Here is a 53,545-nt window from a genome sequence, read left to right as displayed (position 1 = left end):
GGGGATGTTCCTTGCGGCCTTGGACCAAACTATCGTCTCCACCGCCATGCCCCGCATCGTGGGGGAGCTTAAGGGGGCGGAGTACTACGTCTGGGTCACCACCAGTTACCTCCTCACCTCCACCGTCTCGGCCCCCATCTTTGGCCGCTTGACGGAACTCTTCTCCCGCAAGAGCATCCTCCTTTGGGCGGTGGGGCTATTTCTTCTGGGCTCGGCCCTTTCGGGGCTTTCCCAGAACATGGCCCAACTCATCCTCTTCCGGGGCCTCCAGGGGGTGGGGGGCGGGGCCCTTTTCGCCCTGGCCCTCACCACCATCGCCGTCCTTTTCCCCCCCAGGGAGCGGGGGCGGCTTGCGGGGGCTTTCGGGGCGGTCTTCGGCCTCTCCTCGGCGGTGGGGCCCTGGCTTGGGGGGCTCCTCACGGACCACCTCTCCTGGCGCTGGGTCTTCTACATCAACATGCCGGTGGGGGCGGTGGCCCTCTGGTTCATCCTGCGCTACATGCCTAGGCTCCGCCCTGGCCACAGGGAGCCCTTTGACTTCCTGGGGGCCTTCCTCCTCGTCCTTTGGACCGTGCCTTTGATGCTGGCCTTCTCCTGGGGGGGGAGCACCTACCCTTGGGGAAGCCCGGTGATCCTGGGGCTTCTTCTGGGCGCCCTTTTGGGCCTTTTCGCCTGGGTCTACGCCGAGCTCAAGGTGGCCCATCCTCTCTTTGACCTCGTCGTCTTCCGCATTCCCACCTTCTCCTTAGCCGCCCTGGCGGCCTTCTTTTACGGGCCCGCTTTCCTCGGGGCCGTGGCCTTCCTGCCCCTTTACCTCCAGGTGGTGAAGGGGGTTTCCGCTAGCCAAAGCGGGGTCACGGTCCTCCCCCTCACCCTGGGGGTCATCCTGGGAAGCCTGGGGGGCGGGCAGCTCGTGGCCCGCTTCGGGCGGTACAAGGCCATCCTCGCGGGAAGCGCCCTCTTTCTCCTCGCCCTTTTCCTGATCCTTCACTTTCTTTTGGAGGTGTCCACCCCCCTCTACCTGGTCATCCTCCTCTTCTTCCTGCTGGGCTTCGGCCTCGGCCCGGCGCAAAGCGTGCTCAACATCGTGGCCCAGAACGACCTCCCCAAGGCCCGCATCGGGAGCGGCACCAGCATGGTCCAGTTCACCCGGCAGATCGGCTCCACCATGGGCATCGCCCTGCTGGGCACCCTTCTTGCGGGGAGCCTCTCGGACCACCTGAAGGCCGCCTTCCCCGGGGGAAGCGCCCCCGCCATGGCCCGGGCGGGGGAGGGGATGGCGCTGGACCTGGACCAGGAGTTTGCCCGCCTTAAAGACCTCCTGCCCAAGGCCCTTTCCGGGGACGAGGCGGCCTACCAGGCCCTGGTCCAGGACCCCTTCCTGCCCGAAGCCTTCAAGCAAAACCTGACCCCGGGGGGCATCCCCGCCCGCTTCCGCCAGCTTGCGCTTCAGGTGGAAAAGGCCCTCTTGAGGGACGAAAAGGCCCGGGAGGCCCTTTTGGCCGACCCCACCCTTTCCCAAAGCCTCAAGGGGCTTCTTCTCCCGGGGGGCCTCGTGGAGGGGAGTTTGGACCTTCTTAGGCGGGCCTGGGCGGGGGATAGGGTAGCCCAGCAGGCCCTTTTGCGCTCCCCCCTGGGCCCAGGGCTTCGGGACCTCCTTGAGGCCCCGCCCCCTCCGGCCCTTAGGGAAGCGGTGCTGGCCCAGGTACAGGCCCGCTTGGAGCAGGAGGTCCCTAAGGTCTTGGAAGGGGTGCGCCAGGGCCTGAGAGAGGCCGAGGCCCAAGCCCTCAAGGAGGCCACGGGGTGGGTCCTGGCCGAAATAGAGGCGGTAGAGGCCAAGGTCAAGGGGGCCCTCATGGAGGGCATCGTGGCGGCCCTCCGGAGGATCTTCCTCTTCTCGGCGGTCTTCGTGGGGTTTTCCCTTCTGGCCATTCTCTTCCTCCCCGACCGGGAGCTTGCGGACAGGCCCCTCCAGGCCCCGGTAGAGTGAGGGGGTGGAGGGGCTTTACCTGGTCTTCGGCGAGGGGCTTTCCGAGGAGGCGAACCGCCTGGCCCAAGGCCTGGCCCGAAGCCTCCTAAGGGACCCGCCCCCTGGGCTTTGGGAGGCGGTTCCCGCCTACGCCACCTTGTACCTGGAGTACGATCCCCGCCGCCTCCCCCGCCCCCGTCTTTTGCGCCTCCTCCGGGGCCTTTCCCCGGAAGGGGAAGGGGAGGGGCGGGTGGTGGAGATCCCCGTCCGCTACGACGGGGAAGACTTCCCCGAGGTGGCCCGCCGCACGGGGCTAAGCCTCGAGGAGGCGAAGCGCCGCCACCAGGCCCCCCTGTACCGGGTTTACGCCCTGGGCTTCACCCCGGGGTTCCCCTTCCTGGCCCCGGTGGACGAGGCCTTGCGCCTTCCCCGGAAGCCCCACCCGAGGCCCCGGGTTCCCGCCCACGCCGTGGCCATGGCGGGGGCGCAGACCGGGATCTACCCCCTGCCTTCCCCCGGGGGGTGGCACCTTCTGGGCACCGCCTTGGTGGCGGTCTACGACCCCCACCGCCAAGAGCCCTTCCTCCTCCGTCCCGGGGACCGGGTGCGCTTTCTGGAGGCCGAGGGGCCTTCCCCGCCCGAGCCCCGTCCCCTGGAGCTTCTCCCCGAGGTTTCCAGGCTTCCCGCCTTCCGGGTGGAGGAGCCTGGGCTATTGGACCTGGTGGTGGACGGGGGGCGCTTCCTTTCGGGGCACCTGGGCCTCGCCCGCTCGGGGCCTTTGGACCCCTACTCGGCGGGGCTTGTCAACCGCCTGGTGGGAAACCCCAAAGGGGCGCCCCTTTTGGAGTTCGCCTACAAGGGCCCCGTTCTCACCGCTCTCCGCCACCTGGTGGCGGGCTTTGCGGGCTACGGCTTCGTGGCCCTTCTGGAGGGGGAGGAGATCCCCCCAGGGCAAAGCTTCCTCTGGCCCCGGGGCAAAACCCTCCGCTTCCGCCCCAAGGGCCGGGGGGTTCGGGGGTACCTGGCGGTGGCGGGGGGCCTCGAGGCCCAAGCCTTCCTGGGCTCCGCCTCCCCCGACCTCCGGGGCCGGGTGGGGCGCCCTTTGAGGGCGGGGGATGTCCTGGGCCTTGGGAAGGAGGCCTGGGTGCGGCCTGGGCTTTCCTTCGCCCCAAGGCCCCTGCCCGAGGCCTTCCGCCTTAGGCTCCTCCCCGGGCCACAGTTCAGCCGGGAGGCCCTATGGGCCTTTCTCTCGGGGCCTTTCCGGGTGGTGCGGGCCGACCGCATGGGGGTGGAGCTTTTGGGAGGGGAGGTCCCGGGCGGGGAGGGGCTTTCCGAGGCCACGCCCTTAGGGGGTATCCAGGTTCCCCCCTCGGGGAGGCCCCTCGTCCTCCTCGCCGACAAGGGGAGCCTCGGGGGCTACGCCAAGCCGGTGCGGGTGGACCCTAGGGACCTCTGGCTTTTGGGCCAGGCCTGGCCGGGTGTGGAGATCCTATTCACGAGCGGGTTTAATCGTGAAGAATATCACGTGAAGGTCCCCTGGCCCCCTCCCTAAAGCCCCTCCACCACCACGGCGATCCCCTGGCCCACGCCGATGCACATAGTGGCGAGGCCGAACTGGACCTTCCTGCGGCGCATCTCGTGGACCAGGGTGGTGAGGATCCGGGCCCCCGAGGCCCCCAAGGGGTGGCCCAAGGCGATGGCCCCGCCGTTCGGGTTCAGGCGGGGGTCTTCCATGTCTAGGCCCCATTCCCGAAGCACGGCGAGGCTCTGGGCGGCAAAGGCCTCGTTGAGCTCAATGAGGCCGATCTCCTTCAAGGTAAGCCCCGCCCGCTCCAAGGCCTTCCTCGTGGCGGGCACGGGGCCGATCCCCATGATTCTCGGGGGCACCCCGGCCACGGCCATGGACCGGATGCGGGCGAGGGGCTTTAGCCCGTGGGCCTTGGCGTAGTCGTCAGAAACCAGGAGCACCGCCGCCGCCCCGTCGTTTAGGGGGCTTGAGTTCCCCGCCGTCACCGTCCCTCCCTCCCGGAAGACGGGCCTAAGCTGGGCCAGCTTCTCCAAGGAGGTGTCCCGCCTCGGGCCCTCGTCCACCTCCACCAGGGCCTCCTCCTTGCCCCGCTTCACGGGCACGGGGACCACCTCGTCCCGAAAGCTCCCCTCGTCCCAGGCCCGCACCGCTTTTTGGTGGGAGAGGAGGGCGAAGCGGTCCTGCTCTTCCCGAGGAATCCCGTACATCTCCGCCAGGTTCTCGGCGGTCTCCCCCATGCTCTCCGTGCCGTAGAGGGCCTGCATCCTGGGGTTGACGAAGCGCCAGCCCAAGGTGGTGTCGTACATGACCAGGTTCCCGGTGGGGAAGCCCTTTTCCGGCTTGGGGACAGCGTAGGGGGCTCGGGACATGGACTCCACCCCGCTTCCCACGTAGACCTTGCCCTCGCCCGCCCAGATGGCCCGGGCGGCCTGGGCGACGGCCTCGAGGCCCGAGCCGCAGAGGCGGTTCACGGTGCACCCCGCCACCTCCACGGGAAAGCCGGCGAGGAGGAGGGCCATGCGGGCCACGTTGCGGTTGTCCTCACCCGCCTGGTTGGCGCAGCCCGCGTAGACGTCCTCCACCTCCTCCTTGGGGACGCCGGCCCGCTCCATGAGGGCCGAGAGGGTATGGGCCAAGAGGTCATCGGGGCGCACGGAGGAAAGCGCCCCCCCGTGCTTGCCGATGGGGGTCCTCACCGCTTCCACGATCCAGGCTTCGGGCATGGGTGCCTCCTTACCGAACGGTCGGTAGTAGCTTAGCCGAAGATGGGGGCGGAGTCAAGCGGTTAAGGGAGAAGAAGCGCACAAGCGGGATGAATCGTGAAAGAAATCACTAAACGCCCTTCCGCACCAAGGCCTCCACCTCCTCCCACCGCTTCACCGGAAGGAAGCAGACCCCCCGCCGGCACACATAGGCCTTCCCCGGCTCCCGGCCCTCCAGGGCCGGCAGGGCCCCGCTCGGCCCCACCACCAGCTGGGTGAGGGGAAGGAAGGCCCCTCTTGCGGCCTCGAGGAGAGGAGAGGGGAGGGGCAGGGCGAGCTCCGTCCCCCGCTCCAAAAGCGCCTTGGCGTAAAGGGCCCCCGGGAGGGCGTGGGGGTAGCGGCCAAGCCAGAGGGCCCTTTGGGCCAAGACCGCCTCGGCCCTTTCCCAGTAGTCCCCGCCGAAGGCCGCCCCAAGCCGCACCAAAGCCTCGGCCAAGGCGCTTTCCCCCGAGGGGATGGCCCCTTCCTCCACCTCCTTGGCGGGAAGGGGGAGGGAAGGCCCTTCCTCCAAAAGCCGCCACCCCGCCTCGGCGAGCCGCCTGGCCCAGTCCAGGTAGGGCCACTCCCCGGTGGCGGCGTAGAGTTCCAGAAGGGCCAAGGCGGCGAAGCTCTGGTCGGCGAGGTAGGCTTCCTCCCCCAGGCTTTCCCGCCAGGCGTGCCGGAGAAGGCCTTCCCGGTACATGGCGGTGAGGAGGAAATGGGCCCCCTTGCGGGCCGCCTCCAGGTAGCGCCCCTCCCCAAGGAGCCTTCCCCCCTCGGCCAAGGCCCGCACCGCCAGGGCGGTCCAGTCGGCCAGGACCTTGTCGTCCAGGGCGGGGGGCATCCTAAGCCTGCGGGCCTTTTGCAGCCTAGCCCGCACCCCCTCCCGCCAGGTGGAAAACCCTTCTCCCAGGGCTTTCCGCACCTCCTCCTCGCCCCAGGCGGTGAGGACGGACCTTTCCCCTAGGTCCTCCCCCAGGGCGAAGTAGCGCCGGGCCAGGGGGAAGTCCTCCCCCAAGGCCTCTCTAAGCTCGGCCTCGGTCCAGGTGTAGTAGCGCCCCTCCTCCTCCTCGCTTTCGGCGTCCAAGGCGGTGAAAAACCCTCCTTCCCGGTGCTGTAGAGAAAGGATCCAGTCCAAAGTCTCCCGGGCTACCCGGAGGAAAAGGGGCTCGCCCCAAAGCCGGTAGGCCCCCAGGTAGACCCGGGCGAGAAGGGCGTTATCGTAGAGCATCTTCTCAAAGTGGGGGACCCTAAAGAAGCGGTCCACGCTGTAGCGGTGGAACCCCCCGCCCACCTGGTCGTAGATCCCGCCCAGGGCCATGGCCTTCAGGGTAGGGAAGAGGAGTCTTTCCGCCCGCCCTTCCCCCTCCCAGGCCCGGGCGAGGAGGTAGAGGAGAAGGGGCCCCTGGGGGAACTTGGGGGCAGGGAGGAAGCCCCCCCACTCCGGGTCAAAGGTGGCCTCGAGGCGGCCCAAAGCCTCCTCCTCGGCCTCTTTGGGGATGGGCCCCGGGGGCGGGGTGAGGCTTCGCCAGAGGGCTTGAGCCAGGCGCTCGGCCTCCTCCAGGACCTCCTTTCGCCTCTTTTGCCAGGCCTCGGCCACGGCCAAAAGGACCCGCTTGAAGCCGGGAAGGCCCATCCGGTCTTCCTTGGGGAAGTAGGTCCCCCCGAAGAAGGGCTTGCCCTCAGGGGTCAGGAAGAGGCTCATGGGCCAGCCCCCCTGGCCCGTGAGGCTCACCAGGGCCCGCATGTAGGCGGCGTCCACATCGGGGCGCTCCTCCCGGTCCACCTTCACCGCCACGAAGTGGGCGTTGAGGAGGCTCGCCACCTCCGGGTCCTTAAAGGACTCCCGGTGCATCACGTGACACCAGTGGCAGGTGTGGTAGCCCACGGAGAGAAAGATGGGCTTGTCCTCGGCTTTAGCCTTCTGGAAGGCCTCTTCCCCGAAGGGGTACCAGTCCACGGGGTCTTCCGCGTGGGCCAGGAGGTAGGGGCTACGGGCGTCCTTCAGGCGGTTTCCCATCTCCCAAAGCCTAGCCCCAAGGGGGGAAGGGGAATCCCCCGTTCCTTACAATGGGAGGCATGGAGGCCCTTAGGGCCTGGCTTCAGGAACCTGGCCTCCAACAGCCTCCTGGAAGGCCCTGCCCCTGGAAGAGGGATGGGTGGCCTCGAGGCCCCAGGTGGAGGCCGCCCACCTCCTCCTGGCCCGACTTCTCCTTAAGGCCGCCCTCGCCCGGGAGGAAAGCCGGGGGGCCCACTTCCGGGAGGACTTTCCCGGGGAGGACTCCAGGCCCTACCACCTGGTGTGGCGGGGAGGGAGGCTTTGGGGGCTTAACCCACGGGGGCTTTCAGGTGCTTGCGGGCCCAGCGCTCCACCGCCTGGATCACCGCCTCTAGCTCCCGGCCCGCCTCGGTGAGGCTGTAGCGGGTCCTGGGGGGCATGTAGGACTCCACCCGCTTCTCCACCACCCCTAGGGCCACCAGGTGCTCGAGGCGCTGGGAGAGGGTGGCGGGGTTGACGCCGCCGATGGCCCGGGAGAGCTCGTTAAAGCCTTTGGGCCCCTCCAGGAGGGCGCGGATGATGTGAAGGGTCCACTTCTCCTGGAGGATATTCAAAGCGGCGTAGACGGGACAGAAGGCCTCGGCCATCCTTCCCATGGTACCACACCGGCCTGTTTCCCCGGTTCCAAGCTTTTAAGGGCTCTTTTCCCGCCCTAAGGGTTGCATGGCCGCTTTGTTCGTGGAAATATGGAAAAGGAGGTGTCCGGCATGAAGGTGACCCTTTCCGTCCTGAAGGCGGACATCGGTTCCGTGGGTGGGCACACCCTGCCAAGCCGCAAGGTCCTGGCCCGGGTGGAGGAGGTGGTGCGGGAGGCGGTGGGCCGCCTCCTCCTGGACGCCTATGTCTTCCACATCGGCGACGACATCGTCCTCCTGCTTTCCCACACCCAGGGCCCGGGCCACCCCGAGGTCCACGGGCTCGCCTGGAAGGCCTTCCGGGAAGGCACGACGGTAGCCAAGGAGGAGGGTCTTTACGGGGCGGGGCAGGACCTCTTGAAGGACGCCTTCACCGGCAACCTCCACGGCCTTGGGCCCCAGGTGGCGGAGATGGAGTTTGAAGAGCGTCCCTCGGAGCCCTTTATGGTGCTGGCCGCCGACAAGACGGAGCCCGGGGCCTTCAACCTGCCCCTCTACCTGGCCTTCGCCGACCCCATGTACTCCTCGGGGCTTCTCCTTTCCCCGGAGCTTCGGCCCGGCTTCCGCTTCCGCATCATGGACCTGGCCCAGACGGAGCGGGATAGCTACATTGAACTGGACGCTCCTGAGCGCCTCTACGATATCGCCACGCTGCTTCGCGACTCCCACCGCTTCGCCATCGCCTCCATCTGGTCCCGGAAGCACGGGGAGGTGGCCGCCGTGGTGAGCACCACCCGCCTTAGGAACATCGCCGGGCGCTACGTGGGCAAGGACGACCCGGTGGCCCTCGTCCGCACCCAGAAGATCTTCCCCGCCACGGAGGAGTTCGGGCCCGTCTTCGCCCTCGCCCCCTTCGTGGCCGGGGACACCCGGGGAAGCCACCACATGCCCCTGATGCCCGTCAAGGCCAACACCCCGGCCTCCACCTTCTTCTGCGTGCCCATGGTCTGCGGCCTGGCCTTCTCCTTGAAGGAGGGGCGGCTTTCCGAGCCCGTGGACCTCTTCGCCGACCCCGTGTGGGAGGCGGTGCGGGCCAAGGTGGTGGAGAAGGCCCAGGAGATGCGCCGTCAGGGGTTCTTCGGCCCCGCTATGCTCCCCATGGAGGAGCTGGAGTACACCGGCATCGCCGAGCGGCTTAGGGAGCTTGCCCGGGAGTTCTCGTAAGATGGGGGCATAAGGGAGGAGCACCTGGCGGGCTACGCCGCTTTGCTCAACCTCTTGGCGGTGGGGTGAAGCTGGCTTCGTGGTTTCTGGCCTACTGAAGCCGAAGGGCCCGCCCCGCCACTAGGAGGTAGGCCTCCCGGGCCTCTTGGGCCAAGAGGGCGTTCACCTGGCCCAGGAGGTCCCGGTAGCGCCGGGCCAGGGCGCTAGCCGGGACGATCCCCATCCCCACCTCGTTGGAAACGGCGATGACCCGCTTGCCGCTTTCCTCCACCGCCCTTAGGAAGCGCTTCCCCTCCTCCAAGGGGTTTAGGCCCCGTTCCATCAGGTTGGCCACCCAGAGGGTGAGGCAGTCCACCACCACGGTGGGGTGGCGGGCCTTCTTTAGGGCCTCCGCCAGGTCTAAGGGCTCCTCCAGGGTCTCCCAGGTGGGGGGGCGTTCCTCCTGGTGGCGGCGGATCCTTTCCGCCATCTCCTCGTCCCGGGCCTCGGCGGTGGCGATGAGGGTGGCGTGGGGGCCAGCGAGCCTTTGGGCCAGGCGGCTTTTGCCGCTTTTGGCCCCCCCCAGGAGGAGGACGAGGCCGGGAGGGGGGGCGGGGTCTAGGGCCTTGGGGCTTCCCGCGGGGAAGGCCTTGCCCCCAAGGCCCAAGGCCCGGTGGAGACTCCTTAGGTCTAGGTGGGCTTCCAGGGCGTCCGCCAGGGCGTCCAGGTTTTCCACCAGGGCCCTCGCCTCCCGGCCGAAGAGGGCCCGCTGCACCCCGGGGTTTTCCAAAAGGCCGTGGAGCCAGGTGGCGAGGAGGCCTCCTTCCTGGTGGAAGAGGGGAAGGCCCTGGCCGTGATGGATCTCGTACCCCTCCACCTCGAGGCCGTTTAACCTCGCCCAGTACCCCGAAAGCCCCTGAAGGCGCACCCGCCCCCTTCTCACGGTCTTCTCGGGGGCCATCCGCACCCGGTAGGGGAGGAGGCCAAGGCCGGGGAAGACCCCCTTTTCCTCCACCCCGGCTTCGTCCTCGAGGGCCTGGCCAAGCATCTCCGCCCCCCCGCAGACGGCGAGGACGGGCTTGCCCCTTTCCAGGTGCCTTTGGATCAGGGGGAGGAAGGCCTTAAGCCAGGGGAGGTCCTTTGCCGGGAGGCGGCTTCCCGGAAGGAGGAGGAGTTCTGAACCTTCCGCCTCCTCGGGGCTTCGGGCGTGGACCAGGCGGGCGAGCTCGGAAAGGGGCCAGAACTCGTCCAGGTTGGCGGCGTGGGGGTAGCGGAGGAGGGCCACTTTGGGGCCTTCCGCCGCCTTGGGGCGGTGGCGGAAGCCGTCCTCCTCGGGGAACTCCAGGGGAAGAAGGGGGAGGGTCCCGAGGACGGGGATGCCCGTCCAGCCCTCCAGAAGCCCGTAGGCGGGCTTGAGGAGCTCCAGGTCCCCCCGGAACTTGTTGAAGGCGAAGCCCACGAGCCTTCCCCGGTGCTCCCCCAAAAGGGCCCAGGTGCCGTAGAGGGCCCCCAAGGCTCCCCCCTGGTCCACGTCCGCCACCAGGAGGGCTTTGGCGTCGGCCCACTCCGCCACCTTTAGGTTCGGGAGGTCGGGCCAGAGGTTCCGCTCCACCGGGCTTCCTGCCCCCTCGAGGACCAAAAGCTCGCACTCGGCCAAAAGCCCTTCCAGGGCCTCCCGGATGGGGGCCTCCAGGTGGGGCTTCCTTTCCTTCCAGGGAAGCCCGGAGAGGAAGGGGTCCACTTTCCCCCACACCACCACCTGGGCACCCCTTTCCCCGAAGGGCTTCACCAGGACGGGGTTCATGCGCACCTCGGGCTCCACCCCGGCGGCCAGGGCCTGGAGCCACTGGGCGGAGGCGATCTCCCCCCCTTGCACCACCCGGGCGTGGTTGGCCATGTTCTGGGCCTTGAAGGGGGCCGCCTTCAGGCCAAGCCGCCGGAAGTGGCGGAGAAGCCCCGCCACCAGGAGGCTTTTCCCCACCCCGCTTCCCGTGCCCCAGACGATGAGGGCCTTAGCCTTTGGCAAGGCGCACCTCCACGGCCCAAAGCTCCCGTAGCCGCCGCGCCGCCTCCCTTAGGTGGGCCTCAAGCTCCACGCCCCAAGTCTACAAGGACCTCCTCCAGGGCGGCGAGGAGGGCCCTTATGGCCTCCTCCTTCTGGGCGGAAAGCCTGAGCCACTCCCGAAGCCCGAAGCTGGTGCAGTCCCGCACCCTTAGGCCCCGCTCCCTTAAGGCCAAGGCCACCTCCGTGGCCCTTTCCACCCGCACCAGGAGGAAGTTGGCGGGGCTTTCCCGGACCTCCAGGCCAAGCCCCCTTAGCCCCCGGGCCAAAAGCCGCCTCAGGCGGAAAAGCTCCCCCTTGCTTTCCGCAAGCCAGGCCTGGGCCCCGGGGTCCAGGTGGCCTAGGAGGAGGGCCTCCCCGTGGACGGAAACGGGCCAGGAGGGGGCCAGGTGCTGGAAGGGGGTGAGGTCCACGGGCCCCACCAGGTACCCCGCCCGCACCCCGGTGAGGCCGTGGGCCTTGTTGGGGCTATAGAGCCAGAAGGCCTTTTGGGGAAGGGGAGGGGGGTTTTCCATCAGGGGGTAGTAGGCCAGGTCCAGGACCAAGGCCCCGCCCGCCCGGTTGGCCGCCTCCTCCAGGAAGGGAAAGACTTCCCCCGTGGGGTTGTTGGGCACGCAAAGGAAGGCCAGGGAGCTTTTGGGGAGGAGGTTCAAAAAGGCCTCGGGGCTTTCCGCCTCCCAAAGGGGAAGGTCCAGGGCCCGGGCGGCCCGGGCGTACTCGCTGAAGGTGGGGGGAAGGAGGAGGATGGGCCCTCTGAGGTAGTTCCACCGGGCCAGGCGGTGGATGAGCTCGCTCGTCCCCGTGCCCACCGCCACCTGCTCCGGGGCCACCCCGTGGGCCTCCGCCAGGGCCCGGCGCACCTTGCGGTAGAGGGGGTCCGGGTAGCGGCTCGGGTCGGTCCTTCGCAGGTACTCCAGGATCACCGGGTTGGGCCCCAGGGCGTTGGCGTTGGTGGAGAAATCCCAAAGGGGCTCGGGGCCCCCGTCAGGCCCCCCGTGGATGGGGCGGAGGACGTCGTCCAGCATCCTTCCCATGGTAAGGAGGCCGCGGGAGGCCGAGTGGGGCCCAGGCTAAGGACGGAGGCGGAGGGCGCCCTCCCGCATCCGGGCGAGGACGGCCTCGAGGCGGGCCGCCTCCTCCTCGGTGTAGGCGTGAAGCTCCAGGGGGAGCCCGGGGAAGGCCTTGCGGGCCAGGCGGTGGAGGTCCTCCCGGCGGGGCCCCCGGTAGAGAAGGAGGAGGTCCACGTCGCTTCCCACCGAGGCCCTTCCCCGGGCCCAGGAGCCGAAGAGCCAGGCCTCGAGGAGGGGGATTTCCCTTTCCAGGGCCTTAAGCCCCTCCTCGAGGCGGAGGAGGAGTTCCTCCCTCGTCCATCTGGGATAGAACACCTTCACAGTAGGCATACACCGCCTCCGCATGTCCCAAGAGGCGCTCGGCCTCGCCCCGCCGGTAGCGTTCAAAGGGAGCGCCTTCGGGTAGCGCATCGGGGTACCGGCTTGGGATGTAGGCCTTGTCCAGCTCGCTGGCGGCATCCAACAGGGCCTCAGGCACAGGAAGCTTTTGGGCAAGCTCTTCCAGAAGCCCTGCCACCGAGTGGCCCCAGGCCACGGCACCCAGCCTCTGAAAAACGGCCTTCACCGCCTTCTCCGCCGCCTGCTGGGCCGCGAAGGCCGCCCACTCAAAAAACCCTTCCCGTAGGGAAAGCCTGGCCTGCTCCAGGTCCCGCTTGGCCTGGAGCAGGAAGTCCCGGCTCCGCTCCACCTCCCAAGCCTACCAAAACCCCGTGGCCGCCGCCAGGAGAAGCCCCACCCCGTACCCCAAACCGCCCACCCACAAAACCCCCTTCCGGAGATGGGCGGGTAGGGGGGAGGGGGCCAGGGGGTTTAAGGCGTAGGCCCCCCGTTTCCTTAGCTGCACCCCGAGCCTCAGGGCCAGGGCGGCCATAGGGAAGCCGGCGTTGGGGGAAGGGGTCTTGCGGGCCTCCCGCCAAAGCCTCCCCCAAAGCCCGGGTGGGCAGAGGAGAAGGCCCGCAAGCCTTGCCGGAAGCAGGTTCAAAAGGTCGTCCGCCCGGGCGGCGAAGGCCCCCCGGGCCCCGTGCTCCGGGTAGCCCCACATGGCGTCGGCGGTGTTGGCGTAGCGGTAGAGGGCGGCCCCCCCGAGGCCGAAGAGGGCGTAGTAGAGGAGAGGGGCGAGGAGGCTATCGGAGAGGTTTTCCGCAAGGCTTTCCAGGGCCGCCTCCCGCACCTCCTCCTCGGAGAGGTCCTCGGTCCTTCGGCTCACGATCCGGGAAAGGCGGGCCCGGGCGGCCTCCAGATCCTCCCCCCAGGCCCTTTCCACCGAAAGCACCTCGGCGAGGAGCATCCTCAGGCTAAAAAGGGGCTTGAGGCAAAGGCCCAAAAGGACCCAGCCCCAGGCCCAGGGCCTGAGGAGGAGGTCCAGGAGGAAGGCGGGAAGGGCGAAGAGAAGGGCCCCCAAGGCCCAGTAGAAGGCCCCGGACCCGAAGCCCCGGACCCTTTTCCAGGCCCAGGAGAGGTAGCGCCCCATCCAGACCACGGGATGGAGCCTCGAGGGAGGCTCGCCCCAAAGGGCGTCCAGGAGGAGGGCGAGGAGGAGGCTCATGGAAAGCGCTCCCTGTAGCGCAAAAGGGGTTCTCTTTGGCGCCAACCCGCCCGTTGCAAAAGGGGTTCGTCCGGCCAGGCGCGGGGGTACCCCAGGCAAAGGTAGGCCAGAAGCCGGTAGTCTGGTTGAGCTCCAAGAAGCCTTGCCACCGCTTCGGGTTCCAGAATGCTCACCCACCCCATCCCGATCCCCTCGGCCCGGGCGGCGATCCAAAGGTTGCCCACTGCCAGAACCACGGAGTAGGCGAGGGTTTCGGGCATGGCGCGGTGGCCCAGGCTTCTTGGGACGGGCCTTTGGAAGACGGCGAGGTGGAGGGGGGCCTCGAGGAGCCCTTCAAGCCGCAAGCGGTCGTAAACCTGCCGGGCTTTCCCTTGGAAAAGGGCCCTCTCCCGAGCCCTTTCCGCTTGGTAGAGCCTTTCCAGGACCTCCTCCGGGATGGGATCGGGCCGGAAGTGGCGGATGTCCCTACGGGTGAGGAGGGCCCGGTAGACCGCCGCCTTTTCCACTTCGCTAAAGGCCGCGGTCTTTTTGGAGGAGTTCGCCATAAAGCCCCACCACCTCCCCCACCACCAGAAGGGCCGGGGAAGGAAGCCCCGCCCCAAGGCCCGGGAGGTCTTCCACCCGGCCAAGCCGCACCGCTTCCCCCGGCCAGCCCACCCGGGCGAGGAGGGCGAGGGGGGTCTTCGGGGAAAACCGCTCCAAAAGCCTCTCCTTAAGCCCCTCCAGGGCGTGGAGAGGCATGAGGAGGACCAGGGTGTCCGCCTGGGGGAGGGGTAGGCTCGGGTCGTGCCCCGTGGCCACGGCGAAGCTCCGGGCGAGGCCCCTATGGGTTAGGGGAAGCCCCAGGGCGGAAAGGGCCCCGACGGCGCTCGTCGCCCCGGGGACCACCTCAAAGGGGATGCCCGCCCGCCTGAGGGCCAAGGCCTCCTCCCCCCCGCGGCCGAAGACCATGGGGTCCCCCCCCTTGAGCCGGGCCACGGTGCGGCCTGCCCGGGCCAGGGCGATGAGCCTCTCGGTGATGGCCTCCTGGGGGGTCTTCTCCCCGTAGCCCTCCTTGCCCACGGGGACGAGCTCCCCCTTGGCCAGGGCGAGGACTTCCGGGTGGACCAGGCGGTCGTGGAGGACCACCTCCGCCTCCTCCAGGACCCTTAGGGCCTTCAGGGTGAGGTGCTCGGGCCCCCCAAAGCCCGCCCCCACCAGGTAGACCTTGCCCCTCATCGCCTCCTCGGGAAGAGGCGGTGGAGCCTGTGGTGAAGGGCGTCCAGGTCCTGGTAGAGGGCCTCGGCCTCCGCCTTAAGGGCCCTGAGGCGCCCCTCCATGGCCTCCGCCGCCAGGATAAGCCCCCGCCAGTAGGGCTCCTCGGGGGCTTGGGCCGCCCTTTCCTCCAGGTGGAGGAGGGCCTCCTTGAGGGCGGCCTCCATGGCGGGGAGGGTCTTGGCCTCGGTGAGGCGCCTAAGCTCGGGCCTTTTCCCGAGGACGGGGAGAAGCTCCTCCCGCTCGTGCTCCAGGTCGTGGGCTTCCTTCTCCAAAAGCTCGCCGATAGCGATCCTCAAAGCCGAAAGCTCGTGGCATGCCATCTAGATCACCTCCAAAAGCTTGGGCCGGTAGATCTCGCCCCCCTCGAGGTGCACCCTCCGCAAGGGCAGGACGTCCTCCGGGCCCACCCCCCCGTAGACCACCCCCTCGGGGTAGGCCAGGAGGATGGGGCCCTTCCCGCAGCGGGAAAGGCAGGGGGTGGGGGTGAGCTGCACCCAAGGCCTGAGGTCCCGAAGGCCCTCCTCGAGGCCCTTAAGGAGGGGCAAGGCCCCCCTCTCCCGGCAGTCCTCCCCGGTGCAGAGGAGGAGGTGGGTGAAGGGCCCGTGGGGGTGGCGGCCCGGGGCGAAGAGGGCGTGGCGGAGGGCCCTGAGCCCGGCGATCTGGGCCTCGCGCCTCGGGGCGTAGCGGCCTACGGGGAAGCGGAAGCGGCAGGTGTCGCAAGGGGCGTACCCCCCTTCCAGGGCCTCCCGGTACCGGTCCGAAAGGGCCCTTAGGAGGGCGGGGTGGCCCATGAGGGGGGGGAGGACCTCCAGGTCCAGCCCCGCCACCCGGCCCTTGAGCCTTTCCTCCACCACCCCCCGGAAGAAGAGGTGGGGAAGGAGGAAGACCCGCCTGGGCCTCAAGGCGGCGAGGCGCAAAAGGGCCTCCCTGGGGGTGGGCCTCGCCTTGGCGGCGTAGGCCGGGACCACGGGAAGCCCCGCCTTCTCCTCTATGAGCCGGGCGAGGGCCGCCCCTTCCGCGTTGGCCCCGGGGTCCGTGCCCCCCCTTAGGACCAGGACCGCTCCGTCCTTCGGCGTGGCCCCCCGCCGGTGAAGCCTTTCCGCCCAGAGGTCCACCAGGGCGGGATGGGTGCCGAGGGGGCGGGCGAGGCGGAAATGGGCCTCGGGGTAGCGGGCCTGCGCCGCCTCCAGGGCCAAAGGAAGGTCCGCCTTGAGGTGCCCCGCCCCCAGGAGCAGAAGGGGCAGGACCACCCCGCCCCCCCGCCGCCCGAGCTCCAGGGCGCTTTCCAGAAGGGTGGGGCTTTGGTGCTCTATGAAGCCCAGGAGGACCTCCACCCCAAGGACCCTTTCCAGGCCCTTCCTAAGGCCCTGGGCCAGGGCCTGGGCCCGTGGGTCTGGGGAGCCGTGGGCGGCGAGGATCAGCCCCGAAGGGGCTAGCTTGGGGATCACGGGAGGGCCTCCTCGGGGATCCCCAAGGGGAGGACCCCCAGGGCCAGGGTGAGGTTCCCCCGCTTGGTCTTCTCCACGAGGAGCCTCGCCCCTTCCGCCAATACGGTGGCCTCGGCCACCCCCCATAGCCCCGTGTGGCGGAAGACCGCCTCCGAGGGGTTGGGGATCCTTTGGGCGTTTAAGACTTCCTTGGGGTAGAAGCGCAAGGGGAGGCCCGTTTCCTCGGCGAAGGCGAGAAGCCCTTCCTCGTCCCGCTTGAGCTCGGCGGTGGCCAGGGCCCGAAGGCTTTCCCGGGCGAAGCCTCCCTCCTCCAAAAAGGCAAAGACCTCCCGCCGGATCTCCGCCAAGGGGGTCCCCCGGTTGCACCCGATCCCCAGGACCAGGGCGGGTGGGTGGGCGAAAAAGGCGGGGACGGGGAGGGGAAAGGGCTTGCGCACGGTGAAGAGGACCATCCCCTCCACCCCTTCCGCCTCCGGGGCCTCTAGGAGGCGCACCATGGGGTAGCGCTTTAAGGGACTCAGGTCCACGCAGTCCGAGTAAAACCCCACGGGCCTCCCGTCCACCAGAAGGGCCGAGACCTCCTTAAGGGGCTTCCAGTCGGGCACCCTGGCCCCCAGGGCCTTGGCCAGGAGGTCGGGGGCGGGGGCGTTGAGGCTATCCGTCCCCGTGGTGAGGACCGCCTCGCCCCCCAGGGCCTCCGCCAGGTGGCGGGCGAGGGGGTTCGCCCCCCCCAGGTGCCCCGCGAGAAGGGGGACGAAGTAGCGCCCTTTTAGGTCCACCACCAAGACGGCGGGGTCCACCCGCTTGTCCAGGATCAGGGGGGCGATGGCCCTTAGGACGATCCCCGAGGCCATGACGAAGACGTGGCCGTCGTGGAGGGGCCAGGTCCTTTGGAGGAGGTCCTTGATGGGCTCGGCGAAGTAGACCGCCCCCTCGAGGAGCCCCCGGTACTTGGCGGCGGCGTAGAGGGTGCTTCCCGGGAGGGCCTTGTGGATCCTTTCCGCCACGGAAAGGCCGGGGAGGGTGAGGGTGTAGACGGCCACCCTCTCGGGGCGCAGGGGCCCGAGCTCAGGCATCCCGCCTCCTTAGAGAAAGCCCTGGCGTCTCCCCGGGGAGGGCTTCCTTGGTGTCCAGGTCGTACTTCAAGGCGTAGCCCCTCGGGGTGAGGAAGGTCCCCTCGTAGAAGCGGCTTTGGCTGTTGCCGATGACCACGGTGGTGAGCATCCCCGCTTCGGCGGTAAGGAGCCCCTCGAGGGTGGTGAGGACCACCTCCTGCCGCTTCCGGTAGGCGCTTTTCACCAGGGCGGCCGGGGTCTCCTTGGGGCGGTAGTTTAAGAGGATCTCGGCGCTTTTCCAAAGCTGCCAGTCCCGCCTTTTGCTTTGAGGGTTGTAGAGGACCACCACGAAGTCCCCCTGGCCTGCGGCGTGGAGCCTCCTTTCAATGAGGGGCCAAGGGGTGAGGAGGTCGGAAAGGCTTAGGAGGCAGGTGTCGTGGGCGAGGGGGCTTCCTAGGAGGCTTGCCACGGCGTTGGCCGCCGTGACCCCGGGGATGACGGCCAGGAAAACCTCCCCCTCCTTCCCGGCGAACCTCCCGGGAAGCCCCACCCCCCCGTCCGCCCGCCTCAGGCCCCTTTCCTCCATGAGCTCCAGGACGGGGGCCGCCATCCCGTAGACCCCGGGGTCCCCCCCCGAGACCAGGGCCACCCTTTGGCCGGAAAGGGCCCTATTTAGGGCCTCCTCCGCCCGGTCCAGTTCCTCGGTCATGCCCTTCCTGACCACCTCCTTCCCCTTAAGGAGCCCCATCTCCTCCAGGAGCTTCACGTAGGTGCTGTAGCCGATGACCACCTCCGCCCCTTCCAGGGCCTCCCGGGCCCTTTGGGTAAGGCCCGGAAGGTCCCCGGGGCCCATGCCCACCAGGTAGAGTTCCCCCATGCCCTCACCTCCGGTACCGGTGCCTAAAGTCCGGGTCGTAAAGCCGGCTCCGCGTGCCCTTGGCCCTTAGGGCCTCCCCCACCAGATAGACCGTGGTGTCCCGGGCGGGGAGGTGGGCGAGGCCCTTAAGGTCCGTGAGCCCCACCTCCTCCCCCGGCTGGGCCACCCTGTGCCCGTAGAGCACCGGGGTGTCCCCGGGAAGCCCCGCCTCCAAAAGCTCCCGGGAAAGCCTCCTCGGGTGCATCCCCGAGAGGTAGACCGCCAGGGTCAGGCCCTTCCGGGCGAGGCTTTTGGGGTCCTGGCCAGGGGGCACGGGGGTCCGCACCCCAAGGCGCGTGAAGGCCACCGCCTGGGCCACCTCCGGGGCGGTGAGGGCAAGCCCCGCCCGAGCCGCCAGGGCGAAGGCCGCCGTGACCCCAGGCACCACCTCCACCTCGAGGCCCAAGGCCTCGAGGGCCTCCTTCTCCTCTAGAAGCGTCCCGTAAAGCCCCGGGTCCCCCGAGTGGAGCCGGACCACCACCCCGCCCTTCCTCGCCTCCTCGGCCAGGGCCTTGGCGATCTCCTCCAAGGTCATCCCCTTGGAGTCCAGAAGGCGGGCCTTAGGGGCGAGCCCTTTAAGGGCCTCCTCGGGGAAGAGGCTTCCCGTGTAGAGGACGAAGCGGGCCTCCCCTAAAAGCCTCGCCCCCTTCACCGTGAGGAGCTCCGGGTCCCCGGGCCCCCCGCCCACCACGTGCACCACGGGCCTCATCCCTCCCCTCCTTTCCGCCAAAGCCCCACCAGGGTCCAGTAGTCCCGCGCCACCCCCTTGGCCGCCCCTAGGGGAAGGACCCTTTCCCCCGGCATCCCAAGCCGCAGGAAGGCCCACCCCTCCCGGCCGGGGAAGGCCCTTTCCAGGGCCTCCAGGTCCTTGGCCTTATAGACGAAGACGCTCTGGAAGCGCTCTAGCCCCTCGGGGTCCACGGGGCCAAGCCCCACCACCCCGGCGAACCCCCCTTCCCCCAAGGCGATGGGCTTGAGGAGGCGGGAAGCCGCCAGCTGATGGGCGCTGATCCCGGGGACGGCCTCCACCTCCACCCCCTCCAGGTAGGGGAGGAGGTTCAAGGGGGAGGCGTAGAGGAGGCTATCCCCAAGGACCAGGTACCCCCCTTCCCCGTAGTGGGCCAAAGCCTCCCGGATCCGCCTCGCCGCCTCCTCCCGGGCCGCTTGGGCCCTTTCGGGGTCGTTTCCGGTGAAGAGGGGGACGGGGAGGAGGGGCTTGCCCTCGGGGAGGAAGGGCCGGGCGATCCCCAAGGCGACGGGATGGCGGCCCTCCTCCTTGGGGTAGAAGAAGACGGGAAGCTTTTGGAGGAGCCTAAGGGCCCTCAGGGTGAGAAGCTCCGGGTCGCCGGGGCCTAGGCCGATGAGGAAGAGCTTCATGCCCCCTCCTTGGTCACGGCGAGGAGGGTGGTGGGGTTTTGCGCCTCGAGGCGATGGTAGGGTCCGAGGGGCACAACCCGACCCGCCTGCACCTGCACCCCCTCCAGGGGAAGCCCCGTGGCCTTGAGGAAGCCGTAGGCGGCGAGGAGGTTTTCCAGGGTGATGGCCGCCACCACGAGCCGCCCCCCGGGCCTCAGGGCCTTTAGGCTCACCCGGAGGATCCCTTCCAGCTCCCCCCCGCTTCCCCCCACGAAGACGGCGTGGGGGGCGGGAAGGCCTTCCAGGGCCTCGGGGGCCTCCCCCTTGACCAGGACCAGGTTATAGGCCCCGAAGCGGCGGGCGTTTTCCACGATGTGGGGCCAGGACTCGGGGTTCTTCTCCACGGCGTAGACCTCCCCGAAGGGGGCAAGCCTTGCCGCCTCAATCCCCACGCTCCCCGTCCCAGCCCCCACGTCCCAAAGCACCCCGTCCGGGGGAAGCCCAAGAAGCCCCAGGGCGAGAAGCCGCACCTCCCGCTTGGTGATGAGCCCCTTCTTGGGCGTCCGCTTCTCAAAGGCCTCGTCGGGGAAGAAGCCGAGGCGAGGGGGGAGGGGCCCCTTGGCCTCCAGGATGAGGAGGTTGGGCTCCAAAAAGCTCCCCTCGGCCACCGCCTTGAGGCTCGGGAAGCTCCGCACCCTTTCGTCCTCCTCCCCAAGCCGCTCCGCCACGTGGGCCCGGAAGCCCTCCAGGCCCATCTCCAAAAGGGCCTGGGCGATCCTTTGGGGCGTGTTCTCGGGGTCGGTGTAGACCACGGAGAGGGGGGAGAGGCTTAGCTCCAAGAGCACCCCGCCCAAAGGCCTTCCGTGGAGGGAGAAGAAGCGGGCCCGGTCCCAGGGGAGCCTGAGCCTGGCGAAGGCCTCCTGGAAGGCGGTGGGGGCGGGATGGACCTCGGCCTCGGGGAAGCGCTCCAGAACCTTTTTGCCGATCCCGTAGAAGAGGGGGTCCCCCGAGGCCAGGAAGGCCACCCTCTTCCCCTCCTTAAGCTGGGCCTCCGCCAGGTCCAAAAGGGCCTCCAGGGGCCCTTGGACGGGGACCTTCTCCCCGGGGTGGTGGGGGAAGTGGGCGAGGTGCCTTTTCCCGCCGATCAGGACCTGGGCCTCCTCCAGGCGCCTTAGGGCGGCGAGGCTTAGGCCCTCCTTGCCCTTAGCCCCCATGCCGATCACGTAGACCATCTACCCCTCCCGATAGGCCTTGGAGGTATCCACCCCCCCGTCCGCCGCCAGGCGGATCAGGGCGTGGAGGGCGGCCACCACCAGGGTGCTTCCCCCCTTGCGTCCCAGGGTGACGATCCAGGGCACGGGGGTTTCCATGAGGGCCCGCTTGGCCTCGAGGACGTTCACGAACCCCACGGGCATCCCCAGGACCAGGGCGGGCCTCGCCCCTTGCCGGATGGCCTCCACCAGGGCGAGGAGGAAGGTGGGGGCGTTCCCCACCCCCACGATGGCCCCATCCAGGAGGCCCTTCTCCCAGGCGTAGGCCACCGCCGCCTCGGCCCGGGTGCTCCCCTTGGCCTTGGCCCTTTCCACCACCTCGGGGTGGGAGAGGAGCTCCACCACCTCGTTGCCGAAAAGCCTTAGCCTTTCTGGGTTCAGGCCGCAGGCGATCATCCGGGCGTCCACCAGGACCCTGGCCCCCTCCCGGATGGCCTTGAGCCCGGCCTCCGCCGCCTTCGGGCTAAAGCGGGTGATGTCCTTGTACTCAAAGTCGGCGGTGGCGTGGATCATCCGGCGGACGATGGGCCACTCCAGCTCGGAAAAGCCGTGGGGGCCCGCCTCCTCGTCCACCATGCGGAAGCTTTCCTCCTCAATGGCCCTGCCCTTTTCCGTCATCTGGTGGGCGGGGTTTTTCTGCGCCCTGATCAGGTCATCCACGGTACACCTCCCGGTCGGGCCAGGCGGCGAGGCACTGGCCCCGGTCAAAGTCGGTGAGGGCCACGCTCACCCTGGGCCTTTCCCCGATATAGGCCTGGAGCCTCTCCTGGGCGAGGCGCACGAGGTTTAGAAAGAAGAGCTCAAGCCCCTCCTCCAGGGCGAGCTCCAGGAAGCGCCGGGCGGTGGCCGCCCCTTCCGCCTCCTTGAGGGCCTTGGGGCTTGCCCCCGCCCCCTTGAGGAGGGAGAGGAGGAGGGGGAGGTTCACCTCGCCCCCGGCGGCGTGGGTCATGGTCTTGCCGTCGGCCATCTTGGAGATCTTTCCGATCATCCCCACGATGCGCACCACCTCAATCCCCACCTTTCTCGAGGCCTTGAGCACGTCCCCCACGAAGTCCCCCATCTCTATGAAGGCCATCTCCGGGAGGTGGGGAAGAAGCTTCCTGGCGAAGCGCTCGCTCTTGCCCCCGGTGGTGGCGGCGATCTCTAAGAGGCCGTTCGCCCGGGCCACCCCCACCGCCTGGACCACGCTCATGCGGAAGGCGCTGGTGGAGTAGGGCTTCACCACCCCCGTGGTCCCGAGGACGGAAAGCCCCCCGAGGATCCCGAGCCTCGGGTTTAGGGTCTTCTTGGCGAGCTCCTCCCCCCCGGGGATGGCGATGGTGATGGCGAGGGGCCTTTCCGTCACCTCCCGCACGGCCTCCCAGATCATCCGCCGCGGCACCGGGTTGATGGCGGGCTCCCCCACGGGCACCCCAAGCCCCGGCTTGGTCACCACCCCCACCCCCTCGCCCCCCTCGAGGCGGTCCTCGCTGGCGAAGCGCACGTAGGCCTGGATCTCCGCCCCGTGGGTGATGTCGGGGTCGTCCCCCGCGTCCTTGATCATCCCCGCCAAGACCCCGTCCCCCTTCCTCTCCAGGCGGAAGACCCTAAAGGGTTGCCGCCAGCCCGCGGGAAGCCAGATGTCCACCACCTCCGGGGCCTCCCCAAGAAGGGCCAAGGCGGCGGCCTTGGCGGCGGCGGCGGCGTTCGCCCCCGTGGTGAAGCCGATCCGGCTTCCCTTCTTGTCTCGGGGCGGGGGGTAGGGGTGGCTCATGCCGGCCTCAGGGCGTAAAGCCTCAAGGAGACGAGAAGCCCGAAAAGCCCAAGGCCCAAGGGGAAGGCGAGGGCCTCCAGGTCAAGCCCCCCAAGCTCCGCCAGGGCGAGAAGGAGGGCCAGGGCCACCACCACCCACCCGAGGAGGCGGCTTGCCCGCTCGGCCCTTTGGGAGTCCCGGGCCAGGTTTTGGAGGCGGCTTGCCAAAAACCCGTCCACCCCGTCCACCAGGAGCATCCCCAGGGTGAAGAAGGCCCCCAAGCGCAAGGGGGAAAGCTCGGCGGAAAGGGCCAGGGCGGAAAGCTGGCTTGCCGTCTCAAACCCCAGGCCGAAGAGGAGGCCTAGGAAAAGGGGGTTGAGGAGGGGAAGCCCCTTGGGAGGGCTTTGGGGCCTAAGGAGCCGGTAGAGGTTCAGGGCCGCCACCAGGAGGAGGAGAAGGGCGGGGAGGTGGAAGGCCTCGAGGTCCAGCCCCTGCAGGAGGGCCGCCGCCGGGAAGGCGAGGAGGGTCACGACCCCCCCGTGCCCCAGGGCGAAGAGGACCCCGTTAAGGGGCGAGGGCTTCACCCGGGAGAGGCCGTCTATGGCCGTGAGGTGGTCGGGGTCCACCCCGTGGCGCATCCCCAGGGCCACGGCCAAGAGCTCGAGGCCCGTCAAGGGGCACCTCTTTTCTCGGGAGAAACCAAAGGCCTAAACCGAAGTCCTTTTCTTTTCATAGCTGCCTCCTTTCGCCCCTGCTCGGGGGCAGGTGAGGCGCGCACCGGGGCGGGTATTCGGGCTTCCGGCCAAGACGAAGGGCCTAACGCTTGGGGCCGGTTACCGTTGCGGCACAGCGCCGGACTTTCACCGGTCTTCCCCCTTTTATGCCCCAGGACATCCGGGCCCTGGGGCACCCCGGCCGCATCTCAAAAGCCTTTCTACCCCCTTTCCCCAAGGCCGTCAAGGGGCTTGGCCAGGACCCGCTTGGGCCAGTCCACCGCCACGGCGCTCCCCGGGGGGACGAGGCCGTCTTTTCCCAGGGCCCGGAGGACCGCCCGCACCACCCCCCCGTGGGTGAAGAGGACCGCGGGTTCCTTAAGCCCCTCCAGGAAGCGGAAGATCCTTTCCTGGAAGGCCTCCAGGTCCTCACCCCCAGGCGGGGCGAAGCCCTGGAAATGGAGGAGGGCCTCCTTGTGGCGAGAGTCAAGCCCCTCCCAAAGGGCCCCCTCCAAGGCCCCGAAGTGGATCTCCCGCAAAAGGGGGGTGGGCGTGGGGGCGAAGCCCGCCAGGGCCGCCGTCTGCAGGGCCCGCTTGAGGTCCGAGCTAAAGGCGGGCAGGGGAGGGAGGACCCCCTTAAGGCGCCTGGCCTGGGCCTCCCCCTCTGGGGTTAAGGGAAGGTCGGTCCAGCCGAGAAGCCTTCCCTCCCGGTTCCAAAGGGTCTCCCCGTGGCGCACGAGCCAAAGCTCCATGCCCTTAGGGTAAACTCCCTTCCATGCTGGACCGGGAGGTCTTGCACCAGGCCCAAGCCCGCATGGAGAACCTCACCAAGCCCCCCCGCTCCTTGGGGTACCTGGAGGCGGTGGCGGTGCGCCTCGCCGCCCTCCAGGGGCGGGTGAAGCCGGAGCTCGGCCGGGGGGCGGTGGTGGTGGCCGCCGCCGACCACGGGGTGGTGGCCGAGGGGGTCTCCGCCTACCCCCAGGAGGTCACCTACCAGATGGTCCTGAACTTCCTCCGGGGCGGGGCGGCCATCAATCAGCTGGCCCTTGCGGCGGACTGCGCCGTCTACGTCCTGGACGTGGGGGTCATGGGGGAGCTCCCGGACCACCCCGGGCTCCTGAAGCGCAAGGTGCGCCCGGGCACCGCCAACCTGGCCCGGGGCCCGGCCATGACCCGGGAGGAGGCGGAAAGGGCCCTCCTGGCGGGCCGGGAGGCGGCGAGGCAGGCCATCGCCCAAGGGGCCACCCTCCTCGCCGCCGGGGACATGGGCATCGGCAACACCACGGCGGCCGCCGCCCTCACCGCCGCCCTCCTGGACCTCCCTCCGGAGCGGGTGGTGGGCCCGGGGACCGGGGTGGGGGAGGCGGGCCTAAAGCGCAAGCGGGAGGGGGTGGAAAGGGCCCTCGCCCGCCTCCGGCCGGGGATGGACCCCCTCGAGGTGGCGGCGGAGGTGGGGGGGCTTGAGCTTCTGGCCATCGCCGGGGTGTACCTGGAGGGGTACGAGGCGGGGCTTCCCTTGGTCTTGGACGGCTTCCCGGTGACCGCCGGGGGGCTTCTCGCCTGGCGGCTTAAACCGGAGGTCCGGGAGCACTTCTTCGCCGGCCACCTCTCCCGGGAGCCCGGGCACCGCCTGGCCCTGGAGGCCTTGGGCCTAAGGCCCCTTCTGGACCTGGACCTGGCCTTAGGGGAGGGGACGGGAGCGGTCCTGGCCATGCCCCTCCTTCGGGCCGCCGCCCGCATCCTCCACATGGCCACCTTTGAGGAGGCGGGGGTCTCCCGGGGCGGATGAAGGCCTTCCGCCTGGCCCTCGCCCTCCTCACCGTCTTTCCCGTGGCCCCCTTGGAGGCGGGGGAGGAGGACTTCAAAAGGAGCGTGGCCTTCTTTCCCCTGGTGGGCTACCTCCTGGGCCTTCCTCTGGCCCTCCTCGCCTTCTGGCCCCTCCCCGAGGGCCTTTGGGGGGCCTTGGGGCTTGCCCTCCTTTTGGGCCTCACGGGGTTTTTGCATCTGGATGGGCTTCTGGACGCGGCCGATGCCCTTTTGGGGGCGAGGCCCCGGGAGGCGCGCCTGAGGATCCTCAAGGACCCCCACCTGGGGGCCTTCGCCTTCGGGGTGGGAGGGGTCTACCTCCTCCTCCTCTGGCAGGCCCTGGCCCTGGTGCGAGACCCCCTCTTCCTCCTCCTCTTCCCCGGGTGGGCCCGCTTCGCCTTCCTTCCCTTTTTGGAACGCTACCCCCTCCTCCACCCGGGGATGGCGGGGGCGGTGCGCGGGGGAGCCTGGCCCTGGGCTTTGCTCTTCGCCCTCCCTTTCCCCCTCCTTTACCCCCTGCCCGCCCTTTTGGGCCTCCTGGTGCCTTGGGGGGTGGCCCGGCTCGCCGTGGGGCGCCTCGGGGGGGTGAACGGGGACGTCCTCGGGGCCATGATCGCTTTGGGAGAGGCGGCCCTCCTCCTGGCCCAAGCCTCTTCTTCCGCTAAAGCGGGTCCTTTTGGGTAAGCTTTGGGCGTGGAAGGGCCCAAGCGCCAAAAGCCCTACGCCAAGCCCCAAGGGGAAAGGCGGGGCCTCCTTTTGGTCTACACCGGGGACGGCAAGGGCAAAAGCACCGCCGCCTTTGGCCTCGCCCTTAGGGCCCACGGGCGGGGGCTTAAGGTGCGGATTTTCCAGTTCATCAAGCACGCCACCGCCCGCTTCGGGGAGCACCGGGCCTTCGCCCTTTTGGGCATCCCCGTTGAGGGCCTGGGGGACGGCTTCACCTGGAAAAGCCAGGACCTAGACCGCTCCGCCGCCCTGGCCCGGGAGGGGTGGCAAAGGGCCAAGGAAGCCCTCCTCTCGGGGGCCTACGACCTCGTCGTCCTGGACGAGGCCACCTACCCCTTGCGCTACGGCTGGGTTCCTCTGGAGGAGTTTTTGGAGGCCCTCTCCGCCCGCCCTCCCCACGTCCACGTGGTGGTCACGGGTAGGGGAGCCCCCGAGGCCCTCTTGGCCCTGGCGGACACGGTGACGGAGATGCGCAAGGTGAAGCACGCCTTTGACCAGGGCGTCCCCGCCCAAAGGGGGATTGAGCACTGATGCGCCTGCTCCTCGCCGCCCCCCACTCGGGCGCCGGCAAGACCACGCTGGCCCTGGCCCTCCTCCTGGCCCTAAGGGAGCGGGGCCTTAAGGTGCAGCCCTTCAAGGTGGGCCCGGACTACATTGACCCCACCCACCTGGAAAGGGCCGCAGGGAGGAGGCCCTACAACCTGGACGGCTTCTTCCTGGACGAAAAGGGCCTCCTCGCCCTCTTCCGCCACGGGATGCGGGGGGCAGACTTCGCCCTCATAGAGGGGGTGATGGGCCTCTTTGACGGGAAGGACCCCCTGGGGAAGGTGGGCTCCACCGCCCAGGTGGCGAGGCTCCTACGGGTCCCTGTGGCCCTGGTGGTGGACGCCAAGGGGATGGCGGGCTCCATCGCCCCCCTGGCCAAGGGCTTCCTGGAGTACGACCCCGGGGTGCGGGTGGTGGGGGTCTTTGCCAACCGGGTGGGCTCGGAGCGGCACGCCGAGATCCTGAGGGAGGCCCTCGCTCCCCTGGGCCTTCCCCTTCTCGGCTGGCTGCCCCAGGACCCCGCTTTGGCTCTCCCCGAGCGGCATCTGGGCCTGGTCCTGGCGGGGGAGGTGGCGCCGCCCCTGGAGGCCCTAAGGCGGGCCTTCCGGGTGGACCTGGAAGGGGTCTTGCACCTGGCCGCTTCCGCCCCGCCCCTTCCCGAGGCCCCTCCCTTCCTTCCCGAAAAGCGCCCCCCCAGGGCCCGGGTGGCCTACGCCTGGGATCGGGCCTTTTCCTTCTACTACCCCGAGGCCTTGGAGCTTTTGGAGGCCTTGGGGGCGGAGCTTTTGCCCTTTAGCCCCCTCGAGGACGAAACCCTCCCCGAAGCCCACGCCCTCCTTCTGGGGGGCGGCTACCCCGAGCTTTTCGCCGGGAGGCTTTCCGAGAACCGGGCCCTGCGGGAAGCCATCCGCCGTTTTCCTGGCCCCATCGTGGCCGAGTGCGGGGGGTACATGTACCTCTCCCAGGGGCTTTGGGTGGGGGAGGACTTTTTCCCCATGGTGGGCCTGGTCCCCGGGGAGGCCCGGATGGCGGAGAGGCCCCTTTTGGGCTACCGGGAGGTGGTGGCCCTAAGGGAAAACCCCTGGGCGAGGCCGGGGGAGGTCTTCAAGGGGCACGAGTTCCACTATGCGAGGCTTCCCGCCTCCCCAAGTCCCGCCTGGCGCCGCAAGGGGGGCGAGGAGGTGGAGGGGTACACCGACGGGCGGATCGTGGCGAGCTTCGTCCACCTCTACCTGCCCGCGAGGCCCGAGGCGGCGGAGCGCTTCCTCGGCCGGTGGGGCGCTTAAGCCCGGTGTCTCGGGCCTACCTCTTCGTTCGCGAAAGGTACATTTCGCGCATGTATAATGCCCCCATGGCCCAGGCCCTCTGGAAAACCCTCGGCATCCAAAGGCCCGACGAGGACCTTCTGCCCCTCGCCCCCTACGGGGAGTACCTCCTTTTGGAGCGGGGCTACGCCCCAAGGGGGGTGCGCCGCTACCTCCAGGACCTCCGCTTCTGGTTCCGCTTCCTTAAGGCCGAAGCCCTCCCCGAGGGCCCCGAGGCGGTGCGGGCCCTTCTTCTTCGGGAGCGCTGGGCCCCAAGGCGGGTCCAGGGGTTTTTGGCCGCCCTAAGGAGCTACTACCGCTACCTCAGGGAGGTGAAGGGCGAGGCCAAGGAGGACCCCACCGAGGGGATCGGCCGGCCCAAGGCGGGAAGGAGGCTTCCCTTTTACCCGAACCCCGAGGAGCTGAGGCGCTTCCTCAAGGCCCTGGAAGAGGAAAAGGAAGCCCGGCTCCTCACCGCCTTGGCCCGCTTCCTCTACGGCACCGGGCTCAGGATCTCCGAGGCCCTGGCCCTCAAGGGCAAGAACCTGGTCCTGGAGGGGAAAACCCCGGTGGCGGTGCGGGTGGTGGGCAAGGGCAACAAGGAGCGCCTGGTGCCCCTTTCCAAGACCGCTCAGGCGGTGCTTTTGGAGCTGGGTCCGCCGCAAGGGAATGTGAATATATTCACTTTTGCGGAGGGAAAGCGCAAGGGCTTTCCCCCTTCCGCCCGCTACGTGGAAGCCCGCTTCCGGGAGGCGGCCCTAAGGGCGGGTCTGGACCCCAGGCGCTTCACCCCCCACAAGCTCCGCCACGCCTACGCCACCCTCCTGGTGGAACAGGGCGTGGAGCTGGACGCCGTGAAGGACCTTCTGGGCCACGAGTCCATCGCCACCACCCAGATCTACCTCCACGCCTCGAGGGAGCGCTTGAAGGAAGCGGCCCTCAGGCTCCCCGAGCTCTAAAGGGCCGTGGCCCCGCCGTCTACGGGGAGGACGGCCCCGGTGATGTAGTCGGAGGCGGGGCTCACCAGGAACAAGACCGCCCCCCCAAGCTCCCCGGGCCTGCCCGGCCGGCCCAGGGGAAGGGTGGCCTTGAGGAGGGGTTCCGCCCGGGGGAGGACCTTCTCCGTCATCCGGGTGGGGAAAAACCCGGGGGCGAGGGCGTTCACCCTGATCCCCCACCTTCCCCACTTCACCGCCAGGTCCCGGGTCAGGGCGATGAGGCCCCCTTTGGAGGCGGAGTAGCCCACGGCGTCCAGGACCTCGGGGTACTCCCCCTTGAGCCCGGCCACGGAGGCGATGTGGACGATCTTGCCGTAGCCCCTTTCCTTCATGCGCCGGGCCGCCACCCGGCTCGCCAGAAAGGCCCCCACCAGGTTCACCTCCAAGACCTCCCGCACCTTCTCCACGGGCATCTCCAGGGAGGGGGCCCCCCAGCTGATCCCGGCGGCGTTCACCAGGATGGTGAGGGGGCCAAGCTTCTCCTCCACCTCCTGGGCGATGGCCTCGAGGCGGGCCTCGTCCCGCACGTCCCCCTCCAGGTAAAGGGCGTCTTCCCCAAGCTTTTCCCGAGCCTCCTCAAAAAAGCTCGCCCGCCGGGCCATGACCGCCACCCTAGCCCCCGCCTCCTTGAGGGCCAGGGCCGCCTCGAGGCCAAGCCCCCGCGACCCTCCCGTCACCAGGGCGGCCTTCCCGTCCAGGCGGAACATCTCCAAAAACATCACGCCTCCCCGTAGAGGTCCTTGTACCTTTCCCGAAGGGCCCGCTTGAGGAACTTGCCCGCGGACGTCCTCGGGATCTCCTCCACATAGACGTAGGCGTCGGGAAGCTGCCACTTGGCGAAGCCGGCCTCGAGGAGGTGCTGGTTGAGCTCCTCCGGGCTTGGGGCCTCACCCCTTGGCACCACCACCGCCAAGGGCCTCTCCTGCCACCTGGGGTGGGGGATGGCCACCACCGCCGCCTCCTTCACCTTGGGGTGGCCCATGAGGGCGTTTTCCAGGTCCACGCTGGAAATCCACTCCCCGCCCGACTTAATCAGGTCCTTGAGCCGGTCCTTGATCTCTACGTACCCCTCCTCGTCCCAGGTGGCGATGTCCCCGGTGCGGAAGAAGCCGTCCGGGGTGAGGGCATTTCGGCTCGCCTCCTCGTTTTGGTAGTACCCCTTGGTGATCCAAGGCCCTTTGAGCTGCACCTCCCCCAGGGTCTTCCCGTCCTTGGGCACGGGGCGGCCTTCCTCGTCCGCCACCCTTAGGCGCACCAGGGGGATGGGGAGGCCGGTCTTGGCCTTGAGGGCGATGCGGGCCTCGGGGGTAAGATCCTTCTCCAGGTAGCTTTTGATGAAGTTCACCACCACCACGGGCGAGGTCTCGGTGAGGCCGTAGCCCTGGCGCACCTCTATCCCCATCCGCTCAAAGCGGGCGATGAGGCTTCTGGGGGCGGCGCTTCCCCCCACCACCAGGCGCTTCAGGGTCTTCAGGCGGTGGCCCGTGCTTTCCAGGTAATCCGCCAGGGCGAGCCACACCGTGGGCACCCCGGCGGTGAAGGTCACCCCCTCCCCGTCAAAGAGCTCCACCAGGGAGGCGGGGTCCAGCCTAGGCCCTGGCAGGACCTGCTTGGCCCCCACCATGGTGGCGGCGTAGGGCAGGCACCAGGCGTTGACGTGGAACATGGGCACCACGGGGAGGACGGCGTCCTTCTCGGAAAGGGCGGTGCCGTCCACGAGGCTTGCCGCCAGGGAGTGGAGGACCAAGGCCCGGTGGCTGTAGACCACCCCCTTGGGGAGGCCCGTGGTCCCCGTGGTGTAGGCCATGCCGCAGGCCGCCCGCTCCGGCACCCGCACGGGGTCCTGTTCCTCCCCCAGGACCTCCTCGTAACTTAGGTACCCCTCGGGGGCCTGCTCGTCCATAACCACGAAGTGCTGCACCGTTTTCAGTTCGGGCCGGATGGCCTCCACCAGGGGAAGGAGGTTGGGGTCAAAGAGGAGGACCTTGTCCTCGGCGTGGTTCAGGATGTAGGCGATCTCCTTGGGGGAAAGCCTGGGGTTGGCGGTGTGGAGGACCGCCCCCATCCCGGGAACGGCGAAGTAGGCCTCGAGGTGGCGGAAGTGGTTGAAGCCCAGGGTGGCCACCCGGTCCCCCTCCCCCACCCCCAAGGCCCGGAGGCCCCCCATGAGCCTCCGCGCCCTCTTGTGGACCTCGGCGTAGGTGGTGCGGTGGATTTCCCCGGTGTGGAGCCGGGAGACCACCTCCTTTCTCCCGAAAAGCTCCGCCGCCCGCTCCAGGAAGTCCCAAAGGTTCAGCTCCTCGTCCATCATGGTGCTCGGGAACATATCCACCTCCCTCAGGGTTGGACCCAGTATAAGCCCTTAGCCCACCCGGTGGAAGACCCCCTTGGCGAAGGCCACCCGCTTCCCCTCCAGGAGGACCTCCCCGGCGGCGTGGAGGAGGTGGCGCCCGGGATGGACCACCCACCCCTTGGCCCAAAGCACCCCCTCCCGCACGGGCCGCAGGTAGCTTATGGAAAGCTCGGCGGTGACCACCCTGACCCCAAGGCTTTCGCCTCGCCCCCTTTCTTCCTCAGAACCTCCGCTTGGAACCAGCGGGCAAAAGGGCTCAAGCGGGCCTCCGCCGCACCATGGTCACGAACTCCCCTTCCTGGACCACCTCGCCCCTTTGGTTGTAGACCCGCACCCGTTGGACCAGGATGCCCCGGTCGGGCTTGGAGGTCTCCCGCTTCTCCAGGATCTCGCTTTCCCCCCGGACCGTGTCCCCGATGAAGACGGGCTTCAGGAACCTGTAGTTCCGGATCTCCAGCCAGGCGATGATCGTCCCCTCAAAGTGGCCCGCGCGTTGCCTGAGCCCCGTGAGCATGGAAAGGACCAGAAGCCCGTGGGCGATGCGCTGCCCGAAGGGGGTCTCCTTGGCGAACTCCGCGTCGGTGTGGATGGGGTTGTAGTCCCCCGAGACCCCGGCGAAGTTCACCACGTCCGCCTCGGTCACCGTGCGGGCCGGGGTGGTGAAGCGCTGGCCCACCTCAAAATCCTCAAAGTACATGGGCATGGGTTCCCTCCTCAGGTGAAGGCCCGCACCCCCGTGAGGTGGGCCCCGATGATGAGCTTCTGCACCTCGCTCGTCCCCTCGTAGAGGGTGAGGATGCGGGCGTCCCTATAGAGCCTCGCCACCTCGTACTCCTCAAAGAAGCCGTACCCCCCGTGGACCTGGATGGCCCGGTAGGCCACCCGGTTAGCGGCCTCGGAGGCGAAGAGCTTGGCCATGCTGGCCTCGAGGGTGTAGGGCTCCCCCTTCACCTTCTTTTGGGCCGCCCGGTAGGCGAGGAGGCGGCTTGCCTCCAGGTCCAGCTTCATGGCCACCAGGTGCTCCTGGACGAGCTGGAAGGCCGCCAGGGGCTTGCCAAACTGCTTCCTCTCCCGGGCGTAGGCCAGGGAGAGGTCCAAAGCCCTTTGCATAAGCCCCACCGCCCCCGCCGCCAAGGAGATGCGCCCCGTGTCCAGGGTGGAAAGGGCGATCTTGAAACCTTCCCCCTCCTTGCCCAAGACCCGCTCCTTGGGGACGCGCACCCCGTCCAAGAAGACCATCCCCGTGTCCGCCGCCCTTAGCCCCAGCTTCCCCTTGAGGGGGGTTGTCCGAACCCCGTCCTTGCGCTCCACCAAAAAGCAGGTGATCCCCTTGGCCCCCTTCTCGGGGTCGGTCTTGGCGAAGATGAGGAAGACCTCGGCCACATTGGCGTGGGAGATGAAGGTCTTCTGCCCCTCCAGGACGTAGAAGTCCCCGTCCCGGTAGGCCCGGGCTCTGAGGCTTCCCGCATCCGACCCCGCCTCGGGCTCCGTGAGGCCGAAGGCCCCGAGGGCCTCCCCCCGGGCCAAGGGGGGCACGTAGCGCCGCTTTTGCTCCTCCGTGCCGTAGGTGAAAAGGGGCGTGAGGACCAGGCTTTGCTGCACCGAGAGGATGGAGCGCAAGGAGGCCCACCCCCCCATCTCCTCCAAAAGGGCCAGGTAGGCGAAGAAGTCTAGCCCCGCGCCCCCGAGCTCTTCCGGCACGAAGACTCCCAAAAAGCCTAGTTCCCCCATCCTTTCCACCAGGGGCCAGGGGAAGGCTTCCTTATCCTCGTATTCCCTTAGCTTGGGCCCCGCCTCCGCCAGGAAGCGGCGGGCCACCTCCCTAAGCTCCTTGTGCTCCGGGATTTCCATCCGCTAACCCCCTTAGGATCAGGTCGCAGTAGCCCCGGGCCACCTCGTCCGCCCGCATGGGGCCTTCGGGGCGGAACCAGCGGATCATCCAGTTGAGCATGGAAAGGACCGCCCGCCCCGCCAAAGCCACGTCCACCTCCCGGAAGACCCCCGCCGCCACGCCCCGCTTGAGGATCGCCCGCAGGTTGGCCTCGTGCCGGTCCCTGAGGCGCACCGTCTCGGCCCGGTGCTCCGGGGAGAGGCTTTGGATCCCTTGGAGCATGGCCACGAAGAAGGGGCGGTTTTCCTCAAAGTAGCGGGCGTGGGCCTCCATGAAGCGGCATAGGGCCTCCTTAGGGTCCTCCACGCCTAAAGCCTTCTCCCCCGCCGCCACCAGGCCCTCCAGGGCGAGGAGGCTGATGGCGTAGAGGATCTCTTCCTTGCTCCGGAAGTGGTGGTAGAGGGCCGCCTTGGAAAGCCCCAGGGCCTGGGCGATGTCCTGGACGCTGGTGGCCTCGTAGCCCTTCTCCGTGAAGAGCTTGGCGGCTTCCTCGAGGATGCGGTCCTTGGTAGCGGTCACCATAGCTCACCGACCGGTCGGTAAGTACACCCTACCCTAGCCCCCGTCCCCTGTCAAGGTCCACCCTTGACAGGGGGGACGGGAAGCCTAGAATGGCAACCAACCGGTCGGTAAGGCCTTTGGACATGGGACTCCGAAAGCAGCTGAACATGCGTCCCGGATGGCGGGTTGGCCGGATCTCTATGCATTTAGAGCAACGCAAGCAATGATTGGGATGCAAGCTGACGGGAGGTGAAAGGCATGGCCACCCTCACCATCCGCAACCTGGACGAAGCCACCAAGCGGGCCCTGAGGCTTCGGGCCGCCCTACACGGGGTCTCCATGGAAGAGGAGGCCCGTCGCATCCTCAGGGCGGTCCTGCTGGGGGCTAGCTTTCCCAAGGGGCTTGGCACCCATCTCCGTGAACGGTTCCAGGACGTGGCCGAAGAAGCCTTCCAGCTCCCTCCGCGCCGGCAGCCCCGCAGGCCGCCCCTGCCGGAGTAGACTTCCATGGTTCTGCTGGACACCAACGTGCTCTCCGAGTTCATCCGGCCCCAGCCCGCAGAGCAGGTGGTGGCCTGGTTGGACCGGCAAAACCCCGAGGAGGTCTGGGTCTCGGCCATAAGCCGCGCGGAGATGGAGCTGGGGTTGGCCCTCATGCCCGAGGGTAAACGGAAGGCGGCTTTGGTCAAAGCCGTCCGGGCCATGTTTGAGGAGGACTTCGCCGGCCGGTGCCTGCCCTTTGATGAGGTGGCCGCGGTCCACTACGGGCGCATCGTTGCGGACCGCCAACGGGAGGTCAGGCCCATCAGCGTGGAGGATGCCCAGATTGCGGCCATCGCCTTGGCGCACGGGATGGTTCTGGCCACGCGCAACCTCGCCGATTTCTCCGGAATTGAAGGCCTCCGCCTAGTCAACCCCTGGGAGGCCTGATTCTGCAAGCCACAGGATCACTCCTCCGGGGCTGACCCGGCCCCCTCCGGTTTTTGCGGGGGGTTAGGGGGCTAGGAGGAGGGGGCTACCTTTCCCTTTAATCCCTTCCCTGCGCCCATCCGGGTTAAAGGTGAGCGGGGACACTTGTCCCTTCGCCCCCGGTGTGGCAAACTAACAAACGATCGTTAGGACCATGGAGCGCCGGGACCAGATCCTCCACATGGCGGGCGAGCTCTTCAGCCAAAAGGGCTACCACGCCACCAGCATGCGGGAGCTTGCCCGCCATCTGAACCTCCAGGGGGGAAGCCTCTACGCCCACATCCGGTCCAAGGAAGAGCTCCTCCTGGAGGTGGTGCGCCAGGCGGCGGAGCGGTTCCAGAAGGTCTTGGAGGAGCTCCCCCCGGAAGACCCCGTGGCCCGGATGAGGGCCCTGGTCAAGGGGCACCTCCGGGTCATCGCCCAGGAGCTTCCCCGGGCCACGGTCTTCTTCCACGAGTGGAAGCACCTCTCCCCTCCCCTCCTCGAGGAGGCCAAGGCCCTAAGGCGCCGCTACGAGGAGGGGGTGCAGGAGGTGATCCGGGAGGGGGTGGAAGAGGGGGTCTTCCGGGTGGAGAACGTGCGGCTTGCCACCCTCTTCGTCCTCTCCGCCCTCAACTGGACCTACCAGTGGTACCGGCCCGACGGTCCCCTCTCCCTGGAAGAGCTTTCGGAAGCGTACGCCGGGCTTTTGCTTCGGGCCTTAGGCGTGCGGGAAGGAGGCGAGGATGGTGAAGCTTAGGATCGGCTACCCCGAGGACCCCGACTACCCGGAAAGGCTTGCGGAGTTTGAGGCCAGGATCGCCCGGGGGGAGAAGATCGAGCCCGGGGACTGGATGCCCGCGGAGTACCGGCGGCAGCTCGTCCGCATGATCTCCCAGCACGCCCACAGCGAGTGGGTGGGGATGCTTCCCGAGGGGGCCTGGATCACCCGGGCGCCCTCCTTAAGGCGAAAGCTCATCCTTTTGGCCAAGGTCCAGGACGAGGCGGGGCACGGCCAGTACCTCTACCACGCCGCCGAGACCTTAGGGGTCACCCGGGAGGAGATGGTGGAGGCCCTCCTTTCGGGGAAGGCCAAGTACTCCAATATCTTCAACTACCCCACCCTCACCTGGGCGGACGTGGCCATCATCGGCTGGCTGGTGGACGGCATGGCCATCAAGAACCAGACCATGCTGGCCCAGTGCTCCTACGGCCCCTACTCCCGGGCCATGGTGCGCATCTGCGCCGAGGAGACCTTCCACCACAAGCAGGGGAAGGAGGCGGTCCTCCTCTACGCCAAAGGCACCCGCAAGCAGCGGCAGATGGTCCAGGACGCCCTGAACCGCTGGTGGTGGCCCACCCTGATGATGGCCGGGCCCCACGACACCGACTCCCCCCACACCCCCCTCCTCCTCCGCTGGGGCATCAAGACCAAGACCAACGACCAGATCCGCCAGGAGTTCCTGAACGAGCACGTGCCCGAGCTCCTGGAGGCGGGGCTTGAGATCCCCGACCCCCATCTCCGCTACGACGAGAAAACCGGCAACTGGATCCACGGCCCCATCCCCTGGGACGAGTTCTGGAAGGTGATCGGGGGGGAGGGCCCCATGAACCGGCACCGCCTCGAGGCCAGGCGGAAGGCCCACGAGGAGGGGCGCTGGGTGCGGGAGGCCATGGAGGCCTACGCCAAGAGGCGGCTCGCCCAGGCGGCGGACTAGGGAGGCCTTATGTGGGGAACGGAGTGGTCCCGGTACGAGGTGATCAAGCAGGACACTCCAAGGAGTGTCCCCCAGATGGTGGGCTCGGTCCACGCCACCGACCCCGAGCACGCCCTCCTCATCGCCCGGCACGTCTTCGTGCGGCGGCCTTCCGCTTACGCCCTCTTCGTGGCCCCGGCGGAAGCCTTCTTCCACGTGAGCCAGGAAGGCCTAAAGGACCTAAAGCCCGAGGAGGAGGGGGAGGAGGAGGCCTACTGGGTTTTCGCCAAGCGGAGCCACCGGCGGAGCATGGTCTACGGGGACCTGGTGGGGCGCTTCCTCGCCAAAGGGCCTAGGGGGGCGGTCCTCGAGGCCCTCCTCCAGGCCCCGGGGGTGGCCTTCTGGGCGGTGCCGGAAAGGCTTGTGGTGGGCACCGAGCCCACGCCCGAGGTGGTGGAAAGCTGGTTTGCCCCCGCAAAGGACAAGACCTACCGCCTGCAGAGCTACTACGGCCTCATCACCGCCAAGGAGGTGGACCGTGCTTGACCCAGGCCTTAGGGAACCCCTTATCGCCAAGCTCACCGCCCTGGCCGACGACGAGGTGGTCTTGGCCCAGCGCCTTTCCGAGTGGGTGGCCCACGCCCCCATCCTCGAGGAGGACATCGCCATCGCCAACCTGGCCCAGGACGAGCTGGGCCACGCCAAGCTCTACCTGGAGCTGAGGCGGGAGCTGGACGGGTCCGATCCCGACCAGCTCGTCTTCTTCCGCGACCCCCTGGAGTACCAAAACGCCGTCTTGGTGGAGCTTCCCAAGGGGGACTGGGCCTTCACCATGGTGCGGCAGTACCTCTTTGACCTCTACGAGAACCTCTGGCTGGAGGAGGCGCGAAGGAGCGCCTACCCCCCCCTTGCGGAGGCGGCGGAAAGGATCCTCAAGGAGGAGCGCTTCCACCTCCGGCATTCCGCCCTCTGGATGGAGCGCCTGGGCCTGGGCACCGAGGAAAGCCACGCCCGGGCCCAGGAAGCCCTGGAGACCCTCTTCCCCTACGCCAAGCAGCTCTTCGTGCCCCTGGAAGGGGAGGAGGCTTTGGTGGAGGCGGGGTACGTGCCGGACCTGAAGGCCCTCCAGGACCGCTACCTGGAGGAGGCCACGCGCCATCTGGAGCGCTCGGGGCTTAGGGTGCCGGAAAGGGGCTACGTGCCCAAAAGCCGCAAGGAACACACGGAGTACCTATGGTCCCTCCTCGCCGAGATGCAGTCCGTGGCCCGCTGGGACCCGGAGGCCAAGGCGTGGTAGCGCGGTACTGGGAGGCCCTAAAGGGGGTGAAGGACCCGGAGATCCCCGTCCTCAACATCGTGGAGATGGGGATGGTCCTGGGGGTGGAGGCCGAGGGGAAACGGGTCAAGGTGCGCTTCCGCCCCACCTTCTCGGGCTGCCCCGCCCTAAGGCTCATCCGGGAGGAGATCGCGAAGGCCCTCAAGGAGGCGGGGGCCGAGGAGGTGGAGGTGGAGGAGGCCCGCACCCCCTGGTCCACCGAGGCCATGACGGAGGAGGCTAGGGAGAAGCTTCTTCGCTACGGCATCGCCCCGCCCCTCCCCCTTCCCATGGCCCAAGAGGACCCCGCCTGTCCCCGGTGCGGAAGCCGGGAGGTGGCCCTTAAGAACGCCTTCGGGGCCACCCTTTGCAAGATGCTCTACCAGTGCGCCGCCTGCGGCGAGGTGTTTGAGGCTTTCAAGACCGTCTAGAAGGGACATGCCATGAAGCTACAAAGCTACCTCATGGGCGAGTGGCGGGAAGGCCAGGGCGAAGGCCTCCCGGTGCGGGACGCCAGCACGGGGGAGGTCCTCGCCCGAGTGACGGCGGAGGGCCTTCCCGTGAAGGAGGCCGTGGCCTGGGGCCGGGAGGTGGGAGGGAAGGCTCTTCTGGCCCTAGGCTTCCAGGAACGGGGAAGAAGGCTTAGGGCCCTGGCCCAGTACCTTTCCGAGCGGAAGGAGGCGCTTTACCGCCTCTACGCCACCACGGGGGGAACGAGGCGGGACGCTTGGTACGACGTGGACGGAGGGATCGGGGTCCTCTACGCCTATAGCTCCCTCGCCCGCCACCTCCCCGAGGGCAACCTCCTCCCCGAGGACGAGTTCCTTCCCCTCTCCAAAGACCTCTCCTTCCAAGGGAGGCACCTCCTCGCCCCCAAGGGGGGGATCACCGTCCAGATCAACGCCTTTAACTTCCCCGTCTGGGGGCTTTTGGAGAAGTTCGCCCCCGCCTTCCTGGCGGGGGTCCCCACCTTGGCGAAGCCCGCCACCCCCACGGCCCACGTGGCCGAGGCCCTGGTGCGGATGATGCTGGAGTCGGGCCTCCTCCCCGAGGGAAGCCTCCAGCTCCTTGTGGGGGGTGTGGGGGACCTCTTTGACGCCTTGGACCACCGGGACAGCGTCTTCTTCACCGGTTCCAAGGCCACCGCTGACCGGATCCGCCGCCACCCGGCCTTCCTGGAGCGGGGGGCTCTCTTCAACGCCGAGGCCGACTCCCTAAACCCCGCCATCCTGGGAGAGGAGGCCACGGAGGAGGAGCTTTCCCGCCTCGCCCAGGAGATCGCCCAAGAACTCACCATCAAGACGGGGCAGCGGTGCACCGCCATCCGCCGGGTCCTGGCGCCCAAGGACCGCCTGGAGGCCCTGCTTCAGGAAACGAAGAAGCGCCTCGAGGCCCTGAGGCTCGGCGACCCCCGGGAGGAGGGCGTGGACCTTGGGCCTTTGGCCTCCTTGGAGCAAAGAGCGGAGGTGGAAAAGGCGGTGGCGGCCCTCCTCGAGGCGGGGGCCCAAGTCTACTGGAAGCATCCGGGAAGGGAGGACGGGGCCTTCTTCCCCCCCACCCTCCTCCTCGCCCAGGACCCCTGGGCCGAGGCCCTCCACCAGGTGGAGCCCTTCGGCCCCGTGGCCACCTTCTTCCCTTACGGGAGCCGGGAGGAGGCGGCGCGGCTTGCCGCCTTGGGCGGGGGGAGCCTCGTGGCCACCCTCGCCACCTCCGACCCCGAGGAGGCGCGCTTTTACCTGGGGGCCCTCGCCCCCCACGTGGGGCGGCTTCACATCCTGAACGCCCGCACCGCGGCCTCCTCCACAGGGCACGGCTCCCCTCTTCCCCGCCTCCTCCACGGGGGGCCAGGCCGGGCGGGCGGGGGCGAGGAGCTTGGGGGGCTCCTCTCCGTGAAGCGCCACCTCCAGCGGGTCGCCCTCCAGGCCGACCCCTGGCTCCTCTCCGCCCTCACCGGAGAGTACGCCAAGGGGGCGGAGAAGCCCGCCGGGGTCCACCCCTTCCGCAAGTACTACGAGGACCTGGAGGTGGGCGAGACCCTCACCACCCACCGCCGCACCGTCACCGAGGCGGACATCACCCTCTTCTCCGCCCTCTCCTGGGACCACTTCTACGCCCACACGGACGAGATCGCCGCCAAGGAGAGCCTCTTCGGGAAGCGGGTGGCCCACGGCTACTTCGTCCTCTCGGCGGCGGCGGGGCTTTTCGTGGACCCGGCCCCGGGGCCCGTTTTGGCCAACTACGGCCTCGAGGACCTCCGCTTCCTGGAGCCCGTGGGCGTTGGGGACACCCTCCAAGCCCGACTCACGGTGAAGCGCAAGCGTCCCCGGGACGCGAAGACGGGGGTGGTGGAGTGGGCCGTGGAGGTGGTGAACCAGGAGGGCAAGGCGGTGGCCGCCTACACCGTCCTCACCCTGGTGGCCCGCAAGGGGGAAGGCGAGCCTGCTTGAAGGAAGGATCCTCACGCCAAAGGGCTTCCTCCGGGGCCGCCTCTTTTTTGAAAGCCGCATAGAAGCCCTGGAGGAAGCCCCCGTGGACGGTCCCTACATCCTCCCTGGCTTCCTGGACCTCCACGTCCACGGGGGCGGGGGGCACGAGGTCATGGCCGGGCGGGAAGGGGTGGAAGGCACCTTGGCCTTCCACCTCCGCCACGGCACCACGGGGCTTCTCGCCACCACCCTCACCGCCCCCCTCCCCGAGCTGGAGCGGGCCCTAAGGGGCATCCGGGAAGCCCGGGAAGGCCCTCTGGGCGAGGCCCTCCTGGGCACCCACCTGGAAGGCCCCTTCCTCTCCCCAAACCGCCTCGGGGCCCAGCCCCCCTTCCCCCTTCCCCCCGACCGGGAGGTGGCCCGGCGCCTCCTCGCCCTGGCCCCCGTGCGGGTGGTCACCCTGGCCCCCGAGCTCCCCGGGACCTTGGACCTTCTCCGCTTCCTGGTGGCCCGGGGCGTGCGGGTCCAGCTGGGCCACACCGAGGCCACCTACGAGGAGGCCCTGAAGGCCCTTGAAGTAGGGGCTATGGGCTTCACCCACCTCTTCAACGCCATGCCTCCCCTCCACCACCGCGCCCCCGGGGTGGCGGGGCTCGCCCTGGAGCGGGGGCGGTGGGCCGAGCTCATCCCCGACGGCCTCCACGTCCACCCCGCCCTGGTGCGCCTGGCCCTGAGGAGCATCCCCGGGCTTTACTTCGTCAGCGACGCCACCATGGCAGCGGGGATGCCCGATGGGGCCTATACCCTGGGGTCCCAGAAGGTGGAGAAGAGAGGCGATGGGGTGTGGCTGGAGGGGCACCTGGCGGGAAGCGCCCTCACCTTGGACCAGGCCTTGAGGAACCTGGTGGCCTGGGGAGTGCCCCTGGAGGAGGCGGCCTTCAGGCTTTCCCTCTTCCCCGCCCGCTACCTGGGCCTTAGGGACCGAGGGAAGATCGCTCCCGGAAAGCGGGCGGACCTGGTGGTCCTGGATGAAGAGCTTCGGGTGGTGGCCGTGTACCTGGGGGGAAGGCGGGTGGCGTAGGGGTGTTTGTTAATTTTTTCACGATTTTACCTGCTCGTGATCAAACTCTCCTCTCAAGGAACCAACACCGCCGAGCCCCGAAGCCGCCCCTGGCGCAAGGCCTCCAGGGCCTCGTTGGCCACCTCCAAGGGAAGCCGCTCCACCTCGGGCACCACGGGGACCTTAGGGGCCACCTCCAGGAAAAGCCGGGCGTCCTCCCGGGTAAGGTTGGCCACGGAGCGGATCTGGCGCTCCTGCCAAAGGAGGGCGTAGGGCATGGAGGGGATGGGGCTCATGTAGATCCCCCCGAGGACCAGCACCCCCCCGGGCTCGAGGTCCTTCAGGGCCTTGGGCACCAGGGCCCCCACCGGGGCGAAGATGATGGCCCCCTCCAGGGGCTCTGGGGGCTCCTCGTCGGAATACCCCGCCCAGGCCGCCCCCAAAGCCTCGGCGAAAGCCTTAGCCGCCTCGTCCCCGGGGCGCACGAAGGCGTAGAAGCGCTTCCCCTCGTAACGGGCCACCTGGGCGAGGAGGTGGGCCGCCGCCCCGAAGCCGTAAAAGCCTATGGGGTCCCGGTCCCGCACGAAGCGGTAGCTCCGGAAGCCAATAAGCCCGGCGCACATCCAGGGAGCGAGGCGCACCGGGTCCCCCTCGGGCAAAGGGTGGGTGAAGGCCGCTCGGGCCAGGGTGTACTCCGCATACCCCCCGTCCCGGTGGTAGCCGGTGAAGCGGGCCTCGGGGCAGAGGTTCTCCTCTCCCCTCCGGCAGAACTTGCAGGCCCCGCAGGCCGAGGCCAGCCACCCCACCCCCACCCGCGCCCCAAGCCGCCCCTCCACCCCTTCCCCCAAGGCCACCACCCGGCCCACCACCTGGTGGCCCAGGACCAGGGGAAGCCTGGGCGGGGGGAGCTCCCCGTCGGCGATGTGGAGGTCGGTGCGGCAGACGGCGCAGGCCTCCACCCTAAGGAGAACCTCGCCCGGGCCCGGCTCGGGCACGGGAAGCTCCCGAAGGACCAGAGGCCGCCCCACCTCGGTGAGCACCATGGCCCGCATAGCCATACCCCCATTAAACCACCCTGCGGAGGCCTTCCCGAGAGGCCCTGGGCGGGGATTAAGCTAGGGGCATGACCGTGGACCTGAACGCAGATGCGGGCGAGTCCTACGGGGCCTTCACCTACGGCCAGGACGAGGCGGTCTTTCCCTGGGTGACCTCCGCCAACCTGGCCTGCGGCTTCCACGGGGGAAGCCCAAGCCGCATCCGGGAAGCGGTGCGCCTGGCCAAGGCTTATGGCGTCGCCGTAGGGGCCCACCCCGGCTTCCCCGACCTCGTGGGCTTCGGCCGAAGGGAGATGGCCCTCTCCCCGGAAGAGGTCTACGCCGACGTCCTCTACCAGATCGGGGCCCTCTACGCCTTCCTAAGGGCGGAAGGCCTTCCCCTCCACCACGTCAAGCCCCACGGGGCCCTCTACCTCAAAGCCTGCAAGGACCGGGAGACGGCGCGGGCCATCGCCCTGGCGGTGAAGGCCTTTGACCCGGGGCTTCCCCTGGTGGTCCTCCCGGGGACGGTCTACGAGGAAGAGGCGCGGAAGGCGGGGCTAAGGGTGGTCCTCGAGGCCTTCCCCGAGCGGGCCTACCTGCGAAGCGGGCAGCTTGCCCCCCGTTCCCTGCCGGGGTCCTGGATCACGGACCCCAAGGAGGCGGCCCGGCGGGCGGTGCGCATGGTCCTGGAAGGGAAGGTGGAGGCCCTGGACGGGGGCGAGGTGGCGGTGCGGGCCGAGACCCTTTGCATCCACGGGGACAACCCCAACGCCCCCGAGGTGGCACGGGTGGTGAGGGAGGCCCTAGAGGCCCAGGGGGTGGAGGTGAGGGCCTTCTAAGTACCCCACCGCAGCTAAAGCTGCGGTGGGGGCCCTAATCCCGGGCACTCCACGCTGCGAAACCACCGTGCGGCCCCTTAGCGCCGCCCCCTTCCCACGTGCGTGGGAACTGCGGCTCCGCCTAAGACCCTCTCCCCTACCTCAGAACCCGCACCAAGGCCCGGGAGGCTGCCTGGAAAGCCTCCTGGAAGGAGGAGGCGTGAGGGTTCTGGCAGACACCAGCCTCCTGGTGCGCTACCTCAACCCTGGTCCCGAAAGGGAAGCGCTTCCCGGGCTCACTTATCCGTTTCCGCCTGGCGCTCCTCCAGGACGAAAACCCGAAGCCGCCCCTTGGGGGTGCCGAGGACCTCTTGAAAGATGGCCTCGGCCTCCTTCTTCAAAGCTTCCTTCTCCTCCCGGGTGAGGGGCTTTTCCCGATAGACCAAAACCTCCAGCATGGGCATCGGACCACCCCCTAGGCGAAGCGCAGGGAAAGGGCCCGCCCCCCGTTCCCACCAGGGTGAAGAGGTCCCCGGGGCTTGCGGGCTGCACCGGGCACCTTCTCAGGCATGCTCCGCCTCCTTTCCACTCTGCCGGAGCCGCTGGCTCCGGGCCTGGGCGTAGCCCATGAGGATGTAGTAGGGGATCTCCCGCTCCGAAAGCCCCCCGCCCCCCCGCTCCAGGAGGTCGGTGGCCCGGCCCAGGAGGTCCAGGACCCGGGTGAGGTCGCCGCCCTCTAGGTAATGGGTGGCCTTGGCCATCACCTCGGGGACCAGGTGGCGCACCCGCACCAGGCTCATCCCTTGCCAGCCCAGGGCCTCCAAAAGGGGCTCCTTGCGGTACTGGTAAAGCCGGGCCTGGGCCTGGCCCACCGCCTCCATGGCCTTGCCCAGGAGGTAGAGGCCCGCCTCGAGGGGGCCGAAGCCGTAGGTCCGGAAGACCTCCTCTTCTTCGCCCAAAGGAAACGCGCTCTTCACCTCTCCCATCCTTCCTCCCCAAAGCCCAAGCCGCACCAGAATCCAGATCCACCCCGCCCCCAAGGCCACCCGGTCCAAGGCCTCCTGGGGGCCCGGGCGGGAGGCGTGGAGGGTGGTATCCCCCCGGTAGGCCCGCTCCGCCGCCCGAAGCCAAAGGGGCAGGAGGTCCTTGGGGTCCAGGGGCTGGCCCAGGAAGATCCGGGTGGCCCAGGGAAGGACGGGCCTCGCGTCCACCCTGCCCCGGACCTGGGAGAGGGGCAGGAGGCGGAGCCAGTCCCCAAGCCCCTCCACCGGGAAACCCTTCCCCTGGGCCTCCTCAGGCCCACCTTGGGCGGGCTCATCGCCACCTACGCCTCCTGGCGCTGGGTCTTCTACCTCAACCTCCCTTTCGGCCTCGCGGCCGCTTACCTGGTGGCGGGAGCCTACCGGGACGGCCCCCGGGCCAGGGGAAAGCTCGCCCTGGGGCCTGCCCTGGCCTTCGCCGCGGCCAGCGGCCTGGCAATCCTCGGCCTGGAGGGGGCCTCTCCTCTCGCCCTCGTGGGGCTTTTCCTCCTCCTCCCCGCCTTCCGCTACCAGGCCAAGGGAGACCCGCCCCTCCTGCCGCCCCTCCTCCGGGAACCCATTCCCCGGGTGGCCTTCCTGGGGAACCTCCTGGCAGGGGCGGCCTACTTCGGCTCCGTGGCCTACGTGCCCCTCTTTGCCCACGCCCGGGGCGCGGGACCGACCACTCAGGGCCTCCTCCTCACCCCCATGACCGTGGGTTGGACCCTGGCCTCCATCGCCGCCTCTCGGATCCTCCTCCGGGCGGGGGTAGGAAGGCTCACGCTCCTGGGCTTCGGCCTCCTCACCCTGGGGCTTTTAGGGTACGCCCTAGCCCCGGGGTGGCCCCTCATCCTGGCGGCTCCCTTCGGGTTTCTCGCAGGGGTGGGGATGGGCTTCAGCATGCTCACCCTCCTCCTCGCCGCCCAGGAGAGGACACCCAAGGAGGAGCTTGGGGCCCTGACCTCGGCCCTGGTCTTTGCCCGCTCCCTGAGCGGGGCAGCGGGGGTAGCCCTCCTCCGAGGTGTCCTGGGGGAGCGGATCCAGAGCACGGGGACGGTCCTAGCCCATGCCTTGGGGCAGGCCTTTCTCCTGGCTTCGGCCCTGGCCTTCACGGCCTTTCTCCTCGCCTGGCGGCTTCTTCGGGAGCGGGGCCTCGAGGCCGGGCGGCCCAGGGGCTAAAGGGCAAAGGGCCCTCCTGTGGGAGTGAGCTACTGACGTAGCATGGGGCCGTGAAGCGGAAGTTCACCGCCCACCTCTGGAAGGAGGGTGCCCTTTGGGTGGCCCGGTGCCTGGAGGTGGACGTGGCCGGTAGCGTTGCAGATTTTGTGTAAGCCCACTTAAGCAAAAGGGGGTACCTATAAGAGAGACGGGAGGTACCCCATGCCCAAGTTTAGCATTGACCGAAGCTGGATGAGGTCGTCAGGGAAGTCGTCAAGCAGGTGCTGGAAACGGTGATGGAGCTGGAGCGCGAGGTCTTCCTGGCGGAGGAGGGCGGAACGAAGAACGGGTACTGCGAGCGTGGCTTGGTCCCCTTCGTTCTGGCCCACAACCTCGGCCTTCTGGCACAGGAAACCCTTGGCAACTTGGGTTAGCCTAGGCCCCCGGTCCTAACCTAGGTCTAACCGCACCTCCCTAGACTCAGATCATGCGCGCCCTGGCCCTCCTTCCCCTCCTCGCCCTGGCCTTAGCCCAGGGGCTTTCCCTACCCCAGGCCCTGGGCCTCCTCCCCCAAAGCCCGGGCTTCCTGGCCCTTAAAGCCCAGTACGCCCAGGCCGAGGCCGCCTACCAGGCAGCCCAGGCGGCCCTGGGCCTCAAGGCCTCCGCCGGGGGGAGCCTGGGGTACCTAGCCCTGGAGGGGCAAAGCACCCTCAGCGAAGGCCTCACGGCGAACCTTACCCTCCTCACCCTGCCCTACGGCCCCGCCCACGAGGCCCTCCGCCAGGCCGCCTGGGCCCTGGAGCGGGCGGCCTTGAGCCGGGAGGCGGGGGAAATGGACCTCCTCTTGAGCCTCCTCCAACAGTACTTCAACGCCTACCTCGCCGCCAAGAACCTGGAGGTGGCCCAAAAGGCCCTGGAGGTAGCCCAGGAGGCCTACCGGGTGGCCCAGGCCAAGCGCCGGGAGGGGCAGCTTTCCGAGCAGGGGCTAAGGCAGGCGGAGGCCGACCTGGCCCGCGCCCAGGCCCAGCTCGCCCAAGCCCAGGCCCAGGAGGCCTCGGCCCGGGCCGCCCTCTACGCCGCCTTGGGCCAGCCCTCAGGGCCTCCCCCTACCACCTCCCCTCCTCCGCCCCCATCTCCCCTGGGCCTGGAGGAGGCCCTAAAGGCCCTCCCCAACCGGCCCGAGATCCAGCGGGCGAAAAACGCCCTTAAGGACGCGGAGGAGGCCCTGGCCTACGCCGAAAGGGCCCGGTGGCTTCCCCAGGGAAGCCTGAGCCTAAGCTACGGCCAGGTGGGGGCCAGCACGGGCTCCAGCCTGGGCCTAAGCCTCAACCTGGGCACGGGGCAGGTGGGGGCCTCGGCCACCTACGTCCCCGAGGCCAGCGGGCCTAAGGGCCTGCGGGCCAGCCTGGCCCTGAGCCTCCCCCTCCTCGCCCCCGACCTCGAGGCCAGCCTGGCCCAGGCGAAGGCCAACCTGGAGGCCCAGAAGGCGGCCCTGGTCCAGGCCCTCGCCGCGGCGGAGGCGGAGATCCGGGGGCGGCACGCCGCCTACCTGGCGGCGTTGGCCCAGGTGGAAGCGGCGCAGAAGGCCCTCTTGGCCGCAGACCAGACCCTGGGGGATGCCCAAAAACGCCTCCAGGCGGGCCTCTCCACCCCCCTGGAGGTGGCCCAGGCGGAGACCGCCCGGCTTCAGGCAGCCTACAACCTGGAAAGCGCCCGGGTGAGCGCCTATTTGGCCTACCTCTCCTTAAGGCGCTCCCTGGGCCAGTTGCGGCTGGAAAGCTACCTCAAGGAGGTGAACCCATGAGAAAGCTTGCGGTTTGGAGCGCTTTGGCCCTCGCCCTAAGCGGGGCGGCCCAGCAGCCTGGAGCCCTAACCTTGGAAAAGGCCCTCGAGGCGGCCCTCCAAGGGAACCCCACCCTGCAGACCGCCCAGGTGGCCCTGCAGAACGCGGAGATCCAATTGAAGGCCAAGGAACAGGACCCCACCACCCTGATCCTGGACCTAACCCAGGCCCGGCAGGCCTACGCCCTGGCCCAGGCCAACCTGGCCTACACCCGGATCCAGGTCCTGCGGGATGTGGTAAACGCCTACCTCTCCCTCTACGAGAACCAGCAGAACATCGGGGTGCTCAAGGCCCAGGTGGCCCTGGCGGAGCGGAACCTGCAGGTGGCCAAGGCCCGGCAGGCTGCGGGCAACGCCACCAGCCTGGACGTGGCCCGGGCCCAGGCCAGCCTGGACACCGCCCGGCAGAATCTGGCCACCGCCCAGGGCCAGACCCCCATCCTCGCCGCCCAGCTGGCCACCCTGTTGGGCCTTTCCGACCTGGGCCCCACCCCCCTCGCTCCCCCGCCCGAGCCCCCTAGGCTCCAAGTGGCGCTGGAGGCCCTAAGCCAGGGGGTCTTGGAAAGGCTCCCCCAGGTCCTCCAGGCCCGGCAGGCGGTGGCCTACGACGAGCTACGGGTCAAGCTTTCCGACAACGACTACACCCCGGCCCTCACCCTAAGGACCGCCCAGCTCTCCCTGGAGAACAACCGCAAGGCATTGGCCGTGGCCGAGCAGAACGCCCTCACCAGCCTAAAAAACGCCTACCAGGCGGCCCAGGCGGCCTACGGGGCCATCGCCTTGGCGCAGAATAGCCTGGAAAACGCCCGAAAGGTGCTGGAGCAGGACCAGGCCGCCTATCGGGCGGGGACGGTCTCGGCCCTCCAGGTGGAAACGGACCGGGTCTCGGTCCTCACCGCGGAGTACGGGCTCCTCCAGGCCCAGAACGCCTACTGGCGGGCCCTCCTCGCCCTCTCCCTGGCGGCGGGGCAGGACCTCACCGGCCTCCTGAGGTGAAGCATGGCCCGGCGCATCGCCCTCTTCCTCCTGGTGCTGGCCGTAGGGGTCCTCCTGGGGCGGCTTAGCCTCCCCTCCTCGGGCGAGGGCGGCGCGGCCTTGGGGACCCAACGGGAAGCCACCCGTAGCCCCATAGCCGGGCAAGCCGCCCCGGGCCGGGAAAGCGGCCCCTTCCCCTCTGTGCGCCTCCAGGTCCAGTTGGCCCGGGCCGAGGCCGGGACCCTCACCGCAAGCCGCCAGGCGGCGGGCACGGTGGTCCCCTACCTCCAGGTCAACGTCCCCGCCCAGGTGGGCGGGGTGGTGGCCCGGGTGCTCAAGGCCCCGGGGGACCGGGTGGCCCAGGGCGAGGCCGTGGTCCAGCTGGACCCCACGAACCTGGAGATCGCCCTAAGGAACGCCCAGGCGGCCCTTAAGAGCGCGGAGATCAACCTGGCCGCCCAGACCCGCTCCATCCAGGAGGCCCGCGCCCGCCTAAGGGCCCAACTGGCCCAGGCCGAGGCCGCCTACCAGGCGGCCCAGAAGGCCTACGAGGCGGCCAAGCGGGTCCACGCCCTGGGCGGGCTTTCCGACGCGGAGCTCGCCCAGGCCCAGGCCAACCTGGCCCAGGCGGAGGCCAACCTCGAGGCCCAGAAGGCGGCCCTGGCGCAAAACGAGAGGGCTGGGGAGGAAACCCTGGCCGCCCTCCGGGTGGCCGTGGAGCAGGCCCAAAACCAGGTGGCCCAGGCGGAGCTGAACCTAAAAAACGCCACCCTCCGCGCCCCCTTCGCCGGGGAGGTCCTCTCCGTGGCCGCGGCGCCGGGAGGGTACCTGGCCCCCGGGGCCACGGCCTTCACCCTGGCGCAGGGGCGGAGGGTCCAGTTCGGCGTGCCCCCGGAGGAGGCGGCCCTCCTCCCCGTGGGCACCCCGGTGGCCTTTAGCTACGGGGGAAGGACCTACCGGGCCCGGGTGGACCAGAACCCCGGCGGGGCCGTCTCGGGAAGCGTCTCCCTCACCGCAAGGCTGGAGGCCTCCCCGGAGGAGCCCCTCCCCCTGGGGGCGGCGGGCACGGTGGTCTACACCGTGACCCTGGCCCGGGGGGTTTTGGTCCCGGTCACCGCCTTGCAGTCGGACGGGGCCGAGCTCTTCGTCTACGCCGTGGAGGAAGGGGTGGCGCGGCGCAAGGGGGTGCGCCTTCTGGCCCAGGCCCAGGACCAGGCGGCGGTGGAGGGGCTTTCCCCCGGGGCCCAGGTGGTGGTGAACCCGCCCCCGGGGCTTCTGGAGGGGACGCCGGTAACGGGCGGCCAGGGGAGGTAAGCCATGGTGCCCATCAACCCCTTCGTGCGCTTTTCCGTGGCCCGCTACGTCCTTTCCATCGGCCTCTTCGGGGCGGTGGTGGCCTTCGGCCTCCTGGCCACGCGAAGCCTTGGGGTGGACCTCCTCCCCTCGGTGAACATCCCCGTGGTCTCGGTCACGGTCCAGTACCCGGGGGCAAGCCCCCTCACGGTGGACCAGCAGGTGACCCAGGTCCTGGAAAACGCCGTAAGCCGCCTTGGGGGGATCAGCCAGATTAGCGCCACCAGCAGCCAGGGCCTTAGCCGGGTGGTGGTTTCCTTCGGCCCCGACACCGACCGTGTGAGCGCCCTCAACCAGGTGGCGGCCCAGGTGGCGGCGGCGGCCCGAAGCCTCCCCTCGGGCACCACCCCCCCCGCCGTCCAGAGCTTTGACCCCAACGCCCAGCCCGTCTTAGAGTTCGGCCTCTACGCTCCGGGGAAGAGCCTGGAGGAGGTCTACGCCTACGCCCAGGACGTCCTCCTGCCCCTTTTGCAGCAGGTTTCCGGCGTGGCCAACGTCTCCCTCCAGGGGGGGCCAGAGCGGGGGGTGTGGGTCTACCTGGACCCGGCCAGGCTGGCCTCCTACCGCCTCACCCCAAGCCAGGTGGCCCAGGCCCTCCAGGCCTCCACGGTGGAAAACCCCATCGGGAGCCTCACCCGCTCGGGCACCACCCTTAGCCTCGCCACCCGGAGCCTGCCCCAAAGCGCCGAGGAGGTGGGCGACCTCCTGGTGGACCCAAGCCGGGGCATAAGGGTGCGGGACCTGGGACGGGTGGAGGTGCGGGCGGAGGCCGGGGAGTACGCCCGGGTTAACGGCCACCCCGTGGTCCTGGTCTCCGTCCAGCAGGCCTCGGGGAGCAACGCCGTGGCCGTGGTGGACGGGGTCAAGAGGGCCCTGGCCCAGACCCGGCTTCCCGAGGGCTACCAGGTCCTCTACAGCAACGACACCACCCTGCCCATCCGGGCCTCCCTGGAGCGGACCTACCGGGAGCTCTTCCTCACCGCGGCGGTGGTGGCCGTGGTGGTCCTCCTCTTCCTGGGGCGGCTCAACACCGCCTTCACCGTGATCCTGGCCATCCCCATCTCCCTTTCCGCCGCCCCCATCCTGTACCAGCTTCTGGGCTTTAGCTTCAACCTGGTCTCCCTCCTCGCCCTCATCGTGGCCATCGGCATCGTGGTGGACGACTCCATCGTGGTGGCCGAGAACGTGGAGCGGTACCGGGCCCAGGGCTTGGACCAGATGCGGGCGGTGTTGGTGGGGGCGAGCGAGGTCTTCTCGGCGGTGGCGGCGGCGACTCTCTCTCTCCTAGCCGTCCTCCTACCCGTGAGCTTCATAGGGGGGTTCGCCGGGCGGTACGTGGAGCAGTTCGCCCTAGGGCTTGCGGCGGCGGTGGCCATGTCCTGGCTAGAGGCCCTCCTCTTCCTCACCGTGCGCATGGCCTACACCCCGGACGCCGAGCCCCTCACCTGGCAGGGGGCCTGGAAGAGGCTTCGGGCGCTCCCCGAGGACCTGGCCTATGGCCTTAGGGCCTTCCGGCGAGGGGGGTGGCTTCTCCTCCTCCTGGGGCTTGCCCTTTTCCTTTGGCGCTGGAAACCCGCCCTCCTTCCCCTCCTCCTCCTCTACCCCTTGGCCTTAGGGCTTGGGCGCTATCTTCTGGGAAGCCTCCTGGCCCTCCTCGAGGCCCTCACCCTCACCCTCCACGGGTACACGGAAAGGGCCCTGGAAAGGGTGCGCCAGGCCTACGCCCGAAGCCTCCCCGGGCTTTTGGACCGGGCCCCTTGGGTCCTTGGGGGAAGCCTCCTCTTCTTCCTCCTGGTGGCGGGCTTCTTCCTGCCCAGAATCCCCTTCACCTTCACCCCCCAAAGCGACGCGGGCTACGTCCGGGCCCGGCTCAGCCTTCCCCCCGGCACCTCCCTAAGCCGAACCAACGCCCTGGCGGGGCGGGTGGAGGGGTACTTCCTCCTCCGCCCCGAGGTGGCCACGGTCCAGACGGAGGTCTCCGGGAACGGGGCGAGCTTCGTCATCGGCCTGAGGCCCCATGGGGAAAGGCCTAGCCTCTTCCAGCTTTTGCCCCTCTACCAGCAGGGGGTGCGGGCCCTCCTCCAGGACGAGCCCTCGGCCCGCTTCCTGGTCTTCGGGGCCGGGGGCGGGGGCGGAGGGGGCTTCCAGGGGACGAGCCTCACCTTGAACCTGGCCTCCGCCAGCCAGACCCTCCTCAAGGAGAGGCTGGAGAAGGCCGTCGCCCTCCTCTCCCAGGAGCCCGACCTCCTCGGGGCCACCCCCGCCAGCACGCCCACGAGCCTCCAGTTCACCTTCCGCCCGGATCCCAACCGCCTCCAGGGGACGGGCCTCACCCCGGCCCAGGTGGCCCAGTTCCTCCAGGGGGCCGTCCAGGGGGTAAGGGGAGGGCAGGTGGAGCTCCAAGGCTTCACCTATCCCATCACCGTGCGGCTGGACCCCGAAAGGCTTTCTGACCTCGAGGCCCTCCTCAGCCTGCCCGTGCCCACCGCCTCCGGGACCCTCCCCGTGCGGGCCTTGGGGGCCCTGGTCCCGGAGGAAGCCCCCACCAGCCTCCAGCGCCAAAACCGCCTCTACGTGGCCCAGATCACGGTAAGCCCAAGCCCCACCGCCCCGCCCCCCGCCCTCCTCCTGGAGCGCCTAAGCCGCCGCCTGACGGAGGCGGGGATCCTGGACAGCCAGGTGGTCCTCACGGAGGGGCAGGCCTTTGGCCCCGCCCGGATGGCCCGCGAGCTCCAGGGCCAGGGCGTCTTTCTCTTCTTCCTGGCCTTCTTCATGGCCTACCTGGTCATGGGGGCCCAGTTCAACTCCTTCCGCTACCCCCTCTACCTCCTCCTCCCCGTGCCCTTGGCCATCGCCGGGGCCCTCCTCTTCCTCTACCTCACCGGCAACAGCCTAGACATCTTCGGGATCCTGGGCTTCCTCCTCCTCATCGGCCTCTCCGCCAAAAACGCCATCCTCTACCTGGACTTCGTGAGCCAAAGGCTTGGCCGCATGCCCCTCAAGGAGGCCCTGGTGGAGGCCGCCTACCTCCGCTTCCGCCCCATCGTCATGACCACCCTCACCATCTTCGTCATCAGCCTACCCCTCCTCCTGGGCCGGGGGGCGGGGGCAGAGTTCGGCCAGGGGCTTGGGGTGGTGATGTTCGGAGGGATCTTGGTCTCGGCCCTCCTCACCTTCTTCGTGGTGCCCGCCGCCTTCTACCTCTTTGAGCGGCACCGCGCTCCCACAGGGGGGGAAGCCCCCGCCTAACCGACTGGCCCCCTCCGGGTATCCTGGCAAGCGGCCTCACCTTCCCCATCCCCCTCCACCCGGTGGAAGAGGGGGCCGGATCGTTGGAGGCCTGGGCGGAGGCCAAGGCCTTTCTCCAGGCCCAGGTGGGGAAGCTTCCCAAAGCCCTGGTGCGCCCCGACCAGGGGGGTCCTTTTCTGAGCCACGAGTGGGTGGGGACGCTTCTTCTCCGGGACGGACAGCGGCTTTCCTACAGCCTGATGGGGGCGAAGGGGAACCCGGTGGTGGAGAGCTTTTTTGCACGGTTCAAGGGGAGGGTCAGGGACACGACCCCACGAACCTGGGGAGGACCTCGCCGAAGGGGTGGCGGAAGAGGTGGCCTCCCCCTCGGCGCACCCCGCCCCTTTGGGGGATCGGCCTCACCCGGAAGGTCTTAGGGGAGGAGGTCTACCTCCACGATGGGCGGGCGAAAAGCCTCGAGGAGGCCATCCTCTGGCACGGGGGGAGGCCGAAGGGGCCAAGCGCCGCTTCATGGCCCTCCCCAAGGAGGACCGGGAAGCTCTCCAGGGCCTCTGAACCAGGTCAGGGGGCAAGGGCGTAGGCCCCTTCCGCCCCCTCCCCCCGGAGGAGCCGGGCAAGCCGCGCCACCCCCTCCACGGTGAGGGGCGTGAGGGCATGGAAGGGGCCCGCGTCCAGAAGGAAGGCCTGCTTCCCCCGGAGGTAGCCTCCAAGCCACCCGCCCCGGGCCAGGTGGGCCTCCACGGCCTGGAGCGCCTCGGGAAGGCCGAAGCCACAGAAGGCGAGAAAGACCACCTGGGCCTCAGGAAGTTCTTCGGGGCGCGCCCTCCGGCTCGGTGCCCCGGGGCCCGGACCCAGGTACCGCCCCCCGGCGAGGGCCACCGCCTCCGCCACCCAGTGGCCCCCGAGGTACGGGGGGTCCAGCCACTCCAGGAAGACCACCCCGGGCGGGGGCTCCAAGGGAGGGGGCAGGTCCTGGAGGGACGCCTCGAGCCTCCGGGCCAGGCGTTTCGCCTCCCCTTCCCGCCCCAAGGCCTCCCCCAGCCGAAGGAGGTCCCGGAAAAGGTCCCTAAGGCGCGTCCCCTGGAGGACCACCACCTCCGGCCGCCGGGGGAGGAAGGCTAGAGCCTGCCCCACCTCTCCCGGCGTGGGGGCGCATACCTCGCACACCCCCTGGGTCACGAGGAGGTCAGGGGCGAGGGCCTGGAGGCGCTCCGTGCGCACCCGGTAGAGGGAAAGCCCCCGGGCGTAGGCCTCCCGCACCTTTCGGTCAATCTCCTCCTGGGAAAGGCCCTGGGGGATGAGGCTTTCCGTGAGGACGGGAAGCCCTGTAGGGTTAGGGCAACTATGGCTCACCCCCACGGGCTCCACACCGAGGGCGCGGAGGAGGAGGGTCCCCGAGGGCACGAGGCTTACGGCGCGCATGCCTTCATTATCCCCGGGCGTGGCCTCGGCCCCAGACTTGACCATTATGTAACTTCTGGGATAGATCGGTGCCATGACTCTTCGTGAGGCGCTATCCCAG

Annotated in this window: 56 protein-coding genes, 1 pseudogene and 1 riboswitch (1 of these 58 cut by a window edge); of the genes and pseudogenes, 26 read left to right on the top strand and 31 right to left on the bottom strand. The window is 69.1% G+C overall.

Annotation, left to right across the window (positions count from 1 at the left end; genetic code table 11):
• Positions 1 to 1,990, top strand: the 3' portion of a protein-coding gene (locus IEX93_RS01770) for an MDR family MFS transporter (RefSeq protein WP_188845814.1). The gene continues 68 nt to the left of window position 1, outside the view; the window shows 1,990 of its 2,058 coding nt (coding positions 69-2,058); the start codon falls outside the window, past its left edge; it ends in the stop codon at positions 1,988 to 1,990.
• 4 nt (positions 1,991 to 1,994) lie between these two features.
• On the top strand, positions 1,995 to 3,521 hold the full coding sequence (gene pxpB / locus IEX93_RS01765) for a 5-oxoprolinase subunit PxpB (RefSeq protein ID WP_188845812.1): 1,527 nt from the start codon (positions 1,995 to 1,997) through the stop codon (positions 3,519 to 3,521).
• On the opposite strand, the gene IEX93_RS01760 is transcribed toward pxpB, so the two are convergent.
• Both IEX93_RS01760 and IEX93_RS01755 read right to left on the bottom strand, forming a co-directional pair.
• Positions 3,518 to 4,720: a thiolase family protein gene (locus tag IEX93_RS01760; RefSeq protein ID WP_188845805.1), complete on the bottom strand. Its 1,203-nt coding sequence runs from the start codon at positions 4,718 to 4,720 to the stop codon at positions 3,518 to 3,520. The two genes, pxpB and IEX93_RS01760, sit on opposite strands and share 4 nt — an antisense overlap.
• A 109-nt stretch (positions 4,721 to 4,829) precedes the next feature.
• Positions 4,830 to 6,758 carry a thioredoxin domain-containing protein gene (locus tag IEX93_RS01755; RefSeq protein ID WP_188845803.1) on the bottom strand — a complete coding sequence of 643 codons (1,929 nt, stop codon included), beginning with the start codon at positions 6,756 to 6,758 and terminating at the stop codon, positions 4,830 to 4,832.
• Positions 6,759 to 6,897: 139 nt separating this feature from the next.
• Between IEX93_RS01755 and IEX93_RS01750 the strand changes: the two genes are divergently transcribed.
• Entirely contained in the window at positions 6,898 to 7,152 is a 255-nt protein-coding gene (locus tag IEX93_RS01750; RefSeq protein WP_308789420.1) for a hypothetical protein, read from the top strand.
• Here the strand turns inward: IEX93_RS01750 and IEX93_RS01745 are convergent.
• Positions 7,067 to 7,384 carry a winged helix-turn-helix transcriptional regulator gene (locus IEX93_RS01745; RefSeq protein WP_188845800.1) on the bottom strand — a complete coding sequence of 106 codons (318 nt, stop codon included), beginning with the start codon at positions 7,382 to 7,384 and terminating at the stop codon, positions 7,067 to 7,069. The genes IEX93_RS01750 and IEX93_RS01745 overlap by 86 nt on opposite strands.
• Positions 7,385 to 7,504: 120 nt before the next feature.
• Here IEX93_RS01745 and fbp point away from each other — a divergent pair, with 120 nt between their 5' ends.
• Positions 7,505 to 8,596 (top strand): fructose-1,6-bisphosphate aldolase/phosphatase, encoded by a 1,092-nt coding sequence (fbp, locus tag IEX93_RS01740; RefSeq protein WP_188845798.1) that lies wholly within the window; start codon positions 7,505 to 7,507, stop codon positions 8,594 to 8,596.
• A 91-nt stretch (positions 8,597 to 8,687) separates the two neighbouring features.
• On the opposite strand, the gene IEX93_RS01735 is transcribed toward fbp, so the two are convergent.
• The 18 genes from IEX93_RS01735 to IEX93_RS01650 all read right to left on the bottom strand — a co-directional run bounded on the left by IEX93_RS01735 (position 8,688) and on the right by IEX93_RS01650 (position 23,753).
• Positions 8,688 to 10,601: a cobyric acid synthase gene (locus tag IEX93_RS01735; RefSeq protein WP_188845796.1), complete on the bottom strand. Its 1,914-nt coding sequence runs from the start codon at positions 10,599 to 10,601 to the stop codon at positions 8,688 to 8,690.
• A 59-nt stretch (positions 10,602 to 10,660) separates the two neighbouring features.
• Positions 10,661 to 11,662 (bottom strand): pyridoxal phosphate-dependent aminotransferase, encoded by a 1,002-nt coding sequence (locus IEX93_RS01730; RefSeq protein WP_188845794.1) that lies wholly within the window; start codon positions 11,660 to 11,662, stop codon positions 10,661 to 10,663.
• A 45-nt stretch (positions 11,663 to 11,707) separates the two neighbouring features.
• Positions 11,708 to 12,037, bottom strand: a complete 330-nt coding sequence (locus IEX93_RS01725; protein WP_188845792.1) for a nucleotidyltransferase domain-containing protein — start codon at positions 12,035 to 12,037, stop codon at positions 11,708 to 11,710.
• Positions 11,964 to 12,395, bottom strand: a complete 432-nt coding sequence (locus IEX93_RS01720; protein ID WP_188845790.1) for a HEPN domain-containing protein — start codon at positions 12,393 to 12,395, stop codon at positions 11,964 to 11,966. Before IEX93_RS01720 ends, IEX93_RS01725 begins: the two co-directional genes overlap by 74 nt.
• A gap of 9 nt (positions 12,396 to 12,404) precedes the next feature.
• Positions 12,405 to 13,253 (bottom strand): adenosylcobinamide-phosphate synthase CbiB, encoded by an 849-nt coding sequence (gene cbiB / locus IEX93_RS01715; protein WP_188845788.1) that lies wholly within the window; start codon positions 13,251 to 13,253, stop codon positions 12,405 to 12,407.
• The gene (gene bluB / locus IEX93_RS01710; RefSeq protein WP_188845786.1) at positions 13,250 to 13,798 is read right to left on the bottom strand and encodes a 5,6-dimethylbenzimidazole synthase; all 549 of its coding nucleotides are present in this window, start codon (positions 13,796 to 13,798) and stop codon (positions 13,250 to 13,252) included. Before bluB ends, cbiB begins: the two co-directional genes overlap by 4 nt.
• Positions 13,764 to 14,471, bottom strand: a complete 708-nt coding sequence (cobA, locus tag IEX93_RS01705) for a uroporphyrinogen-III C-methyltransferase (protein WP_188845778.1) — start codon at positions 14,469 to 14,471, stop codon at positions 13,764 to 13,766. The genes bluB and cobA overlap by 35 nt, the downstream gene beginning before the upstream one ends.
• Positions 14,468 to 14,830: a DUF3209 family protein gene (locus tag IEX93_RS01700; RefSeq protein WP_188845776.1), complete on the bottom strand. Its 363-nt coding sequence runs from the start codon at positions 14,828 to 14,830 to the stop codon at positions 14,468 to 14,470. The genes cobA and IEX93_RS01700 overlap by 4 nt, the downstream gene beginning before the upstream one ends.
• The gene (locus IEX93_RS01695) at positions 14,831 to 15,958 is read right to left on the bottom strand and encodes a CbiX/SirB N-terminal domain-containing protein (protein ID WP_229906071.1); all 1,128 of its coding nucleotides are present in this window, start codon (positions 15,956 to 15,958) and stop codon (positions 14,831 to 14,833) included.
• A complete protein-coding gene (locus IEX93_RS01690; protein ID WP_188845775.1) occupies positions 15,955 to 17,034 on the bottom strand; it encodes a cobalt-precorrin 5A hydrolase in 1,080 nt (359 codons plus the stop codon). Before IEX93_RS01690 ends, IEX93_RS01695 begins: the two co-directional genes overlap by 4 nt.
• Positions 17,027 to 17,890 (bottom strand): precorrin-3B C(17)-methyltransferase, encoded by an 864-nt coding sequence (cobJ, locus tag IEX93_RS01685; RefSeq protein ID WP_188845773.1) that lies wholly within the window; start codon positions 17,888 to 17,890, stop codon positions 17,027 to 17,029. Before cobJ ends, IEX93_RS01690 begins: the two co-directional genes overlap by 8 nt.
• Positions 17,891 to 17,894: 4 nt before the next feature.
• Positions 17,895 to 18,638, bottom strand: coding sequence for a cobalt-precorrin-4/precorrin-4 C(11)-methyltransferase (locus IEX93_RS01680; RefSeq protein WP_188845771.1), 744 nt, complete (start codon positions 18,636 to 18,638; stop codon positions 17,895 to 17,897).
• The gene (locus IEX93_RS01675) at positions 18,635 to 19,306 is read right to left on the bottom strand and encodes an SAM-dependent methyltransferase (protein WP_188845769.1); all 672 of its coding nucleotides are present in this window, start codon (positions 19,304 to 19,306) and stop codon (positions 18,635 to 18,637) included. The genes IEX93_RS01680 and IEX93_RS01675 overlap by 4 nt, the downstream gene beginning before the upstream one ends.
• Positions 19,303 to 20,517 carry a precorrin-6y C5,15-methyltransferase (decarboxylating) subunit CbiE gene (gene cbiE / locus IEX93_RS01670; protein WP_188845767.1) on the bottom strand — a complete coding sequence of 405 codons (1,215 nt, stop codon included), beginning with the start codon at positions 20,515 to 20,517 and terminating at the stop codon, positions 19,303 to 19,305. Before cbiE ends, IEX93_RS01675 begins: the two co-directional genes overlap by 4 nt.
• Positions 20,518 to 21,216 (bottom strand): precorrin-8X methylmutase, encoded by a 699-nt coding sequence (locus tag IEX93_RS01665; protein WP_188845765.1) that lies wholly within the window; start codon positions 21,214 to 21,216, stop codon positions 20,518 to 20,520.
• Positions 21,209 to 22,309, bottom strand: a complete 1,101-nt coding sequence (locus IEX93_RS01660; RefSeq protein ID WP_188845763.1) for a cobalt-precorrin-5B (C(1))-methyltransferase — start codon at positions 22,307 to 22,309, stop codon at positions 21,209 to 21,211. The genes IEX93_RS01665 and IEX93_RS01660 overlap by 8 nt, the downstream gene beginning before the upstream one ends.
• Positions 22,306 to 22,962 carry a HoxN/HupN/NixA family nickel/cobalt transporter gene (locus IEX93_RS01655; RefSeq protein WP_188845761.1) on the bottom strand — a complete coding sequence of 219 codons (657 nt, stop codon included), beginning with the start codon at positions 22,960 to 22,962 and terminating at the stop codon, positions 22,306 to 22,308. Before IEX93_RS01655 ends, IEX93_RS01660 begins: the two co-directional genes overlap by 4 nt.
• 90 nt (positions 22,963 to 23,052) lie before the next feature.
• Positions 23,053 to 23,216: riboswitch (cobalamin riboswitch) on the bottom strand.
• Positions 23,217 to 23,222: 6 nt separating this feature from the next.
• Positions 23,223 to 23,753, bottom strand: a complete 531-nt coding sequence (locus IEX93_RS01650) for a histidine phosphatase family protein (RefSeq protein ID WP_188845759.1) — start codon at positions 23,751 to 23,753, stop codon at positions 23,223 to 23,225.
• Positions 23,754 to 23,779: 26 nt separating this feature from the next.
• Between IEX93_RS01650 and cobT the strand changes: the two genes are divergently transcribed.
• The 5 genes from cobT to IEX93_RS01625 are packed head-to-tail and all read left to right on the top strand — an operon-like array spanning position 23,780 to position 28,342.
• Positions 23,780 to 24,790 carry a nicotinate-nucleotide--dimethylbenzimidazole phosphoribosyltransferase gene (gene cobT / locus IEX93_RS01645; protein ID WP_371863143.1) on the top strand — a complete coding sequence of 337 codons (1,011 nt, stop codon included), beginning with the start codon at positions 23,780 to 23,782 and terminating at the stop codon, positions 24,788 to 24,790.
• Positions 24,787 to 25,491 carry an adenosylcobinamide-GDP ribazoletransferase gene (locus IEX93_RS01640; protein WP_188845755.1) on the top strand — a complete coding sequence of 235 codons (705 nt, stop codon included), beginning with the start codon at positions 24,787 to 24,789 and terminating at the stop codon, positions 25,489 to 25,491. The genes cobT and IEX93_RS01640 overlap by 4 nt, the downstream gene beginning before the upstream one ends.
• 9 nt (positions 25,492 to 25,500) lie before the next feature.
• Positions 25,501 to 26,064 (top strand): cob(I)yrinic acid a,c-diamide adenosyltransferase, encoded by a 564-nt coding sequence (gene cobO / locus IEX93_RS01635; RefSeq protein WP_188845753.1) that lies wholly within the window; start codon positions 25,501 to 25,503, stop codon positions 26,062 to 26,064.
• Entirely contained in the window at positions 26,064 to 27,365 is a 1,302-nt protein-coding gene (locus IEX93_RS01630) for a cobyrinic acid a,c-diamide synthase CobB (protein WP_188845751.1), read from the top strand. Before cobO ends, IEX93_RS01630 begins: the two co-directional genes overlap by 1 nt.
• Positions 27,366 to 27,415: 50 nt before the next feature.
• Positions 27,416 to 28,342, top strand: a complete 927-nt coding sequence (locus tag IEX93_RS01625; protein ID WP_188845750.1) for a tyrosine-type recombinase/integrase — start codon at positions 27,416 to 27,418, stop codon at positions 28,340 to 28,342.
• Here the strand turns inward: IEX93_RS01625 and IEX93_RS01620 are convergent.
• The 6 genes from IEX93_RS01620 to IEX93_RS01595 all read right to left on the bottom strand — a co-directional run bounded on the left by IEX93_RS01620 (position 28,339) and on the right by IEX93_RS01595 (position 33,147).
• On the bottom strand, positions 28,339 to 29,100 hold the full coding sequence (locus tag IEX93_RS01620) for an SDR family oxidoreductase (protein WP_188845961.1): 762 nt from the start codon (positions 29,098 to 29,100) through the stop codon (positions 28,339 to 28,341). The two genes, IEX93_RS01625 and IEX93_RS01620, sit on opposite strands and share 4 nt — an antisense overlap.
• Entirely contained in the window at positions 29,100 to 30,707 is a 1,608-nt protein-coding gene (locus tag IEX93_RS01615) for a long-chain fatty acid--CoA ligase (RefSeq protein ID WP_188845747.1), read from the bottom strand. Before IEX93_RS01615 ends, IEX93_RS01620 begins: the two co-directional genes overlap by 1 nt.
• 36 nt (positions 30,708 to 30,743) lie before the next feature.
• Positions 30,744 to 30,917 carry a PaaI family thioesterase gene (locus IEX93_RS01610; protein WP_229906069.1) on the bottom strand — a complete coding sequence of 58 codons (174 nt, stop codon included), beginning with the start codon at positions 30,915 to 30,917 and terminating at the stop codon, positions 30,744 to 30,746.
• 73 nt (positions 30,918 to 30,990) lie between these two features.
• Entirely contained in the window at positions 30,991 to 31,437 is a 447-nt protein-coding gene (locus IEX93_RS01605; RefSeq protein ID WP_188845745.1) for a MaoC family dehydratase, read from the bottom strand.
• Between the two features lie 11 nt (positions 31,438 to 31,448).
• Positions 31,449 to 32,585, bottom strand: a complete 1,137-nt coding sequence (locus IEX93_RS01600) for an acyl-CoA dehydrogenase family protein (protein WP_188845743.1) — start codon at positions 32,583 to 32,585, stop codon at positions 31,449 to 31,451.
• Positions 32,557 to 33,147: a TetR/AcrR family transcriptional regulator gene (locus IEX93_RS01595; protein ID WP_188845741.1), complete on the bottom strand. Its 591-nt coding sequence runs from the start codon at positions 33,145 to 33,147 to the stop codon at positions 32,557 to 32,559. The genes IEX93_RS01600 and IEX93_RS01595 overlap by 29 nt, the downstream gene beginning before the upstream one ends.
• Positions 33,148 to 33,384: 237 nt before the next feature.
• Here IEX93_RS01595 and IEX93_RS01590 point away from each other — a divergent pair, with 237 nt between their 5' ends.
• From IEX93_RS01590 to nagA, 9 genes are all read left to right on the top strand, one after another.
• Positions 33,385 to 33,627, top strand: coding sequence for a FitA-like ribbon-helix-helix domain-containing protein (locus IEX93_RS01590; protein ID WP_188845739.1), 243 nt, complete (start codon positions 33,385 to 33,387; stop codon positions 33,625 to 33,627).
• Positions 33,628 to 33,633: 6 nt separating this feature from the next.
• Entirely contained in the window at positions 33,634 to 34,056 is a 423-nt protein-coding gene (locus IEX93_RS01585; RefSeq protein ID WP_188845737.1) for a type II toxin-antitoxin system VapC family toxin, read from the top strand.
• Positions 34,057 to 34,249: 193 nt separating this feature from the next.
• Positions 34,250 to 34,834, top strand: coding sequence for a TetR/AcrR family transcriptional regulator (locus IEX93_RS01580; protein WP_188845735.1), 585 nt, complete (start codon positions 34,250 to 34,252; stop codon positions 34,832 to 34,834).
• A complete protein-coding gene (gene paaA / locus IEX93_RS01575) occupies positions 34,821 to 35,792 on the top strand; it encodes a 1,2-phenylacetyl-CoA epoxidase subunit PaaA (protein WP_188845733.1) in 972 nt (323 codons plus the stop codon). Before IEX93_RS01580 ends, paaA begins: the two co-directional genes overlap by 14 nt.
• A 9-nt stretch (positions 35,793 to 35,801) precedes the next feature.
• Positions 35,802 to 36,317 (top strand): phenylacetic acid degradation protein, encoded by a 516-nt coding sequence (locus IEX93_RS01570; RefSeq protein ID WP_188845731.1) that lies wholly within the window; start codon positions 35,802 to 35,804, stop codon positions 36,315 to 36,317.
• Positions 36,310 to 37,068, top strand: coding sequence for a 1,2-phenylacetyl-CoA epoxidase subunit PaaC (paaC, locus tag IEX93_RS01565; protein ID WP_188845729.1), 759 nt, complete (start codon positions 36,310 to 36,312; stop codon positions 37,066 to 37,068). The genes IEX93_RS01570 and paaC overlap by 8 nt, the downstream gene beginning before the upstream one ends.
• Positions 37,062 to 37,517 (top strand): 1,2-phenylacetyl-CoA epoxidase subunit PaaD, encoded by a 456-nt coding sequence (gene paaD / locus IEX93_RS01560; protein WP_188845727.1) that lies wholly within the window; start codon positions 37,062 to 37,064, stop codon positions 37,515 to 37,517. Before paaC ends, paaD begins: the two co-directional genes overlap by 7 nt.
• A gap of 12 nt (positions 37,518 to 37,529) precedes the next feature.
• Positions 37,530 to 39,533 (top strand): phenylacetic acid degradation bifunctional protein PaaZ, encoded by a 2,004-nt coding sequence (gene paaZ, locus IEX93_RS01555; RefSeq protein ID WP_188845725.1) that lies wholly within the window; start codon positions 37,530 to 37,532, stop codon positions 39,531 to 39,533.
• Positions 39,526 to 40,593 (top strand): N-acetylglucosamine-6-phosphate deacetylase, encoded by a 1,068-nt coding sequence (gene nagA / locus IEX93_RS01550; protein ID WP_188845959.1) that lies wholly within the window; start codon positions 39,526 to 39,528, stop codon positions 40,591 to 40,593. Before paaZ ends, nagA begins: the two co-directional genes overlap by 8 nt.
• 53 nt (positions 40,594 to 40,646) lie before the next feature.
• Here the strand turns inward: nagA and IEX93_RS01545 are convergent, their stop codons facing one another.
• Positions 40,647 to 41,624: a zinc-dependent alcohol dehydrogenase family protein gene (locus IEX93_RS01545; protein ID WP_229906068.1), complete on the bottom strand. Its 978-nt coding sequence runs from the start codon at positions 41,622 to 41,624 to the stop codon at positions 40,647 to 40,649.
• 71 nt (positions 41,625 to 41,695) lie between these two features.
• On the opposite strand from IEX93_RS01545, the gene IEX93_RS01540 reads away from it, so the two are divergent.
• Positions 41,696 to 42,448: a LamB/YcsF family protein gene (locus IEX93_RS01540; RefSeq protein ID WP_188845721.1), complete on the top strand. Its 753-nt coding sequence runs from the start codon at positions 41,696 to 41,698 to the stop codon at positions 42,446 to 42,448.
• 275 nt (positions 42,449 to 42,723) lie between these two features.
• On the opposite strand, the gene IEX93_RS01535 is transcribed toward IEX93_RS01540, so the two are convergent.
• A complete protein-coding gene (locus IEX93_RS01535) occupies positions 42,724 to 42,885 on the bottom strand; it encodes a hypothetical protein (RefSeq protein WP_188845968.1) in 162 nt (53 codons plus the stop codon).
• A 105-nt stretch (positions 42,886 to 42,990) separates the two neighbouring features.
• Positions 42,991 to 43,695, bottom strand: a complete 705-nt coding sequence (locus IEX93_RS01530; protein ID WP_188845719.1) for a TM1802 family CRISPR-associated protein — start codon at positions 43,693 to 43,695, stop codon at positions 42,991 to 42,993.
• A gap of 36 nt (positions 43,696 to 43,731) precedes the next feature.
• Between IEX93_RS01530 and IEX93_RS01525 the strand changes: the two genes are divergently transcribed.
• The 7 genes and pseudogenes from IEX93_RS01525 (at position 43,732) to IEX93_RS11840 (ending at position 52,603) form a co-directional block, all read left to right on the top strand.
• The gene (locus tag IEX93_RS01525; protein WP_188845717.1) at positions 43,732 to 44,625 is read left to right on the top strand and encodes an MFS transporter; all 894 of its coding nucleotides are present in this window, start codon (positions 43,732 to 43,734) and stop codon (positions 44,623 to 44,625) included.
• A gap of 201 nt (positions 44,626 to 44,826) precedes the next feature.
• Positions 44,827 to 44,975, top strand: a pseudogene (locus IEX93_RS01515) (IS256 family transposase); the annotation flags it as partial.
• 116 nt (positions 44,976 to 45,091) lie between these two features.
• Positions 45,092 to 46,408 (top strand): TolC family protein, encoded by a 1,317-nt coding sequence (locus IEX93_RS11695; protein WP_188845715.1) that lies wholly within the window; start codon positions 45,092 to 45,094, stop codon positions 46,406 to 46,408.
• Positions 46,405 to 47,442 carry a TolC family protein gene (locus IEX93_RS01505; RefSeq protein ID WP_188845713.1) on the top strand — a complete coding sequence of 346 codons (1,038 nt, stop codon included), beginning with the start codon at positions 46,405 to 46,407 and terminating at the stop codon, positions 47,440 to 47,442. The genes IEX93_RS11695 and IEX93_RS01505 overlap by 4 nt, the downstream gene beginning before the upstream one ends.
• Positions 47,443 to 47,445: 3 nt before the next feature.
• Positions 47,446 to 48,735: an efflux RND transporter periplasmic adaptor subunit gene (locus IEX93_RS11690; protein WP_188845711.1), complete on the top strand. Its 1,290-nt coding sequence runs from the start codon at positions 47,446 to 47,448 to the stop codon at positions 48,733 to 48,735.
• Between the two features lie 3 nt (positions 48,736 to 48,738).
• Positions 48,739 to 52,023 (top strand): efflux RND transporter permease subunit, encoded by a 3,285-nt coding sequence (locus tag IEX93_RS01495; RefSeq protein WP_188845709.1) that lies wholly within the window; start codon positions 48,739 to 48,741, stop codon positions 52,021 to 52,023.
• 187 nt (positions 52,024 to 52,210) lie between these two features.
• A complete protein-coding gene (locus IEX93_RS11840; RefSeq protein WP_371863141.1) occupies positions 52,211 to 52,603 on the top strand; it encodes a di-heme oxidoredictase family protein in 393 nt (130 codons plus the stop codon).
• On the opposite strand, the gene IEX93_RS01485 is transcribed toward IEX93_RS11840, so the two are convergent.
• Positions 52,585 to 53,445 (bottom strand): TroA family protein, encoded by an 861-nt coding sequence (locus IEX93_RS01485; protein ID WP_188845707.1) that lies wholly within the window; start codon positions 53,443 to 53,445, stop codon positions 52,585 to 52,587. The two genes, IEX93_RS11840 and IEX93_RS01485, sit on opposite strands and share 19 nt — an antisense overlap.
• Positions 53,446 to 53,545: the final 100 nt, after the last annotated feature.

The sequence above is a fragment of the Thermus composti genome, from assembly GCF_014647535.1.
GTDB lineage: Bacteria > Deinococcota > Deinococci > Deinococcales > Thermaceae > Thermus > Thermus composti.
Note: the sequence above shows the minus strand (reverse complement) of the source record. Positions and strands in the feature narration are given on the sequence as shown.

What these genes read in the sequence shown, in the direction of transcription:
- IEX93_RS01760 (WP_188845805.1), bottom strand. Translation starts at nt 4,720, where the DNA reads ATGCCCGAAGCCTGGATCGTGGAAGCGGTGAGGACCCCCATCGGCAAG.
- IEX93_RS01755 (WP_188845803.1), bottom strand. Translation starts at nt 6,758, where the DNA reads ATGGGAAACCGCCTGAAGGACGCCCGTAGCCCCTACCTCCTGGCCCAC.
- IEX93_RS01745 (WP_188845800.1), bottom strand. Translation starts at nt 7,384, where the DNA reads ATGGCCGAGGCCTTCTGTCCCGTCTACGCCGCTTTGAATATCCTCCAG.
- fbp (WP_188845798.1), top strand. Translation starts at nt 7,505, where the DNA reads ATGAAGGTGACCCTTTCCGTCCTGAAGGCGGACATCGGTTCCGTGGGT.
- IEX93_RS01730 (WP_188845794.1), bottom strand. Translation starts at nt 11,662, where the DNA reads ATGCTGGACGACGTCCTCCGCCCCATCCACGGGGGGCCTGACGGGGGC.
- IEX93_RS01725 (WP_188845792.1), bottom strand. Translation starts at nt 12,037, where the DNA reads ATGCCTACTGTGAAGGTGTTCTATCCCAGATGGACGAGGGAGGAACTC.
- cbiB (WP_188845788.1), bottom strand. Translation starts at nt 13,253, where the DNA reads ATGAGCCTCCTCCTCGCCCTCCTCCTGGACGCCCTTTGGGGCGAGCCT.
- bluB (WP_188845786.1), bottom strand. Translation starts at nt 13,798, where the DNA reads ATGGCGAACTCCTCCAAAAAGACCGCGGCCTTTAGCGAAGTGGAAAAG.
- cobA (WP_188845778.1), bottom strand. Translation starts at nt 14,471, where the DNA reads ATGAGGGGCAAGGTCTACCTGGTGGGGGCGGGCTTTGGGGGGCCCGAG.
- IEX93_RS01700 (WP_188845776.1), bottom strand. Translation starts at nt 14,830, where the DNA reads ATGGCATGCCACGAGCTTTCGGCTTTGAGGATCGCTATCGGCGAGCTT.
- IEX93_RS01690 (WP_188845775.1), bottom strand. Translation starts at nt 17,034, where the DNA reads ATGCCTGAGCTCGGGCCCCTGCGCCCCGAGAGGGTGGCCGTCTACACC.
- cobJ (WP_188845773.1), bottom strand. Translation starts at nt 17,890, where the DNA reads ATGGGGGAACTCTACCTGGTGGGCATGGGCCCCGGGGACCTTCCGGGC.
- IEX93_RS01680 (WP_188845771.1), bottom strand. Translation starts at nt 18,638, where the DNA reads ATGAGGCCCGTGGTGCACGTGGTGGGCGGGGGGCCCGGGGACCCGGAG.
- IEX93_RS01675 (WP_188845769.1), bottom strand. Translation starts at nt 19,306, where the DNA reads ATGAAGCTCTTCCTCATCGGCCTAGGCCCCGGCGACCCGGAGCTTCTC.
- cbiE (WP_188845767.1), bottom strand. Translation starts at nt 20,517, where the DNA reads ATGGTCTACGTGATCGGCATGGGGGCTAAGGGCAAGGAGGGCCTAAGC.
- IEX93_RS01660 (WP_188845763.1), bottom strand. Translation starts at nt 22,309, where the DNA reads ATGAGCCACCCCTACCCCCCGCCCCGAGACAAGAAGGGAAGCCGGATC.
- IEX93_RS01650 (WP_188845759.1), bottom strand. Translation starts at nt 23,753, where the DNA reads ATGGAGCTTTGGCTCGTGCGCCACGGGGAGACCCTTTGGAACCGGGAG.
- IEX93_RS01640 (WP_188845755.1), top strand. Translation starts at nt 24,787, where the DNA reads ATGAAGGCCTTCCGCCTGGCCCTCGCCCTCCTCACCGTCTTTCCCGTG.
- IEX93_RS01630 (WP_188845751.1), top strand. Translation starts at nt 26,064, where the DNA reads ATGCGCCTGCTCCTCGCCGCCCCCCACTCGGGCGCCGGCAAGACCACG.
- IEX93_RS01625 (WP_188845750.1), top strand. Translation starts at nt 27,416, where the DNA reads ATGTATAATGCCCCCATGGCCCAGGCCCTCTGGAAAACCCTCGGCATC.
- IEX93_RS01620 (WP_188845961.1), bottom strand. Translation starts at nt 29,100, where the DNA reads ATGTTTTTGGAGATGTTCCGCCTGGACGGGAAGGCCGCCCTGGTGACG.
- IEX93_RS01615 (WP_188845747.1), bottom strand. Translation starts at nt 30,707, where the DNA reads ATGTTCCCGAGCACCATGATGGACGAGGAGCTGAACCTTTGGGACTTC.
- IEX93_RS01605 (WP_188845745.1), bottom strand. Translation starts at nt 31,437, where the DNA reads ATGCCCATGTACTTTGAGGATTTTGAGGTGGGCCAGCGCTTCACCACC.
- IEX93_RS01600 (WP_188845743.1), bottom strand. Translation starts at nt 32,585, where the DNA reads ATGGAAATCCCGGAGCACAAGGAGCTTAGGGAGGTGGCCCGCCGCTTC.
- IEX93_RS01595 (WP_188845741.1), bottom strand. Translation starts at nt 33,147, where the DNA reads ATGGTGACCGCTACCAAGGACCGCATCCTCGAGGAAGCCGCCAAGCTC.
- IEX93_RS01590 (WP_188845739.1), top strand. Translation starts at nt 33,385, where the DNA reads ATGGCCACCCTCACCATCCGCAACCTGGACGAAGCCACCAAGCGGGCC.
- IEX93_RS01585 (WP_188845737.1), top strand. Translation starts at nt 33,634, where the DNA reads ATGGTTCTGCTGGACACCAACGTGCTCTCCGAGTTCATCCGGCCCCAG.
- IEX93_RS01580 (WP_188845735.1), top strand. Translation starts at nt 34,250, where the DNA reads ATGGAGCGCCGGGACCAGATCCTCCACATGGCGGGCGAGCTCTTCAGC.
- paaA (WP_188845733.1), top strand. Translation starts at nt 34,821, where the DNA reads ATGGTGAAGCTTAGGATCGGCTACCCCGAGGACCCCGACTACCCGGAA.
- IEX93_RS01570 (WP_188845731.1), top strand. Translation starts at nt 35,802, where the DNA reads ATGTGGGGAACGGAGTGGTCCCGGTACGAGGTGATCAAGCAGGACACT.
- paaZ (WP_188845725.1), top strand. Translation starts at nt 37,530, where the DNA reads ATGAAGCTACAAAGCTACCTCATGGGCGAGTGGCGGGAAGGCCAGGGC.
- IEX93_RS01545 (WP_229906068.1), bottom strand. Translation starts at nt 41,624, where the DNA reads ATGCGGGCCATGGTGCTCACCGAGGTGGGGCGGCCTCTGGTCCTTCGG.
- IEX93_RS01540 (WP_188845721.1), top strand. Translation starts at nt 41,696, where the DNA reads ATGACCGTGGACCTGAACGCAGATGCGGGCGAGTCCTACGGGGCCTTC.
- IEX93_RS01535 (WP_188845968.1), bottom strand. Translation starts at nt 42,885, where the DNA reads ATGCTGGAGGTTTTGGTCTATCGGGAAAAGCCCCTCACCCGGGAGGAG.
- IEX93_RS11695 (WP_188845715.1), top strand. Translation starts at nt 45,092, where the DNA reads ATGCGCGCCCTGGCCCTCCTTCCCCTCCTCGCCCTGGCCTTAGCCCAG.
- IEX93_RS01505 (WP_188845713.1), top strand. Translation starts at nt 46,405, where the DNA reads ATGAGAAAGCTTGCGGTTTGGAGCGCTTTGGCCCTCGCCCTAAGCGGG.
- IEX93_RS11690 (WP_188845711.1), top strand. Translation starts at nt 47,446, where the DNA reads ATGGCCCGGCGCATCGCCCTCTTCCTCCTGGTGCTGGCCGTAGGGGTC.
- IEX93_RS01495 (WP_188845709.1), top strand. Translation starts at nt 48,739, where the DNA reads ATGGTGCCCATCAACCCCTTCGTGCGCTTTTCCGTGGCCCGCTACGTC.
- IEX93_RS01485 (WP_188845707.1), bottom strand. Translation starts at nt 53,445, where the DNA reads ATGCGCGCCGTAAGCCTCGTGCCCTCGGGGACCCTCCTCCTCCGCGCC.